The following is a 57402-nucleotide window of genomic DNA, read 5'->3' as shown; positions in this document are numbered from 1 at the left end:
TGCGGCTCCTGCCCAGATTGACCGGCCGCATCCCCAAAGGCCGGGTGATGTTCAATGGCCGCAATCTTTTAATGCTCTCAGAAGAGGAGATGCGCGAGCTCAGAGGCCGCGAGATCTCAATGATCTTCCAAGAGCCGATGACCTCGCTCAATCCGATCCTCACCATCGGACTGCAGATCACCGAGCCGCTCACCATCCATCTCGGCATGACCGCGGAGGAGGCGCGCGCCCGCGCCATCGAGCTGCTCGGCCTGGTCGGCATCCCCGATCCGGCTCGCCGGCTCGAACAATATCCGCATCAATTCTCCGGTGGCATGCGGCAACGCGTCATGATCGCGATCGGATTGGCCTGCAATCCCAAGCTGATCATTGCTGACGAGCCCACCACCGCCCTCGACGTGACCATCCAGGCGCAGATCCTGGAACTGATGAAGGAGCTGTCGCGCAAGCTGAATATTGCGCTGATCGTCATCACCCATAATCTCGGCGTGGTCGCGCGTTACGCCGACCGCGTCATCGTGATGTACGCCTCCCGTCTGGTCGAGGAGGGCGATGCCGACGACGTATTCCATCGTCCGCGCCATCCCTATTCGATGGGCCTCCTGCGCTCGGTTCCGAGGCTCGACCGGCCGCGGGGCGACAAGCTGGAGACCATTGAGGGCCTGCCGCCCAACGCGGCCTCGCCGCCGCCCGGCTGCCGTTTTGCACCGCGGTGCCCCTACAAGATCGCGATCTGCGAGACCGAACCCGGGCTGATCCGTACCGACACCGGCGGGCTCTCGCGCTGTCACCGCATTGCGGAAATCGCGGAAGGCAAGCTCACCTGGGCCGCCGCCGGCGCCGGTTCGACCGTGACCGAAGCCAAGACCGGCGAGCCCCTGCTCACGGTGCGCAATCTCACCAAGCATTTCGAGGTGCGGGGCGGCCTGCGCGGCTCAAGCGGCACGGTGCGCGCGGTGCAGGACGTCTCGTTCGACATCTTCCCCGGCGAAACGCTTGGCCTCGTTGGCGAATCCGGCTGCGGCAAGACCACCGTCGGCCGGCTGATCCTGCGGCTGGAAGACAAGACCAGCGGCGAATTGCGGTTCGAGGGGATGGACCTTTCGGCGGCCAGCGCTTCCGACATGAAGGCAGTCCGCCGCAAGATCCAGGTCATCTTCCAGGACCCCTATTCGTCGCTCAATCCGCGCATGACGGTCGGCCAGATCATCGGCGAACCTCTGCATGTTTACCGCCTCGTGCCCGGCCGCAAGGAGGAGTACGCCCGGGTTGCGCAACTGCTCGAACAGGTCGGCCTGCGTCCGGAAATGGCGGCACGCTATCCGCATCAATTGTCCGGCGGTCAGCGCCAGCGCGTCGGGATCGCGCGCGCGCTGGCAATGGAACCGTCCTTCATCGTCTGCGACGAAGCAGTGTCGGCACTGGACGTATCCATCCAGGGACAGATCATCAATCTGCTCGAAGACCTGCAGCGCCGGCTCGGCCTCGCTTATCTGTTCATCGCCCACGATCTTGCCGTGGTGCGACACATTTCGATGCGCGTCGTGGTCATGTATTTCGGCCGCGTCATGGAAGTCGCCGATCGCGATGCGATCTACTGCGAGCCGCTGCATCCCTACACCAAGGTGCTCCTCGACGCAGCGCCAATCCCCGATCCAACCATCGAGAAGGGCCGCGAGCCGCGGCTTATCAAGGGCGAATTGCCCTCACACTTGTCGCCGCCCTCGGGTTGCGTGTTCAATACACGCTGCCCAATGGCAAGCGAGGAATGCCGGCAGGTCGTGCCCGTGCTGGAAGAGAAGCGGCCGGGTCATTTTGCGGCATGCATCAAGGTGTGAGGTAACGTCGACGATAAAGGTGGGACGACACTGGCAATGACGGACGGCAAAAATGCCGACGAAAGGGAGGACAACAATGAAAATTTCGAGACGCACTGCATTGAAGGGGACCGCTGGAGCGCTCGCTCTCGGCATGGGCAGCCTGAATTTCGACTTCACCAAGGCCTATGCCCAAGCCGAGAAAGCCAAGCGCGGCGGCAATCTCAATTTCGCAATCAGCGCGGAAGCGCCGCATTACGATCCGCATGCCAGCGACACCTACGCCACGCTGCATCTCGTTGCGCCGTTCTATTCCACGCTGCTGCGCTACAACCTCGACAAATTCCCCGAGATCGAGGGCGACCTTGCGGAATCCTGGCAGGTCGCGCCCGACCAGATGAGCTACACCTTCAAGCTCAAGCCGAACGTCAAGTTCCACGACGGCACGGCGCTTACCTCCGCCGACATCAAGGCAACCTATGATCGTCTGCGCAATCCGCCTCAGGGCGTGGTGTCGAATCGCAAGGCGACCTTCGCCGACATCGACACGATCGAGACACCCGACCCGCTGACGGTCGTCTTCAAGATGAAGGCGTCCAACTCCTCGATGCTCGATCATTTCGCGAGCCCCTGGAACGTGATCTATGCCGCCAAGGATTTGGCGGAAAACCCTGCGCTGCCGCGCACCAAGGTGAACGGCACCGGCCCCTTCACCTTCGTCGAGCACGTCAAGGGCAGCCACGTCTCCGGCAAGCGCAACGAGAATTACTTCAAGAAGGACCTGCCCTATCTCGACACCTTCCGCGGCATCTTCACCCTGCAGGCAGCGGCGATGCTGAACGCGTTGCAGGGCGGGCAGGTGCTGGGCGAATTCCGCGGCGTCTCGCCGGCGGAGCGCGATCGCCTGGTGGCGGCGATGGGTGACAAGCTGCGGGTCGAGGAATCCAGCTGGACGCTCAACCTGCTGGTCCTGTTCAACGTCGAGAAGCCACCGTTCGACGATGTCCGCGTCCGCCGCGCTTTGCTGATGGCGATCGACCGCTGGGGTGGCAGCCAGGGGCTGTCTCGCATCTCAACGTTGCGCTCGGTCGGCGGCGTGGTGCGGCCCGGTTCTCCGCTGGCAACACCGGAGGCGGAACTGGTCAAGCTTCCGGGCTTCTCGAAGGACATCAAGAAATCCCGTGAAGAGGCGCGCAAGCTGCTCAAGGAAGCGGGCCACGAGAATCTGAAATTCACTCTGTGGAATCGTAATCTGGCGATGCCCTACACGCCGGCCGGCATCTTCCTGGTCGATCAGTGGCGCCAGATTGGCGTGACCGCCGAGCACAAGCAGTCGGACACCGCGCCCTATATCGCCGCCATGAACAGCGGCAATTATGAAGTCGCGATCGACTTCTCCAACCTCTTCAACGACGATCCGACGCTCTCCCTGACCAAATATCTGTCGCACAAGAACAACCCGCTCAACCTGTCACGCTCCAACGATCCGGAGATCGACCGGCTGTTCGAGCTGCAATTGCGCGAGAGCGATCCGGAAAAGCGCAAGGGTCACATCCAGGCGCTGGAGAAGCGGCTGTTCGATCAGGCCTATCAGCAGCCGCTGCTCTGGTGGCACCGGATCGTGCTGACGCACAAGAACCTGATGGGATGGCAGATGTCACCCAGCCACAATCTCGGCCAGCAGCTCGAAGGCGTCTGGCTGAATTCCTGATCCGGCCCATGCCCTACTCCCCGCTATGGCGGGGAGTGGGATTTTCCTCTTCGAAAGACGTCCCGATGCTTCGCTACACCGTTAACCGCGTGCTGTTGATGATCCCGACCCTGCTCGGCGTCGCGGTGCTCGTGTTCTTCATGCTGCGGGTGGTGCCGGGCGACATCGTGGAGGTGAAGCTCCGCGGCGACGGCGGCAACGTCACCCAGGCAGTTGTGGAAGCCGAACGCAAGCGCCTGGGACTCGACCGGCCGTTGCTCACGCAATTCGGCGAGTGGATGGTCAATATGGCGAAGGGCGACCTCGGCATATCGATGTGGACCGAACGCCCGGTGATGGAGGAAATCTCGCTGCGCCTCGAACTGTCGATGCAGGTCGCGCTGATGGCGACCATCATCGCAGTATTGCTGGCGATACCGATGGGCACCCTGGCGGCGCTCTATCGCGACACCTGGATCGACTACGCCATCCGGATTCTGACAATCGGCGGGTTGTCGATCCCGTCATTCTGGTTCGGCATGCTGATCATGCTGAGCCTGCTGGCCTTCTTCAACTGGCTCCCGCCGATCACATTCACACCGTTCTATGTCGATCCCTGGGCCAACTTCACCCAGCTGATCTGGCCAGCGATGGCGGTCGGCTACCGCTATTGCGCGGTGGTGGCGCGCATGATCCGGTCCTCGCTGCTGGAGGTCCTCAACGAGGACTACATCCGCACCGCCCGCGCCAAGGGCGTCTACGAGAAGCTGGTGATCTCGCGGCATGCTTTGCGGAATGCGCTGCTGCCCGCCATCACCGTCATTGGCCTCGAATTCACGTTCCTGATCGGCGGCCTCGTGGTCACCGAGCAGGTGTTCAACCTCAACGGCATCGGCCAGCTGTTCGTGCAGAGCGTAGCGCGCAACGACTTCATGCTGATCCAGGGCATGGTGATGCTGATTGCCGCCTTCTACGTGTTCGTAAACCTGATCGTCGATCTGCTCTATGCGGTGTTCGATCCCCGGATCCGGTATAATTCATGACCATCGCAGCTCCCGCCATCAACGAAGTCGCGAAGCGCGGACCGAACCCGTATATCGAGTTCTGCAAGCAGCAGCCGCTCGGTGCTATCAGTTTCGTTATCATCGTTGCGATGATGTTCGCAGGCATTTTCTCGGAATGGGTCGCCCCCTACGACCCGCTGGCGATCGACTTCGCCTCGATCCTGGCGCCGCCGTCCTGGGAGCATTGGTGCGGCACCGACGCCTATGGACGCGACATCTGCTCGCGGCTGATCTACGGCTCGCGCACCGCGCTGGTGATCGGCTTTACCTCGTCTTTCGTCGGCTCGACCATCGGCGCCATCCTTGGCATCGCGTCGGCCTATTTCGGCGGACGCATCGACAACATCATCCAGCGCTTCATGGATATCCTGCTGGCATTCCCGCTGATCGTGCTGGCGCTGGTGGTGGTCGCGGCACTGCGCCGCTTCGTCATCGGCGGCGTCGACGTCAACCTGATCTTCGCGATCGCGATACCGATCATCCCGCGGGTGGCGCGCGTGGTCCGCGCCGCCGCGTTTTCGGTGCGGGTGATGCCCTATGTCGACGCCGCGCGTGCGGCGGGCTACTCCAACAGCCGCATCATCTTCCGGCACATGGCGCCGAATGTGGTCGCGCCCTACCTGATCATGCTGACGGCCTTCATCGCGCAGGCGATCCTCGCCGAAGCCTCGCTGTCCTTCCTCGGCCTCGGTGTCGCCGAGCCGACCGCGGCCTGGGGCCTGATGTTGTCCGGCAACGCCGCCGACTTCTACCGCGAGGCGCCGTGGATGATCCTGTTCCCCGGCGCCGCGATTTCGCTCGCGGTATTTTCCTTCAACCTGTTCGGGGACTCGCTGCGCGACTACCTCGATCCGCGGTTCAAGGTGTAGCGGGCGGACACGACATCAGGGTCACCAGGTCAGCGTCTTGGCGTTTTCCGCAAAGATGAAGCTCTGCGTGTAGCCCGGCTTGCCGAGTTCGACACCCGGGACGAGATCGTCGAGCTTCAATCCGAATTCCGACAGGCACGGCCCGCAGATCAGCACCTTGCCGCCGTCCTTGATGAAGTCCGCCACGATGTCGCGCGGGATGCGCTGCATCGAAGGCCGCTTCTCCTGCTCGCCCGATTTGGCCGCTAGCTTCACCGCATCGAGATTGAGGAAGATCGTAACCTGATGCCCCATCTTCATGGTGTTGTGGGCGAAATGCAGTCCCATCCAACCGCGCCATGAATCCCCGGTGGTCATGTTGACGAACAAAGCCGGCTTTGACGCCTGCGCCTGCGCCGTACCGGGCAGCGAGCCCAGCGGGAGATGGGCAACGGCAAAACCCAGAACGACTCCAAACATGGCACCCGCAACAAGACGTCGCATGGCAAAGAGCTCCTGCTGAAACCCGGTCAATGCCGAAAGAGCAAATCCCGCGTCAGGTCGTCAAGGTGACGAACAGCCTGCAGAGCCGTTTGCAACCGCTCCCGCTCCTGCCCCGACAGGCGCCTCACCGCGACGGCATTGGTCGCAGGCTTGCCCTGCTGGATGTCCTCGATCTGTTGCGACAGGATCAGCCCCAGAAATGTCGCATGCGCTTCGACCAGCGCGTCCATGTCGGAATCGCCGCCGACATCGAGTGCCCGCACGCCGAGCAATCGCGCCGGCGTCGCACGTTCCAGCACATGATGCTGGATCGCGAGCACCCGCGCCGTCGACACGATCCCGAACAACCCGGCCCGCTTCAAATCGATGCGTCCCTTGTGCGTCAGGATGCGTCCGAACAATCCCAGGCCGCGTTCGGACCGGCCCGACGCTTCGGCGAGCAGCTTCGCAAAACTGGTCTGACCCTTCGCGACGTCGAAAGCATCGCGCCACAGCGCATCGGCCAGTTCGAGCTTGCCATAGACGCCCCGCATGTCGAAGAAGATGTCGACAGACAGAAGGTCCTGTGGCCGCGACCGGGTGATCCATTCGGCGATCCGTCCGCGCCAAGTCGCGACCGAGCCGCGCCACTGCGCGTTGCTCGCCATCACCCCGCCCTTGCAATAGGGAACGCCGACCTCGTTCAGGATATCGGCCACGTACTGGCCGAGCCGCGCGAACCACCGGTCTTCCGGACCGTCCGGGTCGCCGCGCTCGAACGCGATCGCGTTGTCCTGGTCCATCGCCAGCAGGCTTTCGCCGCGCCCCGCGGAGCCGAGGACGGTCATGACATAGGGACATGGCGGATCGCCGTCGCCAGCTTCCAGCATGCGCCGCTCGGCGATCACCGCGGCCTGTCGGGTCAGCGCGCCAAGTTCGCGGGAAATGATCGCGGCCACCTCTCGCGCCGACAGGCCCTCGGCCAGCAGCGAGCCCGAGACTTGCGGCAGCTTCGCCCAGGCGGCGCCGAGCGCGGGCACCGTATCGGCCTCGTCGATCTCGTCGCCGAGCGAGACGGCGTCGCCCGCGCGCAGCCGCAGGAGGTCGCGGGCGGATAATGCGCCGGTGACGAAGCCGGCCTCGTCGGTCACGCCGAGATGACGGATTTTCAGTCGGCTCATGCGGCCGATCGCGCGATAAACGAAGGCATCCGACGGGATGGTGGCAAGCGGACGGCTCATGAATTGCTCGACGCAGAGCTTGAGAGCGCCCTCGCCTTCGATCGCCATGGCTCGCAGGATATCGCGTTCGGTGATGATGCCGGCGGCGAAAGCCGGGAGCCGATCGTGCGCGATGTCGGGCGGCGCTACATAAAGCGACGACACACGCTCGCGGATCAATTCGCTCAGCGCATCGCCAAGCGTGCGGTCGGAGCCGATGGTCTTGGGCGGGCTCGACATCACATCGCGGATGCGGTGGCGATACGGATAACTGTCGATCCGGTCGAGCATCCGCGCGGTGCCGTCGCGGTCGATCGCGGTATCGGGTGTGACCCATCCCGCGCGATACTGGCGATCAAGCGCATCGGTCAGCGCGCGGCAGGCCTGTGTCGCCTCCGCGAAAGTGCGGATGCCATTGTCCCGCAGTTTCGGCAGCAGCGCCAGGAACACGCCGGCGGTCGTGGTGGCGTCGCCCAACGCGGAATGCCGTCCGCCGACCGTCACACCGAGCCACTCCGCAAGCTCCTCGAGCGAATTGCCGGCGCGACGCGGATCGACGAGTTGTACCAGGTGCTGCGTGTCGAGCGCCGCGCGCGGCGACACCCACGCGACGCCGGCCCGCCGGCATTCCTGTTGCAGGATCGCAAGGTCGAAGCCGATGCTGTGGCCGACCACAACGGACTGTCCGAGATAGTCGAGGAATTGCGGCCACATCGACCCAAAGACCGGCGCCTCAGCGACCTTGGCGTCATTGATGCCATGGATCGCGGTCGAGAAAGCCGGGATCGGCTCGCGCGGATTGACGTAACTCTGAAACGCGCCCTCGCTTTGGATCCGCCCGGCCACGATTCGCACCGCCGCCGCCTCGAGCAGGCGCGCCTTGCGCGGATCGAGACCGGTGGTTTCGGTATCGATCACAATGGCGTCGAGCGAAATCAGCGGCGTGGCATTGGTGACCGCAGCCATATCGGCGCTCCGTGCGAGACGTCAGATCTCGCTGCTCAACTGCCTCACCATGTCGCCCGCATCCATGCGATTCATCAATTCCTCCTGAACCCTGACGAGATGAAGCTGCATGAAACTGCGCGCGGTCGGCGCATCGGGCGTGAGAAACTGCTTGTCGAACGGCATCATCGCGAAATAGCGCTCGGCGAAGGGCACCGGAATGTCGATGACGCGCTTCGGCGGATGAGTCGACAGCCGTTCGAGATGCAGCGCGAGATCGGTCCGTCCGGCCGCCCATTCCTCGTCGGTGAGTTCAGCCGGACGCGGATAGCGATCGTAGATCGACAGCACCAGCGCGATCAGCGGATCGAGTTCGCGCCGGCGGTCGCCGCCGGCCTGTGGCGCCAGCACGCCATCGACGGTCTCGCCGACCATTGCAAGGCCAAGCGGAAAGGCCCGCCACCGCGCGCGATTGAGCGCGCTCTGGAAGCCCGCATCCGCCAGCATCACCTTCGAAAAATGACCGGATCGGGCACGCGAATAGTCATAGATGCCCTTCTGCACCAGGAACGCAGCGTTTTCATCGATGAAGTCGGCCAGTGCCTGCGGCGTCAGAATCGGAGGTTTGCGGCGCAACAAAAAATCCAGGAGCCCCATCACGTCACCTTGCCTGCAGTTTCTTCTGCTGCACCGCAGCCGCATCTCGCATGTGCGAAATGCACCTTCGACGAAAGACTAGCAAGTTCAGAGGGTAAAAGCCTAACTTTGGCCGAAAGTCTTATAAGGCCCGCCCGCCAGTCGATGTTAATTTTTCGTTACGTTCTGCAAACGCGGCAACAAGATCGCGTCACAGACAGCGGCAATTCGGGGAGGTGCCGCACACCGCCGGGTCGACCGGCTCTCCCCGCATATTCATCACCGGATGCGCGCGCGTCCGGTCACTCAAGAGGGAGGGCATTTAATCCATGGCACAACAAACACCACCCCCTGGAACGTCTGCCAATGACGAAGCTCATTGGAAAAAGACGACCAACCTGATGTGGATCCATCTCGGCATCTGGTTCTTCTTCGGCTTCATCATTCACATGTTTGCGCCGCAGCTGAACAAGATCGTCATCGCGGGTTTCCCGCTCGGCTTTTACATGGCCGCCCAAGGCTCGCTGATCGTGTTCGTGGTTCAGCTCTTCGTATTCGCGAAGCAGCAGGACAACATCGACCGCGAATTCGGCGTTGCTGAAGACGACTGAGGGAGACAACGACAATGACCACTCAGACTTCAGGCGCCGACAACTTCATCAAGAATCTCGGCAAGATTTACGGTCTCTACGCAGGCGGCTTCTTCGCCTTCGTGATCTTCCTGGCGATCCTCGAACAGGTTGGCGTGCCGAACAGAATCCTCGGCTACCTGTTCGTGTTCTTCACCATCGCGGTGTACGCCATCATCGGCGTGCTCTCGCGAACGGCACAGGTTTCCGAATATTACGTCGCGGGCCGGCGCGTTCCGGCTTTCTATAACGGCATGGCGACCGGCGCGGACTGGATGTCTGCGGCGTCGTTCGTGGGCATGGCCGGCACACTGTTCCTGCTCGGCTATGACGGCCTGGCCTGGGTGCTCGGCTGGACTGGCGGCTACGTGCTGGTCTCGGTTCTGGTCGGCCCGTATCTGCGCAAGTTCGGCGCCTACACCGTTCCGGACTTCATGTCGTTCCGGTTCGGCGGCAACTTCGCACGCTTCCTGGCCGTGATCGTGCTGGTGGCCTGTTCCTTCACCTATGTGACGGCGCAGATCTTCGGCACCGGCATCATCGCTTCGCGCTTCCTTGGGATGCAATTCGAAGTGGCGGTGTTCGTCGGCCTCGTCGGCATTCTGCTCTGCTCGATGCTGGGCGGCATGCGCGCCGTGACCTGGACGCAGATCGCCCAGTACATCGTGCTGATCGTGGCCTACCTGACCCCGATCATCATCCTGTCCACCAAGCAATACGGCATTCCGATTCCGCAGCTGACTTATGGACAAGCGATTGCGGACATCACAGCCCGCGAAGGACAACTGCTGAAGGACGGGCTCGCCACCGCGGCCAATCTGAAGCCACACATCCAACCGTGGCTGAACTACACGCCGCTCAACTTCTTCGCCATCATTCTGTGCATGATGGTCGGCACCGCTTCGCTGCCGCACATCCTGATGCGTTATTTCACCACCCCGTCGGTGCGTGAAGCTCGTCAGTCCGTGGCGTGGTCTCTGTTCTTCATCTTCCTCCTGTACTTCTCGGCGCCGGCCTATGCGGCGTTCTCGAAGCTCGAGGTCTACAACAACATCATCGGACGCAACGTGGCGGACATCCGGCCCTGGATGTTCACCTGGGGCGAACTGGGCCTGATCCAGGTTTGCGGCAAGAATGCTGCCAGCCTCCAGGCAGTGATCGATGCGTGTAAGGCAGCAGGTACCGGCGTCGTCCGCCTGCAGGACTTCACCATCAACACCGACGTGATCGTGCTGTCGACACCGGAAATTGCCGGTCTGCCGTACGTGATCTCCGGTCTGGTCGCCGCCGGCGGTCTCGCCGCCGCGCTCTCGACCGCGGACGGACTTCTGCTCGCCATCGCCAACGCGCTGTCGCACGACATCTACTACAAGATGATCGATCCGAACGCGCCGACGGTGAAGCGGCTGATGGTCGCCCGTATCCTGCTGCTGATCGTGGCGGTCGCCGCGGCGGCAACCGCCTCGACAAGACCCGCGGACATCCTGGCAATGGTGGGATGGGCGTTCTCGCTCGCCATGGCTGGTAACTTCCCCGCCCTGGTGATGGGCATCTGGTGGAAGCGGGCCACGACGGCAGGCGCGATCGCCGGCATCATCGGCGGCTTCGGCATTGCCATCTTCTACCTCGTCGTGACCCGTTACTTCCCGGGCTATGGCGTGGCGTATTTCGGCATGTCGTCCCTGACCAACCCGGCCGGTGCTCCGCTGATTGCGGACATGGCCAAGGCCATGGCGGCTCCGAATGCGATGGATACGTGGGTCGCCGCGAGCCACCCGCTGGCCAGCAAGGTGGGCTGGTTCGGCATCACCAACATTGCAGCGGGTCTGATCGGCATGCCGGTCGGCTTTGCGCTGATCTATGTGGTGAGCCTCGTGACCAAGGCGCCGTCGCTGGAACTGCAGGGTTTCATCGACGAAATCCGCAAGCCGCGCGGCCGCACGGTCATGCAAGAGAAGGACTAAGCCTCCTCAAGAAGGCGTCAAACAAGCGGGGCCCGGTTTTCCGGGCCCCGTTCTTTTTTGGAAGACCCTTCTGGCGGCTTGCGCTAAACCTTGTTCGCCTTCCGAGGTGGCCAGTCGAGAAGCGCCGCCTCACCGCCGAGAGACCCACCGCGTGCAATCGTCCTTCTGGAGCATCTGGTACATCAGCCTGCCGAACTTCGTTCTGGCCGTGATGATGTACACCATGCTGGGGCGCGCCGTGCTCGGGCTGTTCGTCGAGCCCGACTCCAAGAACTACATCTGGCGCGGCTTCTGCGCGATTACCGATCCGTTCCTCAAGATCATCGCCCCCCTGACCCCGAAAGCGGCGGCACCGGTGGTGTTGTGGCTGTTCGGTTTCGTCTGGCTGTTCTGGCTCAGGCTGCTGCTGTTCGTTTTCGTCTTTGCCAGCGGCCTGCTGAAGGCGGGCGGCCAATGAACGAACGCAGTTTCTATTATATCGGCATCGCCTTCTTCGGCATGATCAACGGCATTTTCAATCCGTTCTTCGTGATCGTGTTTCAGGTCTCGATTTATCTGATGGCAGAGCCCCTGTTCGGCTCGACCGCGGCGATCGCGTATTTCGCTTCGCTCATGCTGTCGACCGCGACCGTGATCCTTGGCGGCATCCCGGCGGCCCTCTACGAACGCTATATCGGGGCGAAGGACGATTCGACCGTGACCTCGCTCTGGATCTGGCTGGCGGGCACGGCTGTCCTCACCATTCCAGCCATCGGCAATTTTCTACGAATCGGCCTCTGACCGGCTAGAAAATGCAGCAATTTTTAGCAGGCTGCGCCGCCGGACCGGCGCTATGACGTTTTCCTGCCGCTTTGCGGAACCAGCCTGATATTGGTCGCGTTGCGGCGAGGATACCGGATTTTGCGGCACAGCGTTTGCTTGGTCGAGACGGAGTATTGGAGGGAGAGTTCAAGGGGGCAGGTGTCAGTCTCTACAGGGAGAGACCCGCATGGATACATTTGCGCGCTTTGCGTTCTTCACGATTGCCCGCGACGCCGGCGTTGCGGCTTTTGCGGCCGGCATTCTGATGCTGGCCTACAGCTTCAATCCTCCCCTGGCCCTGGTGCTCGGGGGATCGGTGGCTATGTTTTACGCCGCCGTGATGCTGGTCCGGGCGCTGCTTCTGACCGAAGACAGGGTTGTGGCGACAGAACCATGGCTGGTGATGGAGCCCGATGATCGCCCGACAGGCGACGATGGACGCGCCGGCGCGTGCGATCGGCTGGAGACCATGCTGTTTCGTGCCGCCAAGACCGCATCCGGAATTGCGTCGGTGATGCTCGGCCTCGGGCTGCTGCTGTCGTGGGCGTGAGGATCAAGGGCGTGGTCGAGGTCTGATCGCGCGAACTGCCCGCACACCGGTTCGTGAGCGGTATCGGAATCTCCCTTTTGCTAGGGTGATCGGGCCAAGGTCTTTCAGGGGCGACAATGGAGCATATGCGCCGCATTGCCTACGAGACGGTTTTGCGAGCCTGCGGGTTCGCGTCTCTCGGCATTTTCTGCGTCATGACCGGGATGTCGTTCGATCCGAAGATGGCGTTCCAGACCGGCGGATTTCTGACCACCCTGATGGCCTTCGTCCTGGTGCTGAAGGCGCGCGAGGCGCTGACCAAGGATTATCGCCGGACCGAGATGTGGCTTTACATCGACAAGGACTTCCGGCCGCCGGAATCCTATGCGCAATGGGCCAGCGCCACGGTGCTGCGTGACACCTACCTCACCTTCGCCATGTGGACGTCGATGATCTCGATCGCGATGTGGGTGATGGCGCTGATCTTTTCCCTGCTCGGCACCACCTCGACGCTGGCGCTGGAGAACCAGCCGCGGCCGGCCTCGGCGGCGACGCAGGCCCAGAAGGCAGCAGCACCGCAGGCGATGGACACCATCACCCTGGCGCCGGACCAGCGGCGTCCGCCAGCTTCGATACGGTATCAGGTCTTCGAGTAGCGGCCGTACGCCGACGCCCCGTCGTGCGCCGGCTCATGCGCGATATATGCACGCTGCGCACCACGCGGTTTCTGCACTGGCTCACGGGTCGGCGCTGCCGGGCGAACAGCCTCGACGCCGGCGCACGCAGCGCACCTGACACAAGGCATGTGCCTAGTTGCAAATCGCTCGCAACTAGCTTGACGGCTTCGCAACGCCCGCCTATATTGCGAATAATTCGCAGTTGCAGCTCCTTCGCTCGGCCAAGGCCTGAAACATGATGTCCGTCAGACGTTCCGCGGTTGCCCTTGCGCTGGCGATCGCCGCGCTTGTGTCGCCGGCGGCAGCCCAGGCGCCCGACAAGCCGTTCCGGGTCGTCACCACCTTCACCGTCATTCAGGACATCGCCCAGAACATCGCGGGCGACAAAGCGATCGTCGAATCGATCACCAAGCCCGGCGCCGAGATCCACGACTACCAGCCGACACCGCTTGACATCGTCAAGGCGCAGGCCGCCGATCTCGTTCTGTGGAACGGCTTCAACCTCGAGCGCTGGTTCGAACGATTCTTCGACAATGTGCGCGGCGTGCCGCTAGCGGTCGTTACCGAGAATATCGCGCCGATCAGCATTACCGAGGGCCCCTATGACGGACGGCCCAATCCGCATGCATGGATGTCGCCCTCAAATGCGCTGATCTATGTCGAAAACATCCGCAAGGCTTTGGTCAAATTCGACCCCAAGAATGCCGACACCTACAACAAGAACGCCGCGGACTACGCGGCGAAGATCAAGGCGCTGGACGAACCTTTGCGCAAGCGGCTCGCAGGCATTCCGGAAAACCAGCGCTGGCTGGTGACGAGCGAGGGCGCCTTCAGCTATCTCACGCGCGACTACGGCATGAAGGAAGCCTATCTCTGGCCGATCAATGCCGACGAGCAGGGTACGCCGAAGCAGGTCCGCCGGGTGATCGACCTCGTTCGCAAGAACAAGATTCCCGTGGTGTTCAGCGAGAGCACGATTTCCGACCGCGCGGCAAAGCAGGTCGCGCGCGAAACCGGCGCGAAATATGGTGGCCAGCTTTATGTCGACTCGCTGAGTGCCGCGAATGGACCGGTGCCGTCCTATCTCGATCTGCTCAAGGTGACGGTGGAAACCATCGCCAAGGGGTTCGGGAAGTGACGATATTGGCAAGCGATGGGCCTCGGGACATGATCGGCTTCGACACGTGACCGCACCCGTTCAGACGCTCGTTCGGCCCGCCGACACCTCGCTCGGCGCCAGCATCGCCGTGCGCGATCTGAGCGTCACCTATCCCAACGGCTTCACCGCGGTCCGCGACGCAAGCTTCAGTCTCGATCCCGGCAGCATCTGCGCGCTGGTCGGCATCAATGGCAGCGGCAAGTCCACCATCTTCAAGGCGATCATGGGCTTCGTGCGCCCTTCGGCCGGCGAGGTGCGGCTGTGCGGCCTGCCGGTCGACGAAGCCATCAAGAAGAACATCGTCGCCTACGTCCCGCAGAGCGAGGATGTCGACTGGAACTTCCCGGTGCTGGTCGAGACCGTGGTGATGATGGGCCGCTACGGCCACATGAATTTCCTGCGCATGCCGTCACGGGCCGACCGCTACAAGGTCGACGAGGCGCTGGAGCGCGTGGGCATGACCGCCTATCGCCACCGCCAGATCGGCGAGCTCTCCGGCGGCCAGAAGAAGCGCGTCTTCCTCGCCCGCTCGCTGGCGCAGGAAGGCCGGATCATTCTGCTCGACGAGCCGTTCACCGGCATCGATGTCAAAACAGAGAGCGCGATTATCGGGCTGCTGCGCGAATTGCGCGATAGCGGACATCTGATTTTGGTCTCCACGCACAATCTCGGCAGCGTTCCGGATTTCTGCGACCAGGTGGTGTTGATCAACCGGACTGTGCTCGCGGCCGGGCCGACGTCGGAGGTCTTCACGCAAAAGAACCTCGAGCGTGCGTTCGGCGGCGTGCTCCGCAACTTCCAGCTCGGCGGCCGCGATCTGCATGACGACGACGACGCGCGCAGCGTCACGGTACTGACCGACGACGAGCGCCCGCTGGTGTTCTACGGCGACAAGCCCGAAAGCACCAAACAGCCCGGCGCGAAGGATCAGGGCGGCACATGACCGCGCTGTTCGCCGAGTTGCTGGTCCCGTTCAGCTACAATTACATGCTGAAGGCGATGTGGGTGAGTGCGCTGGTCGGCGGCGTCTGCGCCTTCCTGTCCGCCTATCTGATGCTGAAGGGCTGGTCGCTGATGGGTGACGCCCTCGCCCATTCGATCGTGCCGGGCGTTGCCGGGGCTTACATCATCGGCGCGCCATTCGCGGTCGGCGCCTTCTTTGCCGGCATCGTTGCGTCGCTCGCGATGCAATTCGTGAAGCAGAAGTCGCGGTTGCGCGAGGATGCAGTGATCGGGCTGGTGTTCACCGCCCTGTTCGCGCTCGGCCTGTTGATGGCCTCGATCTGGCCGACATCGGTGAGCATCCAGACCATCGTGCTCGGCAATATCCTCGCCATTTCCGACGAGGATGTGCTGCAGGTCGCCGTGATTGCCGCCGTGTCGCTCACGATTCTGGCTTTCATCTGGAAGGACCTGATGGTCACCTTCTTCGACGAAAGCCACGCGCGCTCGATCGGCATCAATGCCGGTCTGCTGAAGATCGTATTCTTTACCCTGCTCTCGGCCTGCACGGTCGCCGCCCTGCAGACGGTCGGCGCCTGTCTGGTGATTGCGATGGTGGTGACGCCCGGCGCCACGGCCTATCTGCTCACCGACCGCTTCGGTCGCCTGATCCTGATCTCGATCGCGATCGGTACCGTCACCAGCTTCGCCGGCGCCTATATCAGTTATTTCCTCGACGGCGCCACCGGCGGTGTGATCGTCACCCTGCAAACCCTGGTGTTCCTCGCCGCCTTTATCTTCGCACCGAAGCACGGGATGCTGGCCGCGCGGAGTCGCCGGATCGCCGGGTCGGAGATCGCGGCATGACCGCACTCTACGAGCTGATTGCCTTGCCCCTGTCCTACCCCTTCATGCAGCGCGCATTGGTGGTGTCGCTTCTGGTCGCCGCCGTCTGCGCGGTGTTGTCCTGCTATCTGGTGCTGAAAGGCTGGTCGCTGATGGGCGACGCGATTTCGCATGCGGTGCTGCCGGGCATCGTGATCGCGCACGTGCTCTCCATCCCGCTCGCGATCGGCGCCTTCGCCGCCGGCCTCGGCTGCGCGCTCCTCACCGGCTACCTGAAGGAAAACAGCCGGATCAAGGAAGACACGGTGATGGGCATCGTGTTTTCCGGCATGTTCGGCTTCGGACTGGTGCTGTTCACCAAGGTCGAGACCGAACAGCATCTCAATCATATCCTGTTCGGCAACGTGCTCGGCGTGACCACACGCGACCTGATCGAAACCGCGATCGTGGCCGGCGGCACGCTGGCGATCGTGCTGTTGAAGCGGCGCGACCTGCTGCTCTATTGCTTCGACCCGAACCATGCCCGCTCCATCGGCCTGCCGGTGCGGGTGCTGCATTACGGGCTGCTGGTGCTGCTCGCGCTCACCATCGTCGCCTCGCTGAAGGCGGTCGGCATCATCCTGGTGATCGCGATGCTGATCGGACCGGGCGCCACCGCCTATCTCCTGACCGACTCGTTCGAGCGGATGCTGATGATCGCCACCGCCGTGGCGCTGACGTCGGCCTTTGTCGGCACCATCGTCAGCTTCCACATCGACGGTGCGACCGGAGCCTGTATCGTGCTGATCCAGGCGTTGATCTTTGCCGCGGCGTTTCTGTTCGCGCCGAAAGGCGGGGTGCTTCGGCAACGGTCCGCCTCGGCCGGTACCCAAAACTGACCCGTTTCGGGTCAGAACTCCTCCCAATCCTCCTTAGCCAGGGCTGCTGACGATTGCGCATGGACGCGGCGTCCGGATCCGCGGGCCGGCTGCGGTTTCGCTTGCGGACGCCCGCCGCCAGCGGGGCCCGGGCGGCCGGACGCGTGTCCAACCACCTTCGCGGAGGCCAGCGGCTGCGCCGCAACCGCGGTTTTGAACACCGAAACGCGGACGTCCGTGTTAGAGGCCAATTCCTCGAGTGTACGGACGCTCGCGGCATTCTCCTCAACAAGTGCTGAATTCTGCTGGGTCATTTCGTCCATCTGCACGAGGGCCTTGTTGATCTGATCGATCCCGCCCGCCTGCTCGTCGCTTGCCTTCGATATGTCGGCAACGATCTCGACCACATCCTTCACCGAGGCCACGATATCCTGCAACGAGGCACCGGCGAGATTGACGAGTTGCACGCCTTCCTGCACCTGATTTGAGGAATTGTTGATCAGATCCTTGATGTCCTTCGCAGCCTGCGACGACCGCTGTGCCAGGCTTCGGACCTCGGATGCCACCACCGCGAAGCCGCGCCCCGCTTCTCCTGCGCGCGCCGCCTCTACCGCGGCATTTAGTGCCAGCAGGTTGGTCTGACGCGCGATCTCATCAATCACAGAAATAATGTCGGAAATCCTGCGCGACGATTCCTCAATCCGAGACATGGCGGTCACTGCGTCCGACACGATCTGCCCACCCCGGTCGGCCGTGCTGCGCGTTGCACCGATCAATTCGTTCGCATGCCGCGCGTTGTCCGCGTTCTTTTTTACGGTGGTGGAAATCTCCTCCATCGAGGCCGAGGTTTGCTCGAGGCTCGCTGCCTGCTCTTCAGTCCGTTGCGAAAGGTCCATCGTGCTGGATGAGATTTCAGCCGACGCACTCGACACCTCGCGTGCTGCGGCCTTGATATCCGCGATAACTTCGCCGATCGACGCGACGAGTTCGTTGAACCCCTCACTCAGAAGCCGATTTGCCCCCGCCTTGCCATCGAGCGGAATCTGCTGGGTCAGATCCTTGTCGCGCGCCACGCCCACGATCTGCTCAGCGATCATGCGCAACTCGGTGATATTGGATGCGTATTTGACCACCTTCGTCGGCTTGCCACTCAGATCAAGAATCGGATTGTAGCTCGCCTGAATCCAGATCTCGGCTCCGTTCTTGGCCAAGCGCTTGTACTGCCCGGCGTCGTATTGGCCGCGGGACAGCCGATCCCAAAACAACCTGTACTCTTCGGTTTCGCGATAAGACGGATCCACGAAGATGCGATGGTGTTTCCCACGGATTTCGTCGAGCGTATATCCGAGAGTCTTCAGGAAGTTGTCGTTCGCCGTCAGAATGGTGCCGTCCGGCGTGAACTCGATCACCGCCTGCGACTTGTGAATCGCCGCAATCTGACCTTCGAAATCCGCATTGCGGCGCTTCTGCTCGGTGATGTCTGTGGCAAACTTCACAACCTTGATGGGTTTCCCGCTCTTGTCGAAGATCGGATTGTAGCTGGCCTGGATCCAGATCTCCTTGCCACCCTTACCTAGGCGACGGTACTGGCCGGTGTCGAATTCTCCGCGTCCGAGCTTTTCCCAAAAGCGTCGGTACTCGGCCGTGTCCCGGTCGGCGGGACCGACAAACATCGAGTGGTGCCGGCCCTTGATCTCATCGAGCGAATAACCGACCGCATTGAGAAAATTTTTGTTGGCGTGAAGGATCTTGCCATCGATCGCGAACTGGATCACGGCCTGCGATCTATCGATCGCGGCGATCTGGCCCGCCATGTCAGCCTTGCTCAGGCCGGGATCGCTGGTCTTCGACATGAAGGCAAACATGCAAGGGGCTCCTTGAGGAGCACTCTTACGGGACTTGTTAGCGCGGCTCTCTCGCAGTTGACGCAAGTTCGGGCGCAAGTGATTTTGGTTTCACCGCTTCAACCTTGAGACGGTATGCAAATCCGAAGACACGGCACAACGCATTCGAGCCGTGCACGCACGGACCGACCTGAGGACTTACGAACGGCCTTGAAGGAATCTACGAAGCCATCATACCGCGCGCCGCTTAAACACTCGTAAAGCGAGCAGCGAGCCTTTTTTATGCAACTAAAATTATAATGACGGTAGCGCCGACCAAACTGCACTGAGCCTTTCAGAGGCGACGCTATGCTTCGCTTTCGTCCCGCCCATAAAATTTGGTGCCAAGCTCGATCGGGTCACGGCCCTGGCTGCGGCGATGCGCATTGGTATCGCGCAGCGAATAAACGCAGCCGCAATATTCCTGCTGGTAGAATTCCTCGCGCTTGGAAATCTCGATCATGCGCGCCGCGCCGCCGCCCTTGCGCCAGTTGAAATCCCAGTAGCTCAATCCGTCGTAACGGCCGGCGGCACGCTGGCCGCAATCGTTGATCTGCGCCATGTTCTTCCAGCGCGAAATCCCGAGCGACGATGTCATCACCGGGAAGCCGTGCTCATGTGCGTAGAGCGCGGTGCGCTCGAAGCGCATGTCGAAGCACATGGTGCAGCGGATACCGCGCTCCGGCTCCCATTCCATGCCCTTGGCGCGCGCGAACCAATTGTCCTTGTCGTAATCCGCATCCACGAATGGCACGCCGTGCTTTTCGGCGAAGCGCACATTCTCGTCCTTGCGCAACAGATATTCGCGCTCGGGGTGGATGTTCGGATTGTAGAAAAAGATCGTGTAGTCGATGCCGGAGGCCAGCATCGCTTCCATCACCTCTCCGGAACAGGGCGCGCAGCAGGAATGCAGCAGCACCTTTTTGTGCCCGCCGGGAGGGGTCAGTGGTTTGCGCTCGTAGGTCGTCATGGGCGGGCTTTTAGCCGATGCGGCCGGCCAGCGCCACCGCCCGTCGCAGATTCGTGAAGGGTTGCGGGTTCCCGGCGGCCCGCGGTTTCATTACACTTTCCGGATTGCAACATGCCGGGACGCCGCCATGTCACGTATTTCCAGCCTGTGCCTTTGCGTTTCGCTGCTGCTTCTGCTCTCCGCACCGGCCTCCGCAGGCAAGCGGCTCGCCCTGGTGATTGGAAACGGCAATTACAGCACCGTCGACCCGCTGAAGAACCCCGCCAACGATGCCAAAGCGGTGGGGCAATCGTTGCGTGACCTGGGTTTCGGCGTCACGCTTGCAATCAATGCCGGCAAGGCCGATTTCGAAAGGACGATCCGCGACTTCGCCGACTCCCTCGCTGGCGCGGATGCGGCGGTGTTCTACTACGCGGGGCACGGCCTGCAGGTCGACGGCCGCAATTATATGGTCCCGGTGGACGCCAGGCTGTCCGACGAAGCCGACCTCCCCTTCCAGCTGGTGGCGTTGGACATCGTGCTGCAAAGGCTCGCGCATCATCGCATCACCAATATCGTGATCATGGACGCCTGCCGCGACAACCCGCTTGGCGACAAACTCTCCAAGGCGCTCAGCCAGCGAAGCGACGCGGTGGGATCCGGGCTGGCCAATGTCTATGCCAGCGCCGGCACGCTGATCTCGTATTCGACCCAGCCCCATCACGTCGCACTCGATGGCGACGGCGATAACAGCCTGTATTCCGGCGCGCTGGCACGGCACATGAGTACGCCCGACATCGACGTGCTCGACATGCTCAAGCGGGTGCGCAGGGACGTGTATGAGCGCACGAACAAGGCCCAGCTGCCTTGGGACAATCATGCGCTGATCGACGACTTCTTCTTCAAGGACACGGCCGGATCGAAGGACAAGTCCGGGCCCGACCGGGACCGCGTTCAACCGCCCGGAGACCGGCAGGCGATCGTCGTGCCACCGGACCGTGACGCCGTGCTCATCGGCAAGCCGCCGGTTCATCCTTGCGACATCATCGCAGGCAGCGCCAGCGATCCGGAGCGCGTCACACGCGGAGTGACCATGGGCGAACTGAACGGTCCGGATGGCGTCAAGGCCTGTCGGGCCGCACTGGCGCGTTACCCGAACACACCGCGTTTCGAATTTCAGCTGGCTCGGGCGCTGCAGAAGAGCGGCGCCAACGTTGAGGCGGCCGCGCTGTATCGCAGCCTGGTCGAGCGCGGCTATTTCGCGGCGTTGACCAATTACGGCTGGATGCTCAACGGCGGTCTCGGCGTCGCGAAAGACCAGAAGGCCGCTGTCCGCCTCTATCTGCTCGCCGCGCAACAGGGCGATAATTTCGGGATGTTCAACACCGCGATGGCCTATGACAGTGGCGAAGGGCTTCCCTACGATCCACGGCAAGCGGCGCGCTGGATCTATGCCGCGATCCGGCTCGGGCACGACTATTCGGTTCGCATGATGGTGCAGCGACCGGACGGCTGGACCCGCGACTTCCGGATCGAACTGCAGCGCCTGCTGCAACGCGCCGGCGCTTACGATGGACCGCTCGACGGCAATCTCGGTCCGGGCGTTGAATCGGCGCTGCGCCGCGTGAAGGATCTGCCTTTCGCGCCGACTCCCGGCGGCAATGTCCCGAAGGAGCGCTTCGACGCAACGACGATTCCGGTCAATGCTCCGCTGCCGCCGCGTTGATCGGAAACGATCAGCGCGCGCCGGGTTTCGACAGATTCAGTCCGTTGTTCGGCTCGTCGACCGGATCGAACCGCGTCGGAGGAGGCGCATTCAACGGCAAAGAACCCGGATCGAATTTCGGAGCCGGCGCATTGACCGACACGTCCTTCGGATCGAACCGCGGCTTGGGCGCGTTGACTGGCGGTGAATCGCGGTCGAAGCGCCGCGCCTCGTTGTCACGGTCGCGACCGCGTCTGCGGTCGCGATCGTCCGCTTCCGGATTGCCGCCGCGGCCGTCGGCGCACAGCGCGTAACGCACCTGACATTGGCCGCCGCCCTTTTCCCGTTCGCAATACTCGAACGCGTTCTGCCCGGCGGTCTCAAACGAATCGCCTGCGCTCGTGAAGGCCTGGGTAAAATTGGTGCGAGACCGTCGCCCGCGCTCGGCGTAGCGCGTCAGCGCAAAGCCGAGACAACTCGGCGCCGCGACCGACGTGACTTTCGGATCGCGGCCCGACCGCCGCTGCAGCCGTTCCAGCGCGACAATCTCGGTTTCGCGACGCGTGCGGCCCACCTCGGCGGCAAAGTTACCGAGCCCGTCAAAGGCGATCGCGACCCACGGCGAGGGCGCAGGCATCGTCATCATCTTGGTGATCGTGGCCCGGGTCAATTGTCCGTCGGCATTCAGATTGGCGAATTTCTGGAACTGGGCGAGGCCGCGCACGGTCTCCTGGTTGAACTGGCCGTCGAGATTCTCGATCCGCAGGCCGAAATCGTACAATCGTTGCTGGATACGCAGGACGACATCCTGAGACGGTGTGAATGCGTCCTCACCATCGCGTACCGCGGGTGCGGACGCATCGCGCTCCTCGATCCGAATTTGCCGCGTGCCGCGTTCCAGACGCTCATTGGCGCACCACCGCGTATTGGCCTCCTGCGCAGCGGCACCGCTTGCGTCCTCGACCCGCAGATCGGTCCAGCCATAAAAGGGCTGCTCGCCTTTGGCAGCTTCCTGCTGGATCAGCGCACTCATCTTCACCAACGCCAGCGCCTTACCCCCTGCATCGAACTGGGCGAGCTTGCAGCGCAGGATCACGACGTCGTCGGCTGCCGCCTTGCGGCAGACCTCGCCCTGCAAACGCTCCGCAATCTCGGTCAGGCGTCTGGACTTGTCCGAGTCGCGTGCCGTGCGCGCGTCGGCCGCGCGCGCCAGAACGGGCGTGACAAGGTTGAGACTGTCGCGATCCGCACACAGAAGCGGACGTTGCGGGGCGGCGATCGATTCGTGCAATCGCAACGCGGTCTGCGCCTGAGCAGCACCCGCAGTGATCGTGGTCAGAACAGCCACAAGAGCGAGCTTGGCTACGCACGCCATCGGGAAAGCCCTCGAAGGAAATGGTAGTTCGATCCTACGGTCAAAGCCGCATGCTCACAAGGTTCGGGGTCGCGAAACGCCAAGCAGAGCGGCGTCACATTGCCTTGATCCGAACCGCCAATACTGCAGGCATTTACACACCCTCAGCCGCCGGCAAGGGCGCGCGGCCACGGATCATGTCGGCTGCTTTCTCCGCAATCATGATCACGGGCGCATTAGTATTGCCGCCAATCATGCGCGGGATGATCGAGGCGTCAACCACGCGCAAACCGTCTACGCCGCGCAGCCTCAATTCGGCATCGACGACATCCTCGGCATTCTTTCCCATGGCGCAGGTGCCGACCGGGTGGAAACAGGTCTGCGCCGATGAACGGATGTAATCCTTCAACGCTTCGTCGCTTTGCGCCGCCGGACCGGGACAGATTTCGGCGCCGCGCACGCGCTCCCACCCCGGCGCTTCAAGCACGCGGCGGGCAAAGCGCAAGCCCCGCAGGAGATCGTCGAGATCGTCCGGCTCGCTGAAAAAGGCCGGATCGATCAGCGGCGCAAGCGCGGGATCTGTTCCCGCAAGCTTGACGGTGCCGCTGCTCTTCGGCCGCAGCAGCACGGTGATCAGGCCGTAGCCATGGCCGATCCCCATACGGCCATCGGCGCTGCGCTCCGCCGGCATCAGGATGAACTGGATATCCGGCCGGTCGAGGCCCGGTTTCGATCGCACGAAGCCGCCGGCCTGCAGCCCGGTATTGGCGAGAAGCCCGCGCCGGAACAGCGCGTATTTGACGATGGTCGCGGTCATCCAAGGCAGGGTGCGCCATGACATGCCGTAGGGAATGGTGGTCGGCGTCGAATATTGCACCGGCGATGTGATGTGATCCTGCAACTTGCGCCCGACCTGCGGCGCGTGATGCAGCACCTCGATGCCATGCGCCCGCAATTCCGCGCCGTCGCCGATCCCGGAGCGCATCAGGATCGCGGGCGATGCGAACACGCCGGCGGACAGGATGACCTCGCGCCGCGCAGCGATCCGGCGCCGCTCTCCCGCCTGTATGACATCGACTCCCGCTGCGCGCCGCCCTTCGAATGCAATGCGTGACACCAGCGTATCGCAGAGAATGGTGAGGTTCTTGCGCGTGCGCGCATCCTTCAGGAAAGCGGTGGCGGCGGATTCGCGACGGCCATTGCGGATCGTGACCTGCCTGTGGCCGAAGCCTTCCTGCTCGCGTCCGTTAAAGTCTTCGGTGCGCGGAAGCTGCAGCGAGTCGGCCGCGTCGAGCATCATCTCGGTCAGCGGATTGTAGCTCTCGCAATCACTGACATTCAGTGGACCGCCAACGCCGTGATAGGGCGAGGCGCGGAACTGCTCGTTGTTTTCGGATTTGCGGAAATAGGGCAGCACCTCCGCATACGACCAGCCCGGATTTCCCCACGCCGCCCAGTCGTCGTAATCGGCTCGGTGCCCGCGGATATAGATCGAGCCGTTGATCGAGCTCGAGCCGCCGAGCACACGGCCGCGCGGCAGGAATACCTTGCGGCCGGCGACATGCGGTTGCGGCTCCGACCGGTAGCGCCAGTTCAGCGTCGGATGCTTGATCAGCCAAGTCACGCCGAGCGGCATATGGATCAGCGGATGGCGGTCGCGGGGACCTGCCTCGATCAGACAGATTCGGACATTCGGGTCTTCGCTCAGCCGGCTTGCGAGCACGCAGCCGGCTGAGCCGCCGCCCACGATCACATAGTCGAAGTCGGAGTCGCCCGGCGTTGCATGCGCGGCGGACATGCGTCCTCCCATTTCCGGCGTCATTGACAGCGCCATTTCGTTCAGCAGAATGGCATTCCAAAATCGGACTGGCAACACGTCCCCAACCGGGGCAGGTTGCGAAGTCGCATAACGAATAAATCAGCGGAGGACGCATGGCACCGGCGACGCCCAGGCTCGAATTCGTTTTCAGGATCAAGATGCTGCTCGGCATCCGTCAGAAGTTCGGCCCGTTGCCGCAGGGCAGCATCCGCGGCTTCGTATCGGCTGCCGGCGGCACCGTCGAAGGCCCACGGCTGAATGGCCGCGTGGTGCCAAACAGCGGTGCGGACTGGGCGCTGTATCGTGACGATCACACCGTCGGCTTCGACGCGCGCTACATGCTGGAAGCCGATGACGGCACGCCGATCTACATGATGAACCGCGGCTACCGGCACGCACCGCCCGACGTTGCGGCGCGCCAGGAGGCGCTCGAGCCGGTGGAGCCGACTGAATATTACATGCGGATCGCGCCTACGTTCGAGACGCCGATCGGCAAGCATGACTGGCTGACGCGCACGATCATCGTCGGCTCGGCCGAACGCCGCAGCGATCATTCCATCTTCGATTATTACGCGGTGCTGTGAGGCTTGGTCTTTCCGGGGCGCGCCGAAGGCGCGAAGCCGGAATGACGATAAAGTTGGCGCGCTAGCGCGGAGCGCCAAACACCCGCCGCATCTCCGTCACCTGCTCGAGTTCCTCAAGCCGCCCGACCAACTGCCGCACCGCCGCGGCATCGATCGGCTCGCGCGCAACAGCGAGACAATCCTCGACCTTGCGCCGCAACGCGCTTTCATCCATCGGGTTGTTCGGATGTCCCATCGGATCGATGACCTCGCGCGTTACACGGCTACCATCGGCAAGCGTGAGGGTCAGCACGCCGCGCGTGGATTGCTCCAAGGTCCACGCCGGTTCAATGACATGATGCACCTTGTCCGCAAGCGCATGCAGCCTCGGATCGGCGAGCCGCTCCGCGGAGAAGTCGCGCAACGTCACGTCGCCCTGCCCCAGCGCGACCGCGACCGTGAACGGGACGGAGAATTTCGCGTCGATCGCGGTCTTCGGCCGGCGCTTCTGCGCGGGCGGGTCGCACAGCACCGCAAAGAACGGGCTGACCGTGATATCGATCCGTTCGATGCGATCGGCATCGATCGCTTGCTCGCGCACCATCGACAGCGCGCCTTCGACAAAGGCATGGGTGCCCCGGCAAGAGGGCCAGGGCTTGAAGCTGACCTTGGCGCCTTCGTAGTCCTGCCCCAAGCCGTTCAGCATGCGCGCAGCATCGAACCTGCCGCGCGCGAAATTCGCATACAGCCCGCCCGGTCCCTCGATTGGCCGGTCGAAGGCCTGCAAACCGCGGCGCGCCAGTAGCGCCGCCGTCACGCCCGCGCGGGCGCTGAAGCCATCGCGGACCGCACGCAGATGCGACGCCGGATAGCTCACCAGCGCATCGCTGAACACCGCCTGACAGGAGGCGAGCGCCAGGCTCTGCACGATCTCCGCTTCGGACAGTTTCAGTACCCGGGCGACGGCAGCGGCGGCGCCGTAGGCGCTCAGCATCGGGATGAAATAGAAGCCACGCTTCTCCACGCTTTCGGTCAGGCCCAGCGCCAGCCGGCACGACAGGTCGGCGCCGATCGCAACCGCATCCAGGAATTCGCGTCCGCTTACGCCGCCAGCAAACTCCGCAGCCGCGAGCGCGGCCGGCACGACCGCCGCATGCGGATGCACCAGCGTCGCGTCGTGGGTGTCCTCGAAATCGAGTGCGTGTGCCATCGCGCCGTTGGCGAAGGCAGCCATGATCGGCGAGGTGCGAAAGTCGAACCCAAGCACGGTGCACGCGCCGCTTTCCCCGCTTTCTTTCGCAAGCGCAGCAAAAGCATCGCAACCCTCGCCGAGGCCGCTCGCAGCCGTCATCACTCCGATGGCATCGATCGCCGCGCGCCGCGTTATCGCGCGGACCTCCGCCGGTACCGTCGCCGATGCAACATGGCGGGCCAGCGTCGCCGAGATTTCAGGCGCGGCATTCATGACGTTTCCCCCGGCTCGGGCTTTGTGCGGATGTCTTCCGCGTTTCTTGCGTGCAAACTAGCAAGCCGATATTGTGCCATCCAGTGATATGGCATTCCGATAAACGAAACGCGACATGATGGGAGGACGGCTCACTCAGGGACTGCGCCGCGCAGCGCAGGTCAAGCCTGCCGGCGTGGCAGCGATCGATGGCGCACATCGCTATTCCTGGAGCGAGGTCATGTCGCGTGTCGCGCGCGCAGGAGGAATTCTCCGCGACGGCAAGCTGTCGGACGGCGGACGCGTGGCGATCCTCGCGCTCAACAGCCACCGCTATTTCGAGATCTACTACGCGATCCCCTGGGCGGGCGGCGCCATCGTGCCGCTGAATACCCGCCTGGCGCTGCCAGAACTGCAATATATCCTCGAGGATTCAGGCGCCGAAATCCTGATCGTGGACGAGAATTTCGTCTCGGTGGCGCAGGCCATCCGCGAGCGCGTACCGGCTCTCCGCATGCTGCTGCACATTGCCGACACGCCCGCGCCCGACGGCTTCGCGGACTATGAGACACTGATCGCAACGACTGAGCCGGCGGCGGATGCCGGCCGTCACGGCAGCGACCTTGCTGGAATTTTCTATACCGGCGGCAGCACCGGCAAGGCCAAGGGCGTCATGCTCAGCCACGACAACATGGTCACCAATGCGGTGAACGGCTGCTACATGATCGGCTACGATCCGAGCAGCGTGTATCTGCATGCCGCACCGATGTGCTACCTCACCGACGGCATGTCGACGCTATCGATCACCATGGCCGCGGGCACGCATGTCTTTATCCCGCGCTTCGAAGTCGAGACCTGTCTCGACGCTATGGCCCAGCACCGCGTTACCAACATCGCGTTGGTGCCGACCATGATCAGCATGATCGTGAATTCACCCGGCATCGAGAAGCGCGACCTGTCGAACCTGCGGCAATTCATGTTCGGGTCTTCGCCGATCACCGAAGGCACCCTGAAGCGCGCGGTCGAACTCTGGCCCAATATGAAATTCCTTCACGGCTGGGGCATGACCGAATTGTCGCCGATCGGCAGCATGATTCCGCATCACCTGCGGGATCCCAAGGTCTCAGGCGACAAGCTAAAGTCCTGCGGCGTGGCACCGCCCAATGTCGAGGTCATCATCGCCGACGAGGATGGCAAGGAAGTCCCGCGCGGCACCATCGGGGAAATCCTGGTGCGCGGCCCGATCGTGATGCAGGGCTACTGGAACAAGCCGGAGGAAACCGCGGCGGCCTTGCGCGGCGGCTGGCTGCATACCGGCGACGCCGCAATCATGGATGAGGACGGCCTGATCTTTATCGTCGACCGGCTCAAGGACATGATCATCTCCGGTGGCGAGAACGTGTATTCCACCGAGGTCGAGAACGCGATCTCGGTGATGCCGGAGATTGCCGAAGTTTCGGTGATCGGCATTCCCGATCCGAAATGGGGCGAAGCGGTCCATGCCATCGTGGTGCCGCGCAACGGCGCATCCGTGACGGCCGAGGCGGTGCAGGCGCATTGCCGCAATCTGATCGCCGGCTATAAATGCCCACGCAGCGTGGAATTGCGGACCGAGCCGCTGCCGGTATCCGCCGCCGGCAAGATCCAGAAAAACGTGCTGCGCGAGCCCTATTGGCGCGGTCAGGAGAAGCGAGTGAATTAAAGCGCGCGACCTGACCGGCAACAAGCATCGCGCCACAAGGCAAAACAACGGCGCGGCAAGGGAGGACGACAATGTCGAGCAACGATAGCACGATCGCTCCGCCGGCCCGGGTCGGTTTCTTCGGCCTCGGCGCGATGGGATGCGGCATGGCGGTCAATCTGGTGAAGGCCGGCTTCACGGTCTCGGCCTACGATCCGTCCGTCGACACGCGCAAGTCTTTCGAAAGCCGCAGCGGCGCCAAGGCGGTCGCGACACCGCGCGAGGCATGCGAGAACCAGGACGCGATCGTCACCATGCTCGGCGACGGCAAGATCGTGCGTGCGGCGCTGTTCGGCGGCGACGCTCCGATCACGACTGCGAAGACCGGAACGCTGGTGATCGACTGCTCGTCCTCCTCGCCGCCGGACACGCTCAGCCTTGGCCAGGATCTGGCGCAACGCGGCCTCACCCTGATCGATGCGCCCGTCTCCGGCGCGCAAAAGGGTGCCAACGACGGCACGCTGACGCTGATGGTCGGCGGCGATGCCGCCCTCGTGAAACGCGCCGACACGATCCTTCACGCGATGGGCAAGTCGATCTTCCATACCGGCCGGCTTGGCGCCGGTCACGCGATGAAGACCATCAACAATTATATTGCCGCACTGAATCTTGTCTCGGCGCTGCAGGGCCTGCTGGTGGGGAAGAAATACGGCCTCGACCCGGAGCAGATGGTCGACATCATCAATGCATCCTACGGCCGCAACGCCGCGACCGAATTCGTGGTGAAGCAGCAGGTCACGTCCGGCAAATTCGCAGCCAACTTCAAGATGTGGCTGATGGCGAAGGATGCCAATGTGATGGCCGAGACCGCGCGGCACGTCGGCTATAACGCGCCGCTGCCGCAGGATCTGACGGCCTGGCTCGCCGACGCGGAAAAGATGCTCGGCCGCGATGTCGACTTCACCAACATGTACAAATATTTCGACACGTTCTGGGACAGCGGTAAGGCGGGGGGATGATGTGCCACGTTACGTGTCCGCATACGCAGTGTGTCCCCTCCCCCCTTGCGGGGGAGGGCTAGGGAGGGGGGTAAACAGCAATCACATCCGCTGCAGCTTACCCCCCTCCCGACGCCCTTCGGACGTCGACCTCCCCCGCAAGGGGGGAGGTAAGTCGGAGCAAGCGGCAATACCTCACACTCCCCTGAACACCGGGGCCCTGCGCTCGCGGAACGCGGCAAGTCCCTCCTGGCCGTCGGGACCGCGCGTCACTTGTTTCTGGTAGCGCGCCTCCAACTCCAGCACCGCGTCGAGAGAGCGGTCTTCGGCCAGAATGTCCTTCGTCGCCCGGAAAGCGGCGGTGGGACCGCTGGCGATCAGCGCTGCAAGCTCGGACGTGCGCTCGGCCAACGCATCGGCCGGCACCGCCTCGTTGATCAGACCGAGATCGGCGGCCTCGCGCCCGCTCAGCAGGCGGCCGGTGAACACCAGTTCGGCGGCGCGATGCCGGCCCAGCCGGCGCTGAAAGAAATAATGGCCGCCTGAATCGAGCACGGCACCGATGCGGCGGAACGGGCTGCCGAAGATCGCATCGTCCGATGCAATCGTCATGTCGCAGGCCAGGGCCAGCCCCAGTCCGAAACCGAGCGCGGGGCCACGCACCGAGGAGATGGTCGGCACCGGCAGCGTATACAGCCGTTGCAGGATCGGACCGATCCGGTTCTGCAGTATGTCCTCCGCATCCTCACCGTCGGGATCGATCTCGCGCACATCGCGCCCCGAACAGAAGCTCGTGCCGGCGCCGCGGATCACCAGACAGCGCGACGCAAGCACGCGCGCGCTTGCGAACAGCTCGCCAAGCGCATCCATCTCGGTAAGCTTGAGGCTGTTCTTCGTCTGCGTGCGGTCGATCTCGAGCACCAGCACCGCGCCCTCATCGATCAGCCTGAACGGATCGCTCATGACCGCGCCCTCCGTAATGCGGCCCCGGCCGCCGGCGCTTCCGTGGCCGGCTCGGAATAACCAAGGGCCTTGCTCAAGTCCCGCGCCTTGCCGATCACCAGATCCGCGAGTTGTTTGTGCATCGCGGGCTTGTAGCGCATCATCGGCATGGTGATGCCGAGCGAGCCCATCACGTTGCCGTCGGCATCGAAGACCACGCGCGCGAAACCGATCGCTTCCGGAAAAATCTCGCCCTCCGCCGAGGCATAGCCGCGCTCGCGGATGTCTTGCAGCGCGGCTTTCATATCGGCGAGCTTCGGTGGCGGATTGCCGGCGGGTGACGGCCCCGCCTCAGCCACCGCCTTGGCCACCACATCGTCCGGCAGATAGGCCAGCATGCAGCGGCCGACCGCGCCCCAGGCCACCTTCTGCTCCATCAGTGGCTCGAAGTGATAGCCGAGCGGATGCGGCGAACGCGCGACCACGGTTCCGACGAAGCGGCGCGACGCCGGCAGATACATCGCAAAATAGCAGGTCTCGTGGCAGGCATCGCGCAGCGCATCGAGAATCGGCCGCGCGATCTCCTCGACATCGATCTGCCGGGTAATCAGCGAAGCAACACGGAACAATTCGCGACCGGCGCGATAGCGCTGTGTCGTGGCCCGCTGTTCGATCAGCCCTTGCGTCATCAGCAGCTTGAGCAGCCGGTGTACTGTGCTCGGCGGCAGCGACAATCTTTGCGCGAATTCCTTGACCGAGATTTCCCCGCCCATTTCCGCGACGCATTGCAGCAGGCGCACGACGCGAACCACAGTGCTGGTTGCTTCTTCCGACACCTTGCATGCCCCTTTAATGTGCTCGCAGAAATCCGATCGCGGCTTGTCAGGTCGCCCAGTGCGCTCTATCCTACTGAGTGGAAGAGCATTCCGCTAGAAGGAATGACACCGGGTGGGAGGAAATGACCGAGCGTCGGCAATTGACGGCCGCCGCGGCCGCACCGGATTTGCTTGACGCGCGCCTGTCCGGCGCCGCGATGCAACCCGGGGACGGAACAGCTGTGCCTGTCCCGGCCGCGCCGCTGCTCAGCGTTGAAGACCTGCATGTCAGCTTCGCCACCGATGTCGCCACCGTGCGCGCGGTGGAAGGCTTCAGCCTGCAGGTCAGGCCCGGCGAAATCGTAGCATTGGTGGGTGAATCCGGCTCCGGCAAATCGGTCTCCGCGCATTCGATCATGCGGCTTTTGCCGCGGACCGGCCGCGTCCCGCAGGGCCGCATCATGTTCGAGGGGCGCAATCTTCTCGACCTGCCCGAAGAGCAGATGCGCGATGTGCGCGGTCGCGAAATCGCGATGATCTTCCAGGAGCCGATGACTTCGCTCAATCCGGTGCTTCCGATCGGATTGCAGATCATCGAGCCGCTGCAATTCCATCTCAAGATGAGCACGCAGGAAGCGAATAAGCGTGCTGCGGAATTGCTGCGCCTCGTCGGCATCACCGATCCTGAACAGCGGCTCAAGCAATATCCGCATCAATTCTCAGGCGGCATGCGCCAGCGCGTGATGATCGCGATCGGGCTGGCCTGCAATCCGAAGCTGATCATCGCAGACGAGCCGACCACCGCGCTCGACGTCACCATCCAGGCGCAGATCCTCGAGTTGATGAAGTCGCTGTCGCGCGACCTCGGCATCGCGCTGATCATCATCACGCATAATCTCGGCATCGTCGCGCGTTACGCGCATCGCGTGGTCGTCATGTATTCCGGCCGCGTGGTCGAGCAGGGTGAGGCAGATCCGGTGTTTCACCGGCCGCGTCATCCCTACACCATGGGGCTCCTGCGCTCGGTGCCGCGGCTCGACCGCCCGCGCACCGGCCTGCTTGCGACCATCGAAGGACTGCCGCCTTCGGCCGCCGATGCATTGCCGGGTTGCCGCTTTGCGCCGCGCTGCCCGTTTCACCTGCCAGTCTGCGACACACCGCCGCCGCTCGCCCCGACCGATACCGGCGGCCTCTCGGCCTGCGTGCGCGCACCGGAGATCGCCGTCGGGAAGCTGGCCTGGAGCAAGGCTGGCATTGCGGCCGCCGATGGTGCGCGGCAGGATTCGCCGGTGCCCGTTATTTCGGTGCGTAACCTCACCAAGCACTTCGCGGTCAAGACCGGCATGATGGCACGGACGCATCAGGTGCGTGCGGTCCAGGATGTGAGCTTCGAGGTGCGGCCGGGGGAGACAGTCGGGCTGGTCGGCGAATCCGGCTGCGGCAAGAGCACCGTCGGGCGGCTGATCCTGCGATTGGAGACGCCGACTGCGGGATCGATCGCATTCGAAGGCCGCGACTTCGCCGATGCGAGCCGCGCCGAATTCAAGGCGATGCGCCGCAAGATCCAGGCGGTGTTCCAGGACCCCTACTCATCGCTCAACCCGCGGATGACCACCGGTCAGATCATCGCCGAGCCGCTGAGGGTTTATGGCATCAGTCCCGATGGCGGCGCCGCGCGCGAACGGGTTGCCACGCTGCTCAACGAAGTAGGCCTGCGGCCGGAAATGGCCGATCGCTATCCGCACCAATTATCCGGCGGCCAGCGCCAGCGCGTCGGCATTGCCCGCGCGCTTGCAATCGAGCCGCAATTCATCGTCTGCGACGAGGCGGTCTCGGCGCTCGACGTGTCGATCCAGGGACAGATCGTCAATCTGCTGGAATCGCTGCAGCGCAAGCGCGGCCTCTCCTACCTCTTCATTGCGCATGACCTCGCCGTCGTTCGCCACATCTCGTCGCGCATCGTGGTGATGTATCTCGGCCGGGTGATGGAAACCGCCGATCGCGACGAATTGTGCGACCGCCCGCTCCACCCCTATACCAAGCTGCTGCTCGACGCGGCACCGATCCCGGATCCGACGATCGAGAAGGAGCGCGCGCCGCGGCTGATCCAGGGCGAATTGCCGAGCCCGTTATCGCCGCCGACAGGCTGCGTGTTCCACACCCGCTGCCCGATCGCCACCGCCGAATGCCGGAAGGACATCCCCGCGCTCCGCGAGATCCGTCCCGGCCATTCCGTAGCCTGCATCAAGGTCTGAGAAGGGAGACGCGCGCATGTTCCGCTATGTCGCCAACCGCCTCCTGCTCGCGATCCCGACCCTGATCGGCGTCGCCATCATCACCTTCTTCGTGCTGCGGGTGGTGCCGGGCGATATCGTCGAGGCCAAGCTGCGCGGCGACGGCGCGCAGGTCACCGTCGACGTCATCGAACGCGAGCGTGCGCGGCTGGGCCTCGACAAGCCCCTGTCCGAGCAATTCGTCGACTGGATGAAGGGGCTCGCGCGGTTCGACCTCGGCAACTCGATGTGGACCGGCCGGCCGGTGATCGACGAAGTGGCGGCGCGCTTCCAGATCACCTTCCAGATCGCCCTGATGGCGACCCTGATCGGCTGTTTCATCGCAATCCCGCTCGGAACGATGGCGGCGCTCTACCGCGGCACATGGATCGACACCGCGATCCGCATGTTCGCGGTGGCCGGCCTCGCGGTGCCGAGCTTCTGGCTTGGGATGCTGATCATCCTCGGTATGCTGTGGAGTATCGGCACCCTGCCGCCTCTCACGTTCACGCCGATCTATAAGAATCCCGGAGCCAATCTCTGGCAGCTGATCTGGCCGGCGCTCGCGGTCGGATACCGTTTCGCGGCGGTGCTGACCCGCATCGTGCGCTCGTCGCTATTGGAGGTGCTGGGCGAGGACTATATCCGCACCGCCCGCGCCAAGGGCGTGATCGAATCGGTGATCGTACGGCGCCACGCCTTGCGCAATGCGCTGCTCCCGGCGGTCACCGTGATCGGGCTGGAATTTGCGTTTCTGCTCGGCGGCCTGGTGGTCACCGAGCAGGTGTTCAGCCTCAACGGACTCGGCAAGCTGTTCATCCAGAGCGTCACGCGGCACGACTTCACGCTGATCCAGGGCATGGTGATGCTGTTCGCCACCTTCTACATCGTCACCAATCTGGTGATCGACCTCGTCTATGCCGCGCTCGACCCGCGCGTCCGCTACAGTTGAGGCCGCCATGACCGACACCACCATCCGTCCCGCAAAGCGTTCGTCCTGGCTGCGCAATCCGCTGGTCGATTTCTGCATCAGGCAGCCGGCCGGCATGGTCGCGATGCTGGTGCTGCTGATCATGCTGTTCGCCGGTGTGTTTGCCGAATACATCGCCCCCTACGATCCGATCCGCAACAACATGGCCAGCATGCTGCAGCCGCCGAGCTGGAAGCATTGGCTCGGCACCGATCCGTTCGGCCGCGATATTTTCTCCCGCATCATCTACGGCGCACGCACCGCGCTGATCATCGGCTTGTCCTCTGCATTTCTCGGCTGCACAATCGGCGCGGTCATCGGCGCAGGGTCCGCCTATTTCGGCGGCAAGATCGACAACGCGATCCAGCGCGGCATCGACCTGATGCTCTCCTTCCCGCTGATCGTTCTGGCGCTGGTGGTCGTGGCCGTGCTCGGCCGCAATCTCGTGTTCGGGATCGACATCAACCTCATTATCGCGATCGCGATCCCGATCGTGCCGCAAGTTGCGCGCGTGATCCGCTCGTCGGCGCTGGTCGTCCGCAACCTGCCCTATATCGATGCAGCGCGGATCGCCGGCTATTCCAACACCCGCATCGTGCTGCGCCACATGATCCCGAACCTGATGGCGCCGTTCCTGATCATGCTGACCGCCTATATCGCTCAGGCGATCCTGCTCGAAGCGGTGCTGTCGTTCCTCGGTTTGGGCGTGTCAGAGCCGGTGCCGGCCTGGGGGCTGATGCTGTCGGGCAGCGCCTCGGATTTCTTCGAAGAGGCACCGTGGATCGTGATCTTCCCGGGACTCGCCATCAGCCTTGCGGTGTTCGCGTTCAATCTTCTGGGCGACGCGCTGCGCGACTGGCTCGATCCGAAATTCAAGACGTGAGGCGCATCACCGCCGCGCATCCTCGCGGATCATCGCCGCACCTTTCTCGCCGATCATGATGGTCGGCGCATTGGTATTGCCGGTCGTGATCTTCGGCATGATCGACGCGTCGACCACGCGCAATCTTTCAATCCCATGCACGCGCAGGCGCGGATCGACCACCGCACCCGGATCGATCCCCATCCGGCAGGTGCCGACCGGATGAAATACGGTCGACGTATGCATGCGCGCGAACTCGGTCAGAGCCGCATCGTCCTGCGCGTCAACGCCGGGCACGGTTTCGTGCGCAACCGCATCGGCGATCGCCGGCTGCGCGAAGATGCGGCGCGCCAGCCGGATACCCGCCAGCGTCACCTCCATGTCCCGCGATGCGGAGAAATAGTTCGGCTGGATCTTCGGCGGCTTCTTCGGATCGGGCGAAACCGCCATGATGGTGCCCCGGCTTTCCGGATTCACCGCGCAGACCGCCGCGGTCATGCCGGGTTCGCGCTCCAGCGCGCCGAACCGGCTGCGATCGTAGCTGCCCGGCGTGAACAGGATCTGCAGGTCCGGACTGATGCGGCCCTCGGTCATGCGGGCGAACAGACTTGCGGTGGTGACGCCGAAGGTGAGCGCGCCGGTCCCGAACAGGCACCAGCGCGCGACCTCGCGCATCAGACGCGGCCCGCGCCGCAGTTCATTGACCGAAATCTCGCCGCGCACGCGATAGGCAAGCAGCGCCGCAAGATGGTCGATCAGGTTCGAGCCGACGCCGGACAGGTCGTGCACCACCGGTACGCCGATCGATTGCAGATGCGCGCCGGGTCCGATGCCGGAGAGTTGCAGCAATTGCGGCGAATTCACCGCGCCGCTGCAGACGATCACCTCCCGCAACGCCCGCGCCGTCATCGTGGCGCCGCCGCGCTCGTATTCGACGCCGGTGGCGCGCCGCCCTTCGAACAGGATGCGTCGTGCGTATGCTCCGGTTTCGACCCGCAAGTTGGCGCGCCGCCTTGCCGGCCGCAGGAAGGCGCGGGCGGTCGACTGGCGGATGCGCACGCGCCGGCTCATCTGCGAATAGCCGACGCCTTCCGGCTGCGAGCCGTTCAGATCTTGCGTGAACGGCACGCCGGCCTCCACCGCCGCTTTCACAAAGCGATGGGTCAGCGGCAGGACGGTCCGATAATCCTCCACGGCCATTTCGCCGTCGCGCCCGCGGTGCTCGTCGTCTCCACCGAGGCGTCGCTCCGACTTCCGGAAATATGGCAGCACGTCCGACGAACTCCAGCCGGTGCAACCCATCTGCGCCCAGCCATCATAGTCGGCAGGGTGTCCGCGTAGATACAGCATGCCGTTGATCGCGCTCGATCCGCCGAGCACCTTGCCGCGCGGCCAGCCGAGCGCGCGATTGCCGATTCCGGGCTCCGGCTCCGCGGTGTAATTCCAGTTGACCACCGGGTGACGCAGCAGCGTCACCATGCCGGCCGGGATGTGGATCATCGGCCGCCAGTCGCTCGGGCCGGCTTCGAGCAGCAGCACGCGATAACCATCTTCGGACAGCCGCGCGGCCACCACGCAGCCTGCAGAACCCGCGCCTACGACGATGAAATCAGCTTCGGCGGATTGCATGGCTCGTTCCAGAAACAGCAAAAGGCGGGGCCAGCGGCCCCGCCCTTTTATCGTGAGACCGTTACCGGTCGAACCAGACTTCCGACATGTCGAGATTGAGCACGGTGGTGGGAGCGAGCTTCCAGCCCTTAAACTCTTTCACCGCAGCGGTCGCGCGATTGTTGCCGAACAGCGGGATGTTGTAGCCCTGCTCCATCAGCCGCTCAAGGAACTGTCGCACAACCTTCTTGCGTTCGGCCGGGTCCTGGATATCCGCCTGCTTGTCGAACAGTTCCACCAGCACCTTGTCGTCTGCGCCGGAGTAATTGTTCGGACTGCCGGGGATGAACTTCACCAGCACTTCGTTCGGATCGACACTGACCGTATTGTTGAAGTCGATCGCGACGTCATAATTGCCGCTGGTGAGCGCCGCGAAATAGGGCGGCGTCTCGGCCGGGATCTGGTCGACCTCGATGCCGATCTGCCGCCACTGGTCCATGATGAAGATACCGAGCGGCTGCCAGGGCAGGCGGACGTTGCGATTGAGCAGCGTAAGTTTCAGATTCGGCACGCCTGCTTCCTTGAGCAGCCTCTTGGCCTCCTCCTGCCGCTGCTTGATATCGTTCGAGCCGAAGCCCGGCAGCTTTTCCATCTCCTCCTTGGAATAGGCGACTGGGCTTGCCGGCGGCACGAACACCGTCGGGAATTCCAGCGTCGCGAGCTTGGAAAGGCTCGGGATGCCGCCCTGCCGGTCGATGGCGAGGCTCAGCGCCTTGCGCACCCGCGGATCGTTGAACGGCGGCTTCTTCACATTCACGGTCAGGAAGTTCGTGATGTTGAACGAGTTCTCGTGGATCACCACGGCATCGCCGCGCAGATTCCTCAGGCGCGTGCGATCCGGCGGCGCGACCATGAACAGCAGCGCATCGACCTGATCGCCGGCCAGCGCATTGATGACGCCCGGACCGTTGATGAAGAAACCGCGGATGCCGTCGAGATAGGGTTTGCCCTTCTGGAAATAATTATCGAAGCGCTTCGCCGACCAGTGCGAGCCCTTCGCATATTCCTCGAATACGAACGGGCCGGTCCCCATCACATTGGTCTCGTAGAATTTCTGGTCCGCTTCCAGCTTCTTCGCCGAATAGACGCAGTTCCACGGATTCGCGAACATGTAGAGCGCGGCCGGGTTGACGTGCTTGAGCTTGAACACGACGGTGTCGGCCGACGGCGTCTCGATCGATTCAATGCTCGAGAATTGCCCACGGCGGGCCGAGGTGATGCCTTGCGGCGGATTGCGCAGGCGATCGAAGGTCGCCTTGATGTCGGCCGACGACAAGTCGCTGCCGTCATGGAATTTGACGCCCGGCTTTATCTTGAACGTATAGGTGAGACGGTCGGGCGCGACCGTCCAGGAATCGGCGAGGTCGCCGACGATCTTGGAATAGTCGTTGGTGTCGTATTTCAGGAGCGTCGAGTAATGCGGCGCCAGGACTTGAAGCGCGAATGACGTTGCCGCGGCATGGCAATCGAAATTCGTTGGCTCGCCCTCGATGACATGTCTCAGGACACCGCCGCGCTTGGGCGTTTCAGCCATGGCTGCGGTTGAAATGCTGCCTGCGATCGCGAGGCAAACAAGACCTTGCGCAATCCGAGCGATAGCTCGCATCAGAACCTCCCCTTGTCGTGCGATCGCCGCTTTGCGCACGCGATCACCGTTCCGTTTATCGGAACCTCTTTCCTTACAGTGGAGTCTAACCGCCACACATCCGGCGTCAATGCAAACCGCAGCCGGTCAGAGATCGCGGTCGATCGTGTCCAGGAATTGCGGTCTGCGCCGCTCAAGAAATGAGCGCACGCCTTCGGCAAGATCGGCCGACGTCGACAGCCGCGCGGCATGCTCGCGCGCCTGTGAAAGCGCAGTCTGCTCGTCAAGGTCTTGCGCCGCGGCGATCATCCGCTTGGCATATTGCATTGCACGCGCTGGCGCCGCCGCAAGACGTTGCGCAAACGCTTCGCTTTCCGTTGCAAGATTGGCCTGCGGCACAACGCGCGCGATCAGGCCCCAATGCAGCGCGGTCGGCGCGTCGATCGGTTCGCCGAGCAGCATCAGTTGCCGTGCGCGCACGGGCCCGATCTGCCGAGTGACGCGAAGAATGCCGCCGGCGGCCGGGATCGCGCCGAGCTTGATTTCAGGCAGCCCGAACCGAGCGTGCTCCCCCGCGATGATGAAATCGCAGCAGACCGCAAGCTCGAGCCCGCCGCCCAGCGCAACGCCCTCGACCACCGCGAGTGTCGGCTTCGCGCAACGGGCCAGCCGGTCAAACAGCAGGGCATCGGACTCGAATTGCGCAAGCGTGCGCTCTGCCGACCCGAGGCTTGCCGTGATTTCGTTGATATCGAAGCCGGCACAGAATGCCTTCGGCCCGTCGCCTCGCAACACGATGGCACGGACGCTGTCATCGTCTTCGAACGCTCGCAGCCGCGCCGCAAGTTCGGCGCGCATCGCGGTGTCGAGCGCATTCATCGGCGGCGCGGATATCGTGGCGGTCGCGACCCCGTCCGTTATGCCAGTAAGGATGCGACCCATGAGCGATCTCTCGTGTGTCTAGCGGTCTGGCGGAAGCATCGTCAAAACAGACGATGCCGTGGCCAGGATCGCATCGCCCCCCTCCGCGCGCAGGCTCGCGCGCGCAAATCCGTTACGGCGGCCGATGCGGTCGATTTCCCCCTCTGCCAGCAAAGCGCCCGGCTTGACGGCGGCAAGGAACGAAACGGTCAGGCTCGCGGTGGCGAAATGAACATTGTCGTCGAGCGTGGTCATGATTGCGGCGGCCATCGCGAAATCCAGCATCGCCGATACCGCGCCGCCCTGTACCACGCTGGCGCCTTGCATGAACAATGGCGCCGGCTCGAACCGCAACAGCACCCGGCCGTTGCCCGCGGAGACGATGGTGGTACCGAGCGCCAGCAACAGCGGCGACGAGTCGAACGCAAGCGGCACGTCCGGACTGGCGAGAAATTCGCGGATGCGCGCCCGATCCGGGTTCATGGCAGTGATGAAGCTCGCTTCGGTCAATCGATCTCGATGCACACCTTGCCAACGTGATTGCCACCCTGCAACCAGGTCAGCGCCTCCGGGAGTTGCTGCAGCGGAAACACCTTGTCCACCACCGGCTTGATGTCGTGCTGCCCGATCGCGCGCAGCATGTCGGAAAACTGCCGGCGATTGCCGAGCGCGACGCCGATCACATTGAGCATATTCATGGTGATGAGTGGCAGCGGGAAGTCCAGCGAAGGGCCGGCGACCACGCCGATCACGGCAATCGTCCCGCCAAGCCTGGATGCCCGGATCGACTGCTTGATGGTGCCGGCGCCGCCGACTTCGACCACCAGATCGACCCCGCGCCCGCCATTGAGCTTGCGCGCGGTCTTGCCCCATTCAGCGTCCTCGCGGTAGTTGATCACGTGATCGGCGCCCAACGCCTTCAGCCGCTGGAGCTTGGCGTCGCTCGACGATGTCGCGATCACGGTGGCGCCGGCCGCCTTTGCGAATTGCAGCGCGAACAGCGACACGCCGCCGGTGCCTTGCGTCAGTACGACATGTTCAGGCCCGGTCTTCAGCGCGACGCGGACCGCGCTCCAGGCGGTGATTGCCGCACATGGCAGGGTCGCCGCTTCAATGAAGCTCAGGTTTGCCGGGATCGGCAGGATCGCGTCGGCGTTGAACACCCGGTATTGCGAGGCGACGCCATCCGCCAGTCCGCCGGGTGCGTCGCGCAGCAGAAACTCCTGCGGCTCGCCATCCTGCCAGAACGGAAAGAAGCAGCCGACCACGCGGTCGCCGACCTTCCATTCCCGCACGCCAGCACCAACCTCGGCGACCTCGCCGGCGCCGTCGGACAAAAGGATCAGGTCCTCGCGCTTCTGCATCCCGCCGTATTTGCCGTCGAGCGTCAGCAGGTCGCGAAAATTCAGCGAGGCCGCTTTCATGCGCACCAGCACCTGGCCGGGGCCGGGCTTCGGATCGGGAACATCGCGCAACGCGAGATTGGACAACCCCAACCCGCCCATCACCATAGCCTTCATCGGCGCTTCTCCTTTGCCGTCCCTCGCAGCGCGTCGCGGCGCCGCTTACAATTCGTGGAACCTGCGATTGTCCTTCGCCATCTCGAGCAGCATGGCGGGCGGTTCGAAACGTCCGCCGAAGCGGCCGGCATAGTCCTTGGCGCGGCGCGCGAATTCCGCAGCACCGACCCGGTCGACATAGGAGAATACGCCACCAAGATGCGCCGGATAGCCCCAGCCGAGCACGGCGGCGAGATCGCCGTCGATCGGGCGGCTGACCACATCCTCCTCCAGCGTACGAATGGCCTCCAGCGATTGAACGTAAAGCAGCCGCTCGCGAACGGTCTCCTCGTCCAGCGACGACGGCGTGGAACCGAGACAGGCGGCCAGCCCGTCCCACGGATCGCGAGTGTCGCCGTTATAGGTATAGACGCCGTTGCCCTCGATCTTGCCAACGCGGCCAGCATCCGCAAGCTTGCCGACGGTCTCGCGCGCGACGCTGCCACGATCGGCGATGCGATGGCCGTCGCCGCGCATGGACGCGAAGATGTCCTTCAGGAGCGGCATTGTGACCATGTCGCAGAGTTGCACCGGGCCGAGTGAGAAGCCGGCATTGACCGCGGCGTTGTCGATCAGTTGCGGCGCAACGCCTTCGGCCAGCAGGTTCATGGTTTCGCTGGAATAGGTGGTGACGATCCGGCTGGTGAAGAAGCCAAGCCCGTCACGCACCACCACCGGCGTCTTGTCGATGGCTTTCAGGAAGTCCAGAGCGCGCGCCAGCGTTTCGTCCGAGGTGGCGGCGGTCCGGATCACCTCGACCAGCGGCATGCGATCGACCGGCGAGAAGAAATGCAGGCCGATCATGCAGGATGGATCGGAGACGGCGCGCGCCAGTTCGGTGATCGGAATGCTGGAGGTGTTGCTCGCAATCGGCGTGCCCGGCCGGGCGGCGGCAGCGACCTTCGCCAGAACCTCCTGTTTGAGATCTGCGCGTTCGAACACCGCCTCCACAACGATACCGCTGGTGGCGATTCCCTCATAGGAAGACGTTGCGCGGATTCGCCCGATCACGTCGGCATACGAGCCGCCGCGCAGGCGCCCGCGCTCGGCATCGCGTTCCGCATTCTTGGCGATGGACTGCCGGCTCTTGAGAGCGACGTCGTCCGACACATCGATCAGGTCGACCTGCATCCCGGCCTGTGCGGCGACGTAAGCGATGCCGCGTCCCATCACGCCGCCGCCGATCACGGTGACTTTCGCCGGCTTTGACGCAGCCACGTCTTTCGGCCGCATCTTCATCGCCTTGGCGTCGGTCGTGCCGACGAACAGCGTGCGGATCTTGGCCTTGGCATCGGGCGAGGCCGCAAGCCGCGCGAAATAGCGCGTTTCAATCGCGATACCGGCATCGAGGCCACGCTCCAGCCCGTGATGCAGCACCTGCAGGATCGCTTCGCTGGCGAGATCGCAACCGGCGCTGCGCTTGTGCAGCCGGGTCCAGCTGCCCATGAAGAACATGCGCCCTTCCGCCGATTGCGGCGCGAACCCCGGCAGCTTGTAGCCTTTCACGTCCCACGGCTGCGCCGCATTCGGGTTGGCGAGCGCCCAGGCTTTGGCCTCCGCACGCAACTGCTCGGCTGGCACCACCGCATCGATGATTCCGGCAGCGAGCGCATCGGCCGGCTTCAACCGCTTGCCTTCCAGCAACAAGGGCGTCGCCGCCGCGATCCCGATCAGTCGCGGCAGGCGCTGTGTACCCCCGCCGCCCGGCATCAGCCCGAGCGTGACCTCAGGCAGCCCGAAACGCGCCGACGCAACGTCGGCCGCGATCCGGCGATGACAGGCCAGCGCCAGCTCAAAGCCGCCACCGAGCGCAGTGCCGTTGAGCGCGGCGACCACCGGCTTGCCGCCGGTTTCGAGTTTGCGCAGCGCCTTCAAAAACGGCGTCACGATCGCGATCGCATCGGCCGGTGTCTCGACGCGGCGCAACTGGTCGAGGTCGCCGCCGGCGAGGAAGTCGCGCTTCGCCGAGGTGAGGACAATTCCTTTCACAGACTCATCGGCCAGCAGCCGGTCGATCAGTGCGGCGAATTCGACGTTGTCCTGCGCGCCAAGCGTATTCACCGGCCCGGGGCTGTCGAACACAAGGAGGGCGATTCCGTCGCCCAACTCTTCCTGACGGATCATCCTAAGTCTTCCTGCCGGATCATGTTGTTGTTCTCTCAGACCCGTTCGATCAGCGTTGCGACGCCCATGCCGAGCCCGACGCACAGCGTGGCGACGCCGCGCTTCGCGCCGGTGCGCTCCAGTTCGTCGACCAGCGTGCCGATCATGATATTGCCGGTTGCACCGATCGGATGACCCATGGCGATAGCGCCGCCATTGACGTTGACGCGATCGTGCGCAACGCCGGTCTCTTCCATGAAATGCAGGACCACCGACGCGAAGGCCTCGTTCACTTCGAAGATGTCGACATCGTCGAGAGTCAGTCCCGCTCTTGCGACCGCCTTGCGCGCGGCCTCGCCGGGAGCGGTCAGCATGAGGCAAGGCTCGCAGCCGACGGTCGCAAAGCTGACGAATCGCGCCCGCGGCTTGAGGCCAAGCTCCTTGCCGAGTGCGGGCGAGCCGATCAGCATCGCGGCTGCGCCGTCGACCACGCCGGACGAATTGCCAGCGGTGTGAACGTGATTGAGCCGGTTCACCTGCGGATAGCGATGGCGCACGATGTCACCGAAGCCACCTTTCACCGCCATGGTCTCGAAGGCAGGCTTGAGCTTGCCGAGCGCCGCCATATCGGTGCCGGGGCGCATATGCTCATCGCGCGACAGGCACGGCGTGCCGTTGAAATCGCTCACCGTGACCACGGAGCGCGCGAAGCGCCCCTCGTCCCAGGCGCGCGCCGCGCGCTTTTGCGATTCCACCGCATAGGCGTCGACATCCTCGCGCGAATGGCCGTCCAAAGTTGCGACGAGATCCGCCGCGACACCCAGCGGCGTAAAATTGGTGATGGTGTTGAATTCGGCATCGCTGCCCCAGGGGCCGCCGGTGCCGCCCATGGAGATCAGCGACATCATCTCGACGCCGCCCGCGATCATGCAATCCGCCTGCCCGGCCATCACCCGCGCAGCAGCGGAATTGGCAGCGTCCAGTCCTGACGAACAGAAACGGCTGACCACCGAACCGGAGATGCGATCGTCGAAGCCCGCGCGCAGCAGCGACGATCGCGCGATGTCGGCGCCCTGGTCGTCGACGGCGTCGCCGCAGCCGAAGACGATGTCATCGATGGTCGCACGGGTGCATCCGGTGCGCTGATCCAGCGCCTTGAGGACCGTAGCCCCGAGATCGATCGGGGAAAGCGTATGCAGACTGCCGGTGGCGCGGCCGGAACCCCGTGGCGTGCGCAGCGAATCGTAGATCAAAGCCTCGGCCATGATGCGTCCTGCCCTCGGCCGCGACGCGCCACTCGAGGCGTCGCCGTACGGCTCTGCGTTCCGTTATCCGGAATGATATTTCATCTATTGATATCGGAGCGGCGAAGCGAGTTCAAGCGGCGGCCCCGATGATGGGCTTATGCTAGGATAATATCACTATGTTGAATGACCGGTGCAGATGATCGACGCATCAGCTTTCTCCATCGATGTACCCGGCCGCGGCGCGGTTTCCGCAAAGCTGACGAAGCCCGACGCGCCGCTAGCGGCCTTCGTCTTCGCCCACGGCGCCGGCGCCGGCATGACGCACCCTTTCATGCAGGCCGTCGCAACCGGACTTGCCGCGCGCCGCATTGCGACCCTGCGCTACCAGTTTCCGTATATGGAGCATGGCAGCAAGCGACCGGATCCACCTGCGGTCGCACAAGCGACCGTCCGCGCCGCGGTCGCGGCAACCGCAGCGGCGTTGCCCGGCGTGGCGCTGATCGCAGGCGGGAAATCCTTTGGCGGACGCATGACGTCGCAGGCACAGGCCGCGGAACCGCTGCCGCATGTACGCGGGCTGTGCTTCTTCGGCTTTCCGCTACATCCGGCCGGCAAACCCGCGACCGATCGCGGCGCGCATCTCGCGACGATCAATGTACCGATGCTGTTCCTTCAAGGCGCCAGGGACGCGCTCGCGGACGTCGACCTGATCGAACCGTTGATCGCATCGCTCGCGCCACGCGCGACCCTGCATCTCGTCACCGATGCCGATCACTCGTTTCACGTTCCGGTGCGATCCGGGCGCAAGGATGCACAGGTGATGGAGGAAATCCTGGATGCGATGGCGGATTGGACCGCGCACATCCTCGACGAACATTGATTGCCGCGCGTGAAAGTGTCGCAATGTTCGATTTTGATCCATCAGCCGCATTATCGCACCGCAATCAGTAATCGGGTGCCCCTGCGCGTCATAGGACTGCCCCATTGCCTGATCCAAATAGGGACAGGGATTCGAGTGGGGGCTCGCATCATGACGACTTCATCATCCGCGGCTCGCCGTTCCGTTTGTGCGTCCGCGATCGTCGCTTTGGCATCCACGTACCGCGTTGACGTTTTTGTACCGCGACTGGGCCGCGCTTGCTGTCCCACCGAGCTGCCATTGCCGGGGGATATTCAATGATCAACATGCTGATCGGCGCCGTCCTTGGCGTCGGAGGATTCATTGCGCTCGAATGGTGGCTCGTCGGCCGCAAACCGGCAGGCAACAGGGGGACTCATGGTATTCGATGAATCCGACTGCGACCGCATGGAGCGCGCGCTGGTGCGGGCCTATCAGTTCTTCATGAGGAGCGGCCGCCTCTCCACCGAAAATCTTTCGATCACCAAGGCGACCTTGAGCCGCGCCATCATGCACGCGATGGAACGCGGCGAAAGGGATGAGTCGCGGCTGGCGATGTATGCGGTGAATACCTTCGCCACCTATGCCAGCGACATCCTGGCCAGGGACCTGACCTATATCGGCGCGCGGCGGCACGCGATCATGACGCGTGGCGCCTCGGCCGACAGAGATCGCGGTTCGATCAGGGTGTCTTGACGGACCGTCCCGACACCGTCCGGCTGACGGAATCCGGCCATCAATATCTCCACCCGTCGTTCGACACGATCCGCCGCGAAACGCGCGTTGGCCTAGGGGCCGGAGCGCTTCGTGTTTCCACGATCAAGACTCTCGATCGTGTCGAACAACGACCGGACATCGCTTTCGGCGATCGCCCGCGTGATAAAAACGAAACGGCTTGTGCGATCGCCGTTCGACCAGGATTGCAATTCCGCCGGCGGGTGCGCGAGATGCTGCACGAATTGCACCACCACCGGCCCGTTACATCCTTTGATGTTCAGCAGCCCCTTGGCCCTCAGAATATCGCCACCGCGAAGCGCCAGCAGCGTATCCATCGCCCGCGCGACCACGTCCCAGGCGAGCGGCTGATCCCATGTCAGTGTGAAGCTGCCAATTCCGTCGCTATGGAGGAATTCAGCCGGAGCTTCGGCCCTGAACGGCGATGATGACTGCGCTGGCGCGAAGATCGAGGGATCGGCCCGACCCGCGTCCGCCCTCACAATGGGCGCGCGCGGATTGAGCGAGCGCAGTCGCGCGGCCAGCGCATCGCCGTCATTCGCCGTCGCGATATCGACCTTGGACATCACGATCCGGTCGGCCAGTATCACCTGCTGCCGCGCCTCGGCAAACTGCGTGAGCGTCGTCAGGCCATTGACGGCATCGGCGACCGCGACCACCGCGTCCACGTGACATTCACCGCCAAGCGCGCGATCGGTGGCGAAAGTGCTCAGAATCGGACCCGGGTCTGCCAGGCCCGACGTCTCGATCACGATGCGCCTGAAATGCGGCACGAGCCCGCGCTCGCGTTCCGACATCAATCTGTGCAGCGCCAACTGAAGGTCGGAGCGGACATTGCAACACAGGCAACCGTTGCCCAGGAGAACGGTCTCGTCGGCGCTCGAGCGAAGCAAGGCATCGTCGATTCCTGCGGAGCCAAATTCGTTGACCACGATGGCGGTCCCATGCCCCTCGGCGCTGTCGAGAAAGGCCTTCACCAGCGTGGTTTTTCCGGCACCAAGAAATCCGGTGACGACAATCACCGGGATCCGTGCGCCGCGTTCGTGGCGCAGGCGGCGGCCGAACGGACCGGCATCCGGAGAGCGGAACAGTTGCTGCATGGTTCAGTGCCGGACCTCGCTCCGGTCGCGGAGCAGCCTAGAACTCCATCTCGAGAATATACAGCCCGCCGACATGGCGATCGACCGTGTAGACGATGCCGCGTTCGTCCACGAACACATCGTTGAGCTGGATGGTGCCGAGCGGGGCAAGCGGCGGCGCTTCCGGCACGAAGGTCGCAATTTCCTTTGGCTGATAAGGGTTCGAGATATCGTAGGCGCGGATGCCGCCATTGAAGAAGGTGCCGACCACGACCTGATCGGAGTACCAGGCATGCGGCGACGGCACATTCTCGTGGATGTTATGAGCGCCAAAGCGCCCGCCACGTCCCTTGAATGCGTCATATGGCAACGGGCAGGTCGAGATCGGAACCGGGTTGGTCTCGTCACGTCCGTCGAGAATCCAGATCAGTTTCGGCCAGTCTGCGGCATTGTCGATGACCGACTCGTCCGTGACCACCAGAAGCCCGCGGTCGAACAGCGGCATGATCGTATGCGTGAAGCCGTGATAGGGCGGCGAGTTATCCCAGCGGCAGATCGGCTTCGGCCGCGACATGTCGGAAATGTCCATGATGAACATCCCGCCGTCGATGTAACCGAGATAGCAGCGGTCCGGCCGCTGCGGGTAGACATTGGTGTTGTGTGCGCGGAAGCCCATGTCGCAGAGCGGCTTCGGATGGCGCGCCGGCGGCGGCACGTCGTCGCCCACCCGTGTGCCCGGCATCCACCAGCGGCCGGCTTCTACCGGCTTGGACGGATTGCGGACATCGAAAATCTGGTAGCATTGGTCGTCCAGCGGATGCGTCGCCTGGAAGTCCGGCGCACCGGACGCCATGTGGACATAATTGCCGTCACAGAACCACAACTGGTGCACGCCGCGCGAATAGGGCCCCGAACGGTCGACGAAGGCAATGCTCTTCGGATTTTCCGGCACCGAAATGTCGAACAGTTCGAACCCCGCCGGCTTCTGCCCGACCTTCTGGCATTGATAGGCGACGGCCATGATGTCGCCGCTGATTTCCAGCGAGTTCGACCGCATGTAGCTTTCAGGCAGTTCGGTCTGAACCACGATCTTCGGGTCGCGCGGGTTGCTCACGTCGACGGCGGTGAAATTTTTCGGCGCGCTCTCGTGCGCCAGCCAGATGATGCGGCGGCCGTCCTTGGCGACCTGAACCGCCATGCCCTCCCCCATTCCGCCGAAACCTCCGAGTTCGTGATGGCCAAGCAGCTTGAAATTCCACGCCACGGAATCGGACGCACGGGACTTGAGGGCATTTTCAGACATTGCATTCTCCAGACACACAATCAGTCATGCCCGGGATTTGCCCGGGCACCAATCTGCTCGACTAGCACAGAACGCCGATGGCCGGGACGGACCCGGCCATGACGCAGGATGATCGACCTTAGGACGCCGCGCGCGCCTTCTCCATGAAGTCGGGCCGCAGTGCCTTTTTCCAGTCGGGGATCGCGGAAATCCGCTTGGCCTTCAGCAGAATCTCCGCCTCCCCCTGCATATAGGGTGCCAGATCGGCTGGAAAGCCGGGATTGACCTCGACCCGCGCCAGCGCCTTCTCGAAGGTCTCCGGCGCCATCTTGTAGCCCTTCTCGGTGTAGAATTTGTAGATCGAGTCAGCGACCTTCTTCGGCTGTTCCTTGAAATCGCGCGCGACATCCAGCCATGCCTGCAGATAGGCGACGACGGCCTTCGGGTTCTGCTCGATAAAATCCGGCGTCGCTGCCATGAACACCGGCATTTTGTCGTAAGGCGAGAAATCGGTGAGGATATTGGCGATCCCGTCGGCTTCCGCGATCGCATTATATGGCTCGACCGTCACCGCCGCGTCGATGGTCTTGGCGGCGAGCGCGGCAACCATGTCGTTGACGTTCATCCGCACCTCCTGCCAGTCGCTTTTCTGCAGGCCGGCCTTGGGCGCGATGGTGTTGGTGAAGATGTTGGCGGTCGAGGCTCCGACCTGGTTGCCGATTTTCATGCCCTTCAGGTCGGACACACTCTTCAGGTTGAGGTCCTTGCGGGCGATGACCGCAGCGGTCTTGCCGACCTGCTCGATCACGGCAATGCCGACGAGACCGCCCTTGTCGTGTCCCAGGATCATGGACTGGCCGGCATAGGTGCCGAGATCGACCTGACGCGCCACCATCTGCTGCATGGTGAGATTGCCGGACGGCACGGCGAATTCCTCGAACTTCAGGCCGCGCTTTTCGAGCGCTCCGGAGCGCAGCAGATAATAGGTCGGCATGCCCCACATATTGGTCTGATAACCCTGACGGACCGTCGCCATCTGCGCATCCGCGAAGCGCATCCCGCCAATTCCGGCGGCAAGCGCGGCACCGCTCGCAACGATGTAATCTCGGCGGGTCAGCCCATTCCTCCGTGTCGTCATGGCTAAGTCCTCCCTGTGCCGGCCGTAACCGGATTTGTTCTCAGTTCTGTATCTGGCCCAGTTCTCGCAGCAGTTTCTTCTGATAGTCGAGAAATTCCACACTCAGCGGATCGCGCGGACGCGGCAGATCGATCTGCACCTCCGCCTTCACGGTGCCGGGATGCGGTGTCATGACGATCACCCGGTCGGCGAGATACACCGCCTCCGAGACATTGTGGGTGACGTAAATCACGGTCTTCTTGGTCTCGCGCCACACATCCGCCAGCAGGCGCTGCATGTCGTCGCGCGTGAGTGCGTCGAGCGCCGCGAACGGCTCGTCCATCAGGAGCACCGCCGGGTTATAGGCGAGCGCGCGAGCAATCGCGACGCGCTGCTGCATGCCGCCGGAAAGATGGTGCGGATAGGATTTGACGAATTTCTCCAGTTTCACCAGGCGCAACTGCTCGAGCGCGATGGCTTCGCGCTCGTCCTTCGGCACGCCCTTCATTTCGAGACCGAAGGCGACATTGCCGAGCGCCGTGCGCCACGGAAATAACTGGGCAAAATCCTGGAACACCACGCCGCGGTCCATGCCGTGGCCGTTGACTTTCTTGCCGCCGATCCTGATCTCGCCGCCGCTTGGCGAAATGAATCCCGCAATGATGTTAAGCAGCGTGGACTTGCCGCAACCGCTCGGACCGACGAGGCACAGGAACTCCGAGCGGTCGATATCGAGACTCACATCCTGCACGCCGGTCACGCGTCCGGCGGGAGTATCATAATTGAGACAAACGTCCCGGATTTCGATTTCAGCCATCCCGACCGCTGAACCTTTCCTTATGTACGCGCCGCCCGGACCATTCCCCAGCGCATGACGGTGGCCTTCTCGATCGATCCGAAGAACAGGCGCTCGAATGCAAAGCCGATGAATCCGATCACCGCGAGCGAGGCCAGCATCATGTCGGCTGCGAGGAACTCCTTCGAATCGAAGATCACCCAGCCGAGCCCCCAATCGGAAGCGGCCAGGAATTCCGCGCCGATCACCGCGATCCAGGCGCGCAGGAACGCCTGCCGCACGCCGGTGATGATGAAGGGCGACGCGGCCGGAATCATGACCTTCCAGAACATCGATTGCCCGTTTGCACCCATGGCGCCGGCCGCACGCAGCCACAACGGGTTGACCGACCGGACACCCGACCAGGTATTGATCAGAATCGGGAACGTCGCGGCGTAGAACACAATCAGGATCGCGACCGTATTGCCGAGCCCGAACCACAGGATAAAGACAGGAACCCAGGCGAGCGAAGGAATCGGCATCAGCGCGCTCGCAAGCGGCAGGCAGAAATTCTCCACGCGCTTGAAGCGCGCCATCAACACCCCGAGCGGCACCGCGACGATAATGGCGAGCGTCATCCCGACCAGCACCCGATAGAGGGTGGCGGACGCGTGGTGCAGCATTGTGCCGTCAGTCAGCGCGGTCCATAGCGTGGCGCCGACCTTCGACAAGGGCGGGAGCAGGACGGCCGGAAAATAGCCGCTGCGAGCGGCAACCTCATAAATGACGAGCAGCGCGATGACAGAGGTTGCGGCGCGCCGCCACGAGCGGATGCGTTCTGCGGTCAACGTCATCGCATCATGCCCCAGCGAACAAGCGTGTAGTCCTCGAGTTTCTGGAACACGAGTTTCTCAAGCGTCAGCCCGATGATGCCGATCACGGCGACGCCCGCCAGCATCACATCGGTATTGAGAAACTCGCGCGCACCGAAGATCAGCCAGCCAAGCCCCCAGGACACCGCCGCGAGCATCTCGACGCCGACCAGCACCCGCCAGGCCTGCGCAAGCCCAAGCCGCCAGCCGGTGAGGATATACGGCAAGGCGCCGGGCAGGATGACATGGCGGAAAACCTTTTGATCGCTCGCGCCCATGGCCTGCGCCGAACGCAGCCAGATCTCCTTCACCGCCTTGACGCCCGTCCATGTGTTGAACACGATCGGGAAAGTCGACACGAACGCGACCAGGAGTATCGTCGGCAGATTGCCGAGCCCGAACCACAAAAGGAATAGCGGCGCATAGGCAATACCGGGAATCGGCGCAAGCATGGCGACGATCGGCAGCGTGTAGTCTTCGGCGCGCTTCGACCGGCCCATGGCAATGCCGATCAGCACGCCGATCGCCGCGGCAATCGCAAAGCCCGCGAGCAGCCGCAGGATCGTCTCGAACGCGTGATGGGGCAGGATGCCTGCAACGGTGAGTTGCCAGAAAGCGGTGGCAATGTCGCCGAGCGTCGGAAACAGCTTGCTCGGGAACGACCCGCTGCGCGCCACGATCTCCCAGATGATGCCGACCACGACAAACGGCAACGCGTTGCGCGCAAGGCTGCGCAAAGCCTGCCCGGCGGATGTGGCAGACGTGACTGGAGCCGCGGACGCTGCCTGAACGGCATCGGTCATGGCAATCCGAACGTTTCCTACCCGATCCGGCGCGTTGCTTTGAGCTTCTGTCGTGCGCCGGATGAAGAGAGGATATTCGTCTGCGCGCGATCAAACAACCGCCGGGATGACTTGCCGCATCCTTTCATTCGGCGGTCGCACCGCCGGGTATCACATGGTGAAAGAAACCTGGCGAGAAACCCGCGATGTTGCTTTCGCGTTAGCGGCTCAATGTTGGCGGCGCGTTGGCAGCGGCGCACCACCGAACCGGCTGTGCATGATCGTCGTCGCACCATCTTCGCAGGTGCAACATCCCGCACCAGTAGCGTGAACGCGTGCCATGCACATTCTTGCCCACTCCGCAGCGTTCAAAAACAAGGCAGGCAGGATCATAAGATCGCTGGACGCGAGACCGGGAAGGCGCGCTATAATCTTCGTGACGGCACAACAAACAAGACGCTGAAGCGTCGCCGCCTTGAGGAAATGCCAATCAGACGCATCGACCGCAAATCATGCGGCAAATGCGCATCATAGGGAGGGTTGCATGAAGGTCTCTCGCCGCACTGCCATCAAGGGCGCGCTCGCCGCCGGCGTCAGCACGCAGGTCGTCAAAATTCCTGCAGCGGTCGCGCAGGCCGCGCCGATCCAGGTCGGCTTCCTCACCGTCAAGACCGGTCCGCTCGCCTCCGGCGGCATACAGATGGAGCAGGGTCTCACCGCCTTCTTCAGGGAAAAAAACTACACACTCGCCGGCCGCAAGGTTGAGGTGCATACCGGCGACACCGGCGGCAATCCGGCGCAGACGCGCACCAAGACGCAGGAGCTGGTGGAGCGCCTGAAGGTCAACGTGCTGATCGGTCCGCTGGCCGCATTCGAAGCGCTCGCGATCGACGATTACATCCGCTCGACGCAAACGCCGATCCTCACGGTTGCTGGCGCCGAAGACATGACACAGCGCAAGGCCAATCCCTGGCTGGTGCGGCCGAGTTCGACCTCGGCGCAACCGAGCCATCCGGTCGGCGATTACGCGGCCAAGGACATGAAGCTGAAGCGCGTCGCGGCAATCGCCGACGACTTCGCCTTCGGTCACGAGAATGTCGGCAGCTTCCTGCGCGCCTTCGAGGACGCCGGCGGCAAGGTTGTGCAGAAGCTGTTCACGCCGCTGAATGCACCGGATTACGGCACCTATATCTCGCAGCTCAAGCCGGATCTCGACGGCGTCTATACCGGGCATGCCGGCTCGAACGGCTTCAAGTTCATCAAGCAGCTGCGCGAATACGGCAACAAGTCGCAAATCCTTGGTGGCTTCACGCCGGTGGACGAGTCGCTGCTGCAGCAGATGGGGGACGACGCGCTCGGCGCCATCACCGGAAACTGGTATTCGGCGCAACTGGACAATCCGATCAACAAGCGCTTCGTCGCCGCGATCCAGAAGGACTACAAGGTCGATCCGGGCGTCTATGCGGCCGAAACCTATCTCTGCGGCGAGGTGCTGGAAGAAGCACTGAAGCAGGTGAAGGGCAATATCGAGGACAAGAACAACTTCATGAAGGCGCTGAAGGGCGTCAACCTCAAGGAATCGCTGCGCGGCCCGATGCATTTCGACGAATACGGCAACGTGGTCGGTAACCTCTATATTCGCAAGGTCGAGCGCAAGGACGGCAAGCTCGTCAATGCTGTGGTCAAGACCTATCCGGATGTCAGCCAGTTCTGGACCTACAAGCCAGAGGAGTTCCTGAAGCAGCCAGTCTATTCGCGCGACTTCCCGCCGGCGAAGAATCTGGAGAACTGATTTCTGCTCTTCACCTCCCCCTGAACGGGGGAGGTCGATTGCCTCGCGATAGCGAGACAATCGGGTGGGGGTCTATTCTGCAATGACCCCCTCCCCCTCCTTCCCCCGTTCAGGGGAAGGGAGTCAAAGGGCGGGGCAAGCTTCACACAATGCAATTCTGGATCATTCAAACGCTGAACTCGGTCGCGTTCGGCGGCCTTTTGTTCCTGCTATCGTCCGGCTTCTCGCTGATCTTCGGGCTGATGCGCATTCCGAATCTGGCGCATGGCGCGTTCTTCATGCTGGGGGCTTATTTCGGCTACACGCTGCTTTCGCTGAAATTCAATTTCTGGCTCGCAGCGATCGGCGCCGGCCTCGGGGTCGGCCTGGTCGGCATTATCCTCGAACGCTTCATCCTGCGGCAATTGCCCGGCAACGCGCAGGGCCAGGTGCTGGTGACGCTCGGGCTGTCATTCATCATCGCCGATCTGTGCCTTCTGATTTGGACCGGCGATCCGATGCCTTTGCCGGCACCCGCCGAGTTGCGTCCGCCACTGCGTTACTTCGGGCTCGCCTTCCCGACCTACCGGCTGGTCGTGCTGGGCCTCGCACTTGTTGCTGCGGTTGGGCTCTACATCCTGATGGAGCGGACCCGCATCGGCGCGATGATCCGCGCCGGCGTCGACGACATGGAGATGGCGCGCGGCGTCGGTATTCCGGTCGGCCGGCTGTTCACCATGGTGTTCCTGCTCGGTGCGGCGCTGGCCGGGACCGGTGGCGTGCTCGGCGGACCGATCCTCAATGCCTATCCCGGACTTGATGCGGACATGCTGCCGCTGGCGTTGATCGTCGTCATCCTCGGCGGCGCCGGCTCGCTGCTCGGCGCCTTCGTCGGCAGCTTCGTGGTCGGCTTCCTCTACAATTTCGGGATCGCGCTCGTTCCCGACCTCGCCTATTTCGTGCTGTTCCTGCCGATGGTGCTGGTGCTCGTCTTCCTGCCGCAAGGCCTGTTCGGACGGGTGCAGATGTGAGCCGCGGCAATCTCATCGCACTTGTGGTCGCAACCATTCTGCTGATCGCACTGCCGCGCATCATCACGCATGAATTCTACATCAACATGGCGACTCAGTGTCTGATCTTCGCGGTCCTCGCTCTGAGCCTGAACCTGATGCTCGGCTTCGGTGGCATGGTGTCGCTCGGTCATGCCGCCTATATCGGCGTGGCCGGCTATACCTGCATCCTGCTCACGGTCGCCGGGTGGGATCCGCTGCTCGCCGCGATCGCCGCACTGGCCTTGTCCACGGTATGCGCGGGTATATTCGGAATGCTGTCGCTGCGTGCGCCGGGGCTTGGCTTCCTGATGATCACCCTGGCGCTCGGCCAGATCGTCTGGGGCATCGCCTATCGCGCGAATACGCTGACCGGCGGCGACAACGGCATCAGCCTGCCGGCGCGGCCGAAGCCCTTCGGCTTCGACATCACGAGCGCACCGGCTTTTTATTATTTCACGCTGATCGTATTTGCATTCGCGCTGTTCGGCATGTGGCGCTTCGCCCGCTCGCCGTTCGGCGCAAGCTTGATGGGCACGCGCGATCAGCCGCGCCGCATGCGCATGCTGGGTCACAATGTGTGGATGGTGCAGTGGCTGACCTTCGTGATCGCCGGCTTCTGGGGATCGGTGGGCGGACTGATGTTCGTCTATTACAACGTGTTCCTGTCACCGCATGCATTGACGCTGCAGCAATCCGCCGAAATCCTGCTGATGTCGATCCTCGGCGGCGCATCGTCGCTGACCGGTCCGATCGTCGGCGCAATCATCATCACGCTCATCAAGAACGTCGCCTCGACCTATGTCGAGCGCTGGAACACCCTGCTCGGCGCGATCTTCATTGCGGTGATCATCTTCATGCCGCTTGGACTGGTACCCGGATTCCGCGCGCTGTGGCTGCGCTTCTCCAACCGCAACAAGCCGAAGACGCCTTCGCCCGCTGCGGAGCCCGCCGAATGACTCCCGCGCTCGCCATCGATGGCCTGAGCAAGCGGTTCGGCGGCCTGCCGGCGACGCGGAATGTGTCGCTGAAGGTCATGCCCGGCGAGCGCCGGCTGATCATCGGCCCGAACGGAGCCGGCAAGACCACGCTTTTCAATCTGATCACCGGCGATCTCACCGCCGATTCCGGATCGGTGAAGCTGTTCGGGCATGAACTGCTGGGCATACCGACGGAAAAGCGCGTGCATCTCGGTCTCGCCCGCACCTATCAGATTCTGACGCTGTTCCCGAAGGAGACGCTCCTCCACAACGTCAAGCTCGCACTGCTGGGTCTCGATCCGGTGCGCTGGAATCCGTGGACGGTGCTGTCGGCGCGCACGGCGATGACGGAGGCGGCTCACGCGGCGCTGGCCCAGGTCGGACTCGACGGCAGCGCCGAGCGGATCGTTTCGGAAACCTCGTATGGCGAATTGCGGCGGCTCGAATTCGCGATGGCGCTGGCGCAGAAGCCGAAGGTGCTGCTGCTCGACGAGCCGCTGGCGGGGTTGTCGCAGGAAGAACGCAAGACGCTGAGTGCGTTGCTGAAGACCATTCCGCGCGACGTCACCATCGTCATGATCGAACACGACATGGACACGGCCCTGGAATTCGCCGAGCGCATCACGCTCCTGCATTATGGCGAGGTGATCGTGGAAGGCAGCCGCGCCGAGGTGGTGGCCGATCCGCGTACGCGGGAGGTCTATCTTGGCGACTGATCCGGCCGCACAGGCGCTCGCGATCTCGGGGATCGACGCCTATTACGGCAACAGTCACGTGCTGCACGGCGTCAGCTTTGCGCTGAAGGAGGGCCATTTGCTCGGCCTGCTTGGTCGCAACGGCGCCGGCAAGACCACCTGCATGTCATCGATCATGGGCTTCCTGAAGCCGCGGCGCGGTTCGATCACGCTGTTCGGCGAAGAGATCGCGGGACTGGCCTCCGAAACGATCGCGCACCGGGGTATCGGCCTCGTTCCGCAGGGGCGGCGGGTCTTCAAGTCGCTGACCGTTCGCGAAAATCTGAGCGTCGCCGAACAGCGCCGGAAGCGCACCGACGGCCGCCCGGCCTGGACCTTCGAGCGCGTCTACGACCTGTTCCCGCGGCTGCGGGAACGCCAGCAGCAGATTGCCGGTTCGCTCTCCGGCGGCGAGCAGCAGATGCTGGCGATTGCACGCGCGCTGATGGGCAATCCGCGCGTACTGCTGATGGACGAGCCATCGGAGGGACTGGCGCCGCAGATCGTCGCCGAGGTCGGACGCACCATTGCGCTGCTGAAGTCCGAGGGGCTGTCGATTGTCCTGGTCGAGCAGAATATCAAGCTGACGCTCGAGCTCGCGGACGAGGTCGTGATCATCAATACAGGGCGCATCGCCTTCGACGGACCCGCGGACGCGGTGAAGCGTGATCACGATCTGGTTGCGCAGCAGCTCGGCGTGTTCTGACCGCTGTGGCTTGCGGGCGTGCGAGCGCTGCCCGGGCAGAATCCCGCATCTCGGGACTGCCGCTAAAACGAAGAAAATTTTCGATTTCAACAGCTTAGGGAAATGGTGCCCAGGGGCGGGATCGAACCACCGACACTGCGATTTTCAGTCGCATGCTCTACCAACTGAGCTACC

At 63.3% G+C, this 57402-nt stretch carries 51 protein-coding genes and 1 tRNA gene (1 of these 52 only partly in view); 28 read left to right on the top strand and 24 right to left on the bottom strand.

The genetic code is table 11. The features are described 5' to 3' along the window. The 4 genes from AC5I5I_RS21780 to AC5I5I_RS21765 all read left to right on the top strand — a co-directional run. A protein-coding gene (locus AC5I5I_RS21780) for an ABC transporter ATP-binding protein (RefSeq protein WP_495976547.1) crosses the window boundary here: on the top strand, window positions 1–1838 show its 3' portion. 217 nt of this gene lie to the left of the window's left edge; the window shows 1838 of its 2055 coding nt (coding positions 218–2055); the start codon falls outside the window, past its left edge; the stop codon is at window positions 1836–1838. A gap of 76 nt (window positions 1839–1914) precedes the next feature. Then, on the top strand, window positions 1915–3528 hold the full coding sequence (locus tag AC5I5I_RS21775; RefSeq protein WP_495976545.1) for an ABC transporter substrate-binding protein: 1614 nt from the start codon (window positions 1915–1917) through the stop codon (window positions 3526–3528). Window positions 3529–3593: 65 nt separating this feature from the next. Continuing rightward, window positions 3594–4550, top strand: coding sequence for an ABC transporter permease (locus AC5I5I_RS21770; RefSeq protein ID WP_495976543.1), 957 nt, complete (start codon window positions 3594–3596; stop codon window positions 4548–4550). After that, a complete protein-coding gene (locus AC5I5I_RS21765) occupies window positions 4547–5440 on the top strand; it encodes an ABC transporter permease (protein ID WP_495976541.1) in 894 nt (297 codons plus the stop codon). Before AC5I5I_RS21770 ends, AC5I5I_RS21765 begins: the two co-directional genes overlap by 4 nt. 21 nt (window positions 5441–5461) lie before the next feature. Here AC5I5I_RS21765 and AC5I5I_RS21760 read toward each other — a convergent pair whose 3' ends face one another. The 3 genes from AC5I5I_RS21760 to AC5I5I_RS21750 are packed head-to-tail and all read right to left on the bottom strand — an operon-like array spanning window position 5462 to window position 8703. Further along, window positions 5462–5923 carry a DsrE family protein gene (locus AC5I5I_RS21760; protein ID WP_495764932.1) on the bottom strand — a complete coding sequence of 154 codons (462 nt, stop codon included), beginning with the start codon at window positions 5921–5923 and terminating at the stop codon, window positions 5462–5464. Between the two features lie 26 nt (window positions 5924–5949). Continuing rightward, window positions 5950–8088 carry a DUF294 nucleotidyltransferase-like domain-containing protein gene (locus AC5I5I_RS21755; protein ID WP_495764931.1) on the bottom strand — a complete coding sequence of 713 codons (2139 nt, stop codon included), beginning with the start codon at window positions 8086–8088 and terminating at the stop codon, window positions 5950–5952. 21 nt (window positions 8089–8109) lie between these two features. Beyond that, a complete protein-coding gene (locus tag AC5I5I_RS21750) occupies window positions 8110–8703 on the bottom strand; it encodes a hypothetical protein (protein ID WP_495976538.1) in 594 nt (197 codons plus the stop codon). Window positions 8704–9032: 329 nt separating this feature from the next. Between AC5I5I_RS21750 and AC5I5I_RS21745 the strand changes: the two genes are divergently transcribed. The 10 genes from AC5I5I_RS21745 (at window position 9033) to AC5I5I_RS21700 (ending at window position 17128) form a co-directional block, all read left to right on the top strand. Further along, window positions 9033–9314 (top strand): DUF4212 domain-containing protein, encoded by a 282-nt coding sequence (locus AC5I5I_RS21745; RefSeq protein WP_495976536.1) that lies wholly within the window; start codon window positions 9033–9035, stop codon window positions 9312–9314. A gap of 14 nt (window positions 9315–9328) precedes the next feature. Further along, a complete protein-coding gene (locus AC5I5I_RS21740; protein ID WP_495976534.1) occupies window positions 9329–11296 on the top strand; it encodes a sodium:solute symporter family protein in 1968 nt (655 codons plus the stop codon). 151 nt (window positions 11297–11447) lie between these two features. Beyond that, complete coding sequence (locus tag AC5I5I_RS21735) at window positions 11448–11753, top strand: hypothetical protein (RefSeq protein WP_495976532.1); 306 nt, start codon at window positions 11448–11450, stop codon at window positions 11751–11753. After that, window positions 11750–12076, top strand: coding sequence for a hypothetical protein (locus AC5I5I_RS21730; protein WP_495976530.1), 327 nt, complete (start codon window positions 11750–11752; stop codon window positions 12074–12076). The genes AC5I5I_RS21735 and AC5I5I_RS21730 overlap by 4 nt, the downstream gene beginning before the upstream one ends. Window positions 12077–12284: 208 nt before the next feature. Further along, entirely contained in the window at window positions 12285–12647 is a 363-nt protein-coding gene (locus AC5I5I_RS21725; protein ID WP_495976528.1) for a hypothetical protein, read from the top strand. A 125-nt stretch (window positions 12648–12772) separates the two neighbouring features. After that, entirely contained in the window at window positions 12773–13282 is a 510-nt protein-coding gene (locus AC5I5I_RS21720) for a hypothetical protein (protein ID WP_495976526.1), read from the top strand. A 259-nt stretch (window positions 13283–13541) separates the two neighbouring features. Further along, entirely contained in the window at window positions 13542–14441 is a 900-nt protein-coding gene (locus tag AC5I5I_RS21715) for a metal ABC transporter substrate-binding protein (protein ID WP_495976525.1), read from the top strand. A 46-nt stretch (window positions 14442–14487) separates the two neighbouring features. After that, on the top strand, window positions 14488–15405 hold the full coding sequence (locus AC5I5I_RS21710) for a manganese/iron ABC transporter ATP-binding protein (RefSeq protein ID WP_495976523.1): 918 nt from the start codon (window positions 14488–14490) through the stop codon (window positions 15403–15405). Then, the gene (locus AC5I5I_RS21705) at window positions 15402–16271 is read left to right on the top strand and encodes a metal ABC transporter permease (protein ID WP_495976521.1); all 870 of its coding nucleotides are present in this window, start codon (window positions 15402–15404) and stop codon (window positions 16269–16271) included. The genes AC5I5I_RS21710 and AC5I5I_RS21705 overlap by 4 nt, the downstream gene beginning before the upstream one ends. Then, the gene (locus AC5I5I_RS21700; RefSeq protein ID WP_495976519.1) at window positions 16268–17128 is read left to right on the top strand and encodes a metal ABC transporter permease; all 861 of its coding nucleotides are present in this window, start codon (window positions 16268–16270) and stop codon (window positions 17126–17128) included. The genes AC5I5I_RS21705 and AC5I5I_RS21700 overlap by 4 nt, the downstream gene beginning before the upstream one ends. A gap of 11 nt (window positions 17129–17139) precedes the next feature. On the opposite strand, the gene AC5I5I_RS21695 is transcribed toward AC5I5I_RS21700, so the two are convergent. Next, entirely contained in the window at window positions 17140–18921 is a 1782-nt protein-coding gene (locus tag AC5I5I_RS21695; protein ID WP_495976904.1) for a methyl-accepting chemotaxis protein, read from the bottom strand. A gap of 376 nt (window positions 18922–19297) precedes the next feature. Further along, entirely contained in the window at window positions 19298–19960 is a 663-nt protein-coding gene (locus AC5I5I_RS21690) for an epoxyqueuosine reductase QueH (RefSeq protein ID WP_495976517.1), read from the bottom strand. A 127-nt stretch (window positions 19961–20087) separates the two neighbouring features. Between AC5I5I_RS21690 and AC5I5I_RS21685 the strand changes: the two genes are divergently transcribed. Continuing rightward, complete coding sequence (locus AC5I5I_RS21685; RefSeq protein WP_495976516.1) at window positions 20088–21665, top strand: caspase family protein; 1578 nt, start codon at window positions 20088–20090, stop codon at window positions 21663–21665. A gap of 10 nt (window positions 21666–21675) precedes the next feature. Here the strand turns inward: AC5I5I_RS21685 and AC5I5I_RS21680 are convergent, their stop codons facing one another. Together AC5I5I_RS21680 and AC5I5I_RS21675 are read right to left on the bottom strand one after the other, a co-directional pair. Then, window positions 21676–23019 carry a peptidoglycan-binding protein gene (locus AC5I5I_RS21680; protein WP_495976514.1) on the bottom strand — a complete coding sequence of 448 codons (1344 nt, stop codon included), beginning with the start codon at window positions 23017–23019 and terminating at the stop codon, window positions 21676–21678. Between the two features lie 133 nt (window positions 23020–23152). After that, window positions 23153–24796 carry a GMC family oxidoreductase gene (locus AC5I5I_RS21675; protein ID WP_495976513.1) on the bottom strand — a complete coding sequence of 548 codons (1644 nt, stop codon included), beginning with the start codon at window positions 24794–24796 and terminating at the stop codon, window positions 23153–23155. A 134-nt stretch (window positions 24797–24930) separates the two neighbouring features. Here AC5I5I_RS21675 and AC5I5I_RS21670 point away from each other — a divergent pair, with 134 nt between their 5' ends. After that, window positions 24931–25401 carry a DUF3237 family protein gene (locus tag AC5I5I_RS21670; protein ID WP_495976512.1) on the top strand — a complete coding sequence of 157 codons (471 nt, stop codon included), beginning with the start codon at window positions 24931–24933 and terminating at the stop codon, window positions 25399–25401. 61 nt (window positions 25402–25462) lie between these two features. Here AC5I5I_RS21670 and AC5I5I_RS21665 read toward each other — a convergent pair whose 3' ends face one another. Continuing rightward, complete coding sequence (locus AC5I5I_RS21665; RefSeq protein WP_495976511.1) at window positions 25463–26845, bottom strand: MmgE/PrpD family protein; 1383 nt, start codon at window positions 26843–26845, stop codon at window positions 25463–25465. Window positions 26846–26960: 115 nt separating this feature from the next. Here AC5I5I_RS21665 and AC5I5I_RS21660 point away from each other — a divergent pair, with 115 nt between their 5' ends. Both AC5I5I_RS21660 and AC5I5I_RS21655 read left to right on the top strand, forming a co-directional pair. Continuing rightward, on the top strand, window positions 26961–28526 hold the full coding sequence (locus AC5I5I_RS21660) for a class I adenylate-forming enzyme family protein (protein WP_495976510.1): 1566 nt from the start codon (window positions 26961–26963) through the stop codon (window positions 28524–28526). 71 nt (window positions 28527–28597) lie between these two features. Beyond that, window positions 28598–29524: an NAD(P)-dependent oxidoreductase gene (locus tag AC5I5I_RS21655; protein ID WP_495976508.1), complete on the top strand. Its 927-nt coding sequence runs from the start codon at window positions 28598–28600 to the stop codon at window positions 29522–29524. A 174-nt stretch (window positions 29525–29698) separates the two neighbouring features. On the opposite strand, the gene AC5I5I_RS21650 is transcribed toward AC5I5I_RS21655, so the two are convergent. Continuing rightward, complete coding sequence (locus tag AC5I5I_RS21650; protein WP_495976506.1) at window positions 29699–30466, bottom strand: enoyl-CoA hydratase/isomerase family protein; 768 nt, start codon at window positions 30464–30466, stop codon at window positions 29699–29701. Beyond that, a complete protein-coding gene (locus tag AC5I5I_RS21645; protein ID WP_495976504.1) occupies window positions 30463–31281 on the bottom strand; it encodes an IclR family transcriptional regulator in 819 nt (272 codons plus the stop codon). Before AC5I5I_RS21645 ends, AC5I5I_RS21650 begins: the two co-directional genes overlap by 4 nt. Window positions 31282–31403: 122 nt before the next feature. Between AC5I5I_RS21645 and AC5I5I_RS21640 the strand changes: the two genes are divergently transcribed. From AC5I5I_RS21640 to AC5I5I_RS21630, 3 genes are read left to right on the top strand one after another with little or no spacing between them, the layout of a single operon-like run. Next, complete coding sequence (locus tag AC5I5I_RS21640; protein WP_495976502.1) at window positions 31404–33515, top strand: dipeptide ABC transporter ATP-binding protein; 2112 nt, start codon at window positions 31404–31406, stop codon at window positions 33513–33515. Window positions 33516–33531: 16 nt separating this feature from the next. Then, window positions 33532–34485 (top strand): ABC transporter permease, encoded by a 954-nt coding sequence (locus AC5I5I_RS21635; protein ID WP_495976500.1) that lies wholly within the window; start codon window positions 33532–33534, stop codon window positions 34483–34485. Window positions 34486–34492: 7 nt separating this feature from the next. Continuing rightward, window positions 34493–35386, top strand: coding sequence for an ABC transporter permease (locus AC5I5I_RS21630; RefSeq protein ID WP_495976498.1), 894 nt, complete (start codon window positions 34493–34495; stop codon window positions 35384–35386). A 6-nt stretch (window positions 35387–35392) separates the two neighbouring features. Here AC5I5I_RS21630 and AC5I5I_RS21625 read toward each other — a convergent pair whose 3' ends face one another. The 7 genes from AC5I5I_RS21625 to AC5I5I_RS21595 form a co-directional block, all read right to left on the bottom strand. Beyond that, window positions 35393–36994: a GMC family oxidoreductase gene (locus tag AC5I5I_RS21625; protein WP_495976496.1), complete on the bottom strand. Its 1602-nt coding sequence runs from the start codon at window positions 36992–36994 to the stop codon at window positions 35393–35395. Between the two features lie 61 nt (window positions 36995–37055). Continuing rightward, a complete protein-coding gene (locus AC5I5I_RS21620; protein WP_495976494.1) occupies window positions 37056–38639 on the bottom strand; it encodes an ABC transporter substrate-binding protein in 1584 nt (527 codons plus the stop codon). Window positions 38640–38765: 126 nt separating this feature from the next. Next, entirely contained in the window at window positions 38766–39560 is a 795-nt protein-coding gene (locus AC5I5I_RS21615) for an enoyl-CoA hydratase/isomerase family protein (protein WP_495976492.1), read from the bottom strand. A gap of 18 nt (window positions 39561–39578) precedes the next feature. Continuing rightward, a complete protein-coding gene (locus tag AC5I5I_RS21610) occupies window positions 39579–40049 on the bottom strand; it encodes a PaaI family thioesterase (RefSeq protein ID WP_495976490.1) in 471 nt (156 codons plus the stop codon). Continuing rightward, complete coding sequence (locus AC5I5I_RS21605) at window positions 40046–41059, bottom strand: zinc-dependent alcohol dehydrogenase family protein (RefSeq protein ID WP_495976488.1); 1014 nt, start codon at window positions 41057–41059, stop codon at window positions 40046–40048. The genes AC5I5I_RS21610 and AC5I5I_RS21605 overlap by 4 nt, the downstream gene beginning before the upstream one ends. Before the next feature lie 45 nt (window positions 41060–41104). After that, window positions 41105–43222: a 3-hydroxyacyl-CoA dehydrogenase NAD-binding domain-containing protein gene (locus AC5I5I_RS21600; protein WP_495976486.1), complete on the bottom strand. Its 2118-nt coding sequence runs from the start codon at window positions 43220–43222 to the stop codon at window positions 41105–41107. A 35-nt stretch (window positions 43223–43257) separates the two neighbouring features. Continuing rightward, complete coding sequence (locus tag AC5I5I_RS21595; RefSeq protein WP_495976484.1) at window positions 43258–44466, bottom strand: acetyl-CoA C-acetyltransferase; 1209 nt, start codon at window positions 44464–44466, stop codon at window positions 43258–43260. A gap of 178 nt (window positions 44467–44644) precedes the next feature. On the opposite strand from AC5I5I_RS21595, the gene AC5I5I_RS21590 reads away from it, so the two are divergent. Next, window positions 44645–45328, top strand: a complete 684-nt coding sequence (locus AC5I5I_RS21590; protein ID WP_495976902.1) for an alpha/beta hydrolase family protein — start codon at window positions 44645–44647, stop codon at window positions 45326–45328. 396 nt (window positions 45329–45724) lie between these two features. Beyond that, window positions 45725–46042: a hypothetical protein gene (locus AC5I5I_RS21585; protein ID WP_495976482.1), complete on the top strand. Its 318-nt coding sequence runs from the start codon at window positions 45725–45727 to the stop codon at window positions 46040–46042. 92 nt (window positions 46043–46134) lie between these two features. Here AC5I5I_RS21585 and AC5I5I_RS21580 read toward each other — a convergent pair whose 3' ends face one another. The 6 genes from AC5I5I_RS21580 to AC5I5I_RS21555 all read right to left on the bottom strand — a co-directional run bounded on the left by AC5I5I_RS21580 (window position 46135) and on the right by AC5I5I_RS21555 (window position 52009). Continuing rightward, window positions 46135–47181 carry a CobW family GTP-binding protein gene (locus AC5I5I_RS21580; protein ID WP_495976480.1) on the bottom strand — a complete coding sequence of 349 codons (1047 nt, stop codon included), beginning with the start codon at window positions 47179–47181 and terminating at the stop codon, window positions 46135–46137. A 37-nt stretch (window positions 47182–47218) separates the two neighbouring features. Continuing rightward, window positions 47219–48463, bottom strand: a complete 1245-nt coding sequence (locus tag AC5I5I_RS21575) for an LVIVD repeat-containing protein (RefSeq protein ID WP_495976478.1) — start codon at window positions 48461–48463, stop codon at window positions 47219–47221. 118 nt (window positions 48464–48581) lie between these two features. Beyond that, the gene (locus tag AC5I5I_RS21570; protein ID WP_495976476.1) at window positions 48582–49580 is read right to left on the bottom strand and encodes an ABC transporter substrate-binding protein; all 999 of its coding nucleotides are present in this window, start codon (window positions 49578–49580) and stop codon (window positions 48582–48584) included. Window positions 49581–49620: 40 nt separating this feature from the next. Then, complete coding sequence (locus tag AC5I5I_RS21565; protein WP_495976474.1) at window positions 49621–50376, bottom strand: ABC transporter ATP-binding protein; 756 nt, start codon at window positions 50374–50376, stop codon at window positions 49621–49623. A 20-nt stretch (window positions 50377–50396) separates the two neighbouring features. After that, window positions 50397–51188, bottom strand: coding sequence for an ABC transporter permease (locus AC5I5I_RS21560; RefSeq protein WP_495976472.1), 792 nt, complete (start codon window positions 51186–51188; stop codon window positions 50397–50399). Next, window positions 51185–52009, bottom strand: coding sequence for an ABC transporter permease (locus tag AC5I5I_RS21555; protein WP_495976470.1), 825 nt, complete (start codon window positions 52007–52009; stop codon window positions 51185–51187). The genes AC5I5I_RS21560 and AC5I5I_RS21555 overlap by 4 nt, the downstream gene beginning before the upstream one ends. A gap of 523 nt (window positions 52010–52532) precedes the next feature. Here AC5I5I_RS21555 and AC5I5I_RS21550 point away from each other — a divergent pair. The 5 genes from AC5I5I_RS21550 (at window position 52533) to AC5I5I_RS21530 (ending at window position 57228) form a co-directional block, all read left to right on the top strand. Beyond that, a complete protein-coding gene (locus tag AC5I5I_RS21550) occupies window positions 52533–53780 on the top strand; it encodes an ABC transporter substrate-binding protein (protein WP_495976468.1) in 1248 nt (415 codons plus the stop codon). A gap of 149 nt (window positions 53781–53929) precedes the next feature. Next, a complete protein-coding gene (locus tag AC5I5I_RS21545) occupies window positions 53930–54790 on the top strand; it encodes a branched-chain amino acid ABC transporter permease (protein ID WP_495976466.1) in 861 nt (286 codons plus the stop codon). Beyond that, window positions 54787–55767 (top strand): branched-chain amino acid ABC transporter permease, encoded by a 981-nt coding sequence (locus AC5I5I_RS21540; protein ID WP_495976464.1) that lies wholly within the window; start codon window positions 54787–54789, stop codon window positions 55765–55767. The genes AC5I5I_RS21545 and AC5I5I_RS21540 overlap by 4 nt, the downstream gene beginning before the upstream one ends. After that, window positions 55764–56504 carry an ABC transporter ATP-binding protein gene (locus AC5I5I_RS21535; RefSeq protein WP_495976462.1) on the top strand — a complete coding sequence of 247 codons (741 nt, stop codon included), beginning with the start codon at window positions 55764–55766 and terminating at the stop codon, window positions 56502–56504. Before AC5I5I_RS21540 ends, AC5I5I_RS21535 begins: the two co-directional genes overlap by 4 nt. Next, window positions 56494–57228, top strand: a complete 735-nt coding sequence (locus AC5I5I_RS21530) for an ABC transporter ATP-binding protein (RefSeq protein WP_495976460.1) — start codon at window positions 56494–56496, stop codon at window positions 57226–57228. The genes AC5I5I_RS21535 and AC5I5I_RS21530 overlap by 11 nt, the downstream gene beginning before the upstream one ends. A 103-nt stretch (window positions 57229–57331) precedes the next feature. On the opposite strand, the gene AC5I5I_RS21525 is transcribed toward AC5I5I_RS21530, so the two are convergent. After that, a tRNA-Phe gene (locus tag AC5I5I_RS21525) sits at window positions 57332–57401 on the bottom strand. Window position 57402 lies beyond the last annotated feature (1 nt).

Source organism: Pseudorhodoplanes sp., assembly GCF_059499825.1.
This window is presented reverse-complemented; position numbering and strand designations above follow the sequence as displayed.

Excerpts from the sequence above, each read along its gene's own strand:
- AC5I5I_RS21775 (WP_495976545.1), top strand. The coding sequence starts at position 1,915 with ATGAAAATTTCGAGACGCACTGCATTGAAGGGGACCGCTGGAGCGCTC.
- AC5I5I_RS21770 (WP_495976543.1), top strand. The coding sequence starts at position 3,594 with ATGCTTCGCTACACCGTTAACCGCGTGCTGTTGATGATCCCGACCCTG.
- AC5I5I_RS21765 (WP_495976541.1), top strand. The coding sequence starts at position 4,547 with ATGACCATCGCAGCTCCCGCCATCAACGAAGTCGCGAAGCGCGGACCG.
- AC5I5I_RS21760 (WP_495764932.1), bottom strand. The coding sequence starts at position 5,923 with ATGCGACGTCTTGTTGCGGGTGCCATGTTTGGAGTCGTTCTGGGTTTT.
- AC5I5I_RS21755 (WP_495764931.1), bottom strand. The coding sequence starts at position 8,088 with ATGGCTGCGGTCACCAATGCCACGCCGCTGATTTCGCTCGACGCCATT.
- AC5I5I_RS21745 (WP_495976536.1), top strand. The coding sequence starts at position 9,033 with ATGGCACAACAAACACCACCCCCTGGAACGTCTGCCAATGACGAAGCT.
- AC5I5I_RS21740 (WP_495976534.1), top strand. The coding sequence starts at position 9,329 with ATGACCACTCAGACTTCAGGCGCCGACAACTTCATCAAGAATCTCGGC.
- AC5I5I_RS21730 (WP_495976530.1), top strand. The coding sequence starts at position 11,750 with ATGAACGAACGCAGTTTCTATTATATCGGCATCGCCTTCTTCGGCATG.
- AC5I5I_RS21725 (WP_495976528.1), top strand. The coding sequence starts at position 12,285 with ATGGATACATTTGCGCGCTTTGCGTTCTTCACGATTGCCCGCGACGCC.
- AC5I5I_RS21720 (WP_495976526.1), top strand. The coding sequence starts at position 12,773 with ATGCGCCGCATTGCCTACGAGACGGTTTTGCGAGCCTGCGGGTTCGCG.
- AC5I5I_RS21715 (WP_495976525.1), top strand. The coding sequence starts at position 13,542 with ATGTCCGTCAGACGTTCCGCGGTTGCCCTTGCGCTGGCGATCGCCGCG.
- AC5I5I_RS21705 (WP_495976521.1), top strand. The coding sequence starts at position 15,402 with ATGACCGCGCTGTTCGCCGAGTTGCTGGTCCCGTTCAGCTACAATTAC.
- AC5I5I_RS21700 (WP_495976519.1), top strand. The coding sequence starts at position 16,268 with ATGACCGCACTCTACGAGCTGATTGCCTTGCCCCTGTCCTACCCCTTC.
- AC5I5I_RS21695 (WP_495976904.1), bottom strand. The coding sequence starts at position 18,921 with ATGGCGGGCCAGATCGCCGCGATCGATAGATCGCAGGCCGTGATCCAG.
- AC5I5I_RS21690 (WP_495976517.1), bottom strand. The coding sequence starts at position 19,960 with ATGACGACCTACGAGCGCAAACCACTGACCCCTCCCGGCGGGCACAAA.
- AC5I5I_RS21685 (WP_495976516.1), top strand. The coding sequence starts at position 20,088 with ATGTCACGTATTTCCAGCCTGTGCCTTTGCGTTTCGCTGCTGCTTCTG.
- AC5I5I_RS21680 (WP_495976514.1), bottom strand. The coding sequence starts at position 23,019 with ATGGCGTGCGTAGCCAAGCTCGCTCTTGTGGCTGTTCTGACCACGATC.
- AC5I5I_RS21675 (WP_495976513.1), bottom strand. The coding sequence starts at position 24,796 with ATGTCCGCCGCGCATGCAACGCCGGGCGACTCCGACTTCGACTATGTG.
- AC5I5I_RS21670 (WP_495976512.1), top strand. The coding sequence starts at position 24,931 with ATGGCACCGGCGACGCCCAGGCTCGAATTCGTTTTCAGGATCAAGATG.
- AC5I5I_RS21665 (WP_495976511.1), bottom strand. The coding sequence starts at position 26,845 with ATGAATGCCGCGCCTGAAATCTCGGCGACGCTGGCCCGCCATGTTGCA.
- AC5I5I_RS21660 (WP_495976510.1), top strand. The coding sequence starts at position 26,961 with ATGATGGGAGGACGGCTCACTCAGGGACTGCGCCGCGCAGCGCAGGTC.
- AC5I5I_RS21655 (WP_495976508.1), top strand. The coding sequence starts at position 28,598 with ATGTCGAGCAACGATAGCACGATCGCTCCGCCGGCCCGGGTCGGTTTC.
- AC5I5I_RS21650 (WP_495976506.1), bottom strand. The coding sequence starts at position 30,466 with ATGAGCGATCCGTTCAGGCTGATCGATGAGGGCGCGGTGCTGGTGCTC.
- AC5I5I_RS21640 (WP_495976502.1), top strand. The coding sequence starts at position 31,404 with ATGACCGAGCGTCGGCAATTGACGGCCGCCGCGGCCGCACCGGATTTG.
- AC5I5I_RS21635 (WP_495976500.1), top strand. The coding sequence starts at position 33,532 with ATGTTCCGCTATGTCGCCAACCGCCTCCTGCTCGCGATCCCGACCCTG.
- AC5I5I_RS21630 (WP_495976498.1), top strand. The coding sequence starts at position 34,493 with ATGACCGACACCACCATCCGTCCCGCAAAGCGTTCGTCCTGGCTGCGC.
- AC5I5I_RS21625 (WP_495976496.1), bottom strand. The coding sequence starts at position 36,994 with ATGCAATCCGCCGAAGCTGATTTCATCGTCGTAGGCGCGGGTTCTGCA.
- AC5I5I_RS21620 (WP_495976494.1), bottom strand. The coding sequence starts at position 38,639 with ATGCGAGCTATCGCTCGGATTGCGCAAGGTCTTGTTTGCCTCGCGATC.
- AC5I5I_RS21615 (WP_495976492.1), bottom strand. The coding sequence starts at position 39,560 with ATGGGTCGCATCCTTACTGGCATAACGGACGGGGTCGCGACCGCCACG.
- AC5I5I_RS21605 (WP_495976488.1), bottom strand. The coding sequence starts at position 41,059 with ATGAAGGCTATGGTGATGGGCGGGTTGGGGTTGTCCAATCTCGCGTTG.
- AC5I5I_RS21600 (WP_495976486.1), bottom strand. The coding sequence starts at position 43,222 with ATGATCCGTCAGGAAGAGTTGGGCGACGGAATCGCCCTCCTTGTGTTC.
- AC5I5I_RS21595 (WP_495976484.1), bottom strand. The coding sequence starts at position 44,466 with ATGGCCGAGGCTTTGATCTACGATTCGCTGCGCACGCCACGGGGTTCC.
- AC5I5I_RS21590 (WP_495976902.1), top strand. The coding sequence starts at position 44,645 with ATGATCGACGCATCAGCTTTCTCCATCGATGTACCCGGCCGCGGCGCG.
- AC5I5I_RS21585 (WP_495976482.1), top strand. The coding sequence starts at position 45,725 with ATGGTATTCGATGAATCCGACTGCGACCGCATGGAGCGCGCGCTGGTG.
- AC5I5I_RS21580 (WP_495976480.1), bottom strand. The coding sequence starts at position 47,181 with ATGCAGCAACTGTTCCGCTCTCCGGATGCCGGTCCGTTCGGCCGCCGC.
- AC5I5I_RS21575 (WP_495976478.1), bottom strand. The coding sequence starts at position 48,463 with ATGTCTGAAAATGCCCTCAAGTCCCGTGCGTCCGATTCCGTGGCGTGG.
- AC5I5I_RS21570 (WP_495976476.1), bottom strand. The coding sequence starts at position 49,580 with ATGACGACACGGAGGAATGGGCTGACCCGCCGAGATTACATCGTTGCG.
- AC5I5I_RS21565 (WP_495976474.1), bottom strand. The coding sequence starts at position 50,376 with ATGGCTGAAATCGAAATCCGGGACGTTTGTCTCAATTATGATACTCCC.
- AC5I5I_RS21560 (WP_495976472.1), bottom strand. The coding sequence starts at position 51,188 with ATGACGTTGACCGCAGAACGCATCCGCTCGTGGCGGCGCGCCGCAACC.
- AC5I5I_RS21555 (WP_495976470.1), bottom strand. The coding sequence starts at position 52,009 with ATGACCGATGCCGTTCAGGCAGCGTCCGCGGCTCCAGTCACGTCTGCC.
- AC5I5I_RS21550 (WP_495976468.1), top strand. The coding sequence starts at position 52,533 with ATGAAGGTCTCTCGCCGCACTGCCATCAAGGGCGCGCTCGCCGCCGGC.
- AC5I5I_RS21545 (WP_495976466.1), top strand. The coding sequence starts at position 53,930 with ATGCAATTCTGGATCATTCAAACGCTGAACTCGGTCGCGTTCGGCGGC.
- AC5I5I_RS21535 (WP_495976462.1), top strand. The coding sequence starts at position 55,764 with ATGACTCCCGCGCTCGCCATCGATGGCCTGAGCAAGCGGTTCGGCGGC.